Annotated in this window: 51 protein-coding genes, 2 tRNA genes and 1 riboswitch (1 of these 54 cut by a window edge); of the genes, 23 read left to right on the top strand and 30 right to left on the bottom strand. The window is 44.7% G+C overall.

Annotated elements, in window-relative coordinates:
- The first annotated feature begins 149 nt into the window (after positions 1-149).
- A complete protein-coding gene (locus tag NL647_RS19225; RefSeq protein ID WP_005452050.1) occupies positions 150-1118 on the top strand; it encodes a nucleoside hydrolase in 969 nt (322 codons plus the stop codon).
- 362 nt (positions 1119-1480) lie between these two features.
- Here the strand turns inward: NL647_RS19225 and NL647_RS19230 are convergent, their stop codons facing one another.
- Positions 1481-2365 carry a D-hexose-6-phosphate mutarotase gene (locus NL647_RS19230; protein ID WP_005452049.1) on the bottom strand — a complete coding sequence of 295 codons (885 nt, stop codon included), beginning with the start codon at positions 2363-2365 and terminating at the stop codon, positions 1481-1483.
- 154 nt (positions 2366-2519) lie between these two features.
- A complete protein-coding gene (gene gap, locus NL647_RS19235) occupies positions 2520-3515 on the bottom strand; it encodes a type I glyceraldehyde-3-phosphate dehydrogenase (protein ID WP_005452046.1) in 996 nt (331 codons plus the stop codon).
- A 334-nt stretch (positions 3516-3849) separates the two neighbouring features.
- Here gap and msrB point away from each other — a divergent pair, with 334 nt between their 5' ends.
- The gene (gene msrB / locus NL647_RS19240; RefSeq protein ID WP_005452043.1) at positions 3850-4263 is read left to right on the top strand and encodes a peptide-methionine (R)-S-oxide reductase MsrB; all 414 of its coding nucleotides are present in this window, start codon (positions 3850-3852) and stop codon (positions 4261-4263) included.
- A 103-nt stretch (positions 4264-4366) separates the two neighbouring features.
- On the opposite strand, the gene NL647_RS19245 is transcribed toward msrB, so the two are convergent.
- Positions 4367-5188, bottom strand: a complete 822-nt coding sequence (locus NL647_RS19245; RefSeq protein WP_005444635.1) for a DUF2989 domain-containing protein — start codon at positions 5186-5188, stop codon at positions 4367-4369.
- A 101-nt stretch (positions 5189-5289) separates the two neighbouring features.
- Between NL647_RS19245 and NL647_RS19250 the strand changes: the two genes are divergently transcribed.
- Positions 5290-5574, top strand: coding sequence for a YeaC family protein (locus NL647_RS19250; protein ID WP_005444637.1), 285 nt, complete (start codon positions 5290-5292; stop codon positions 5572-5574).
- Positions 5575-5646: 72 nt separating this feature from the next.
- On the opposite strand, the gene ansA is transcribed toward NL647_RS19250, so the two are convergent.
- A complete protein-coding gene (gene ansA / locus NL647_RS19255; RefSeq protein ID WP_005444639.1) occupies positions 5647-6660 on the bottom strand; it encodes an asparaginase in 1014 nt (337 codons plus the stop codon).
- A gap of 112 nt (positions 6661-6772) precedes the next feature.
- Positions 6773-8623 (bottom strand): signal peptide peptidase SppA, encoded by a 1851-nt coding sequence (gene sppA / locus NL647_RS19260; protein ID WP_005444641.1) that lies wholly within the window; start codon positions 8621-8623, stop codon positions 6773-6775.
- 226 nt (positions 8624-8849) lie between these two features.
- On the opposite strand from sppA, the gene NL647_RS19265 reads away from it, so the two are divergent.
- From NL647_RS19265 to NL647_RS19275, 3 genes are all read left to right on the top strand, one after another.
- Complete coding sequence (locus NL647_RS19265) at positions 8850-10862, top strand: NADPH-dependent 2,4-dienoyl-CoA reductase (RefSeq protein ID WP_050908166.1); 2013 nt, start codon at positions 8850-8852, stop codon at positions 10860-10862.
- 163 nt (positions 10863-11025) lie between these two features.
- A complete protein-coding gene (locus NL647_RS19270) occupies positions 11026-11574 on the top strand; it encodes an NAD(P)H nitroreductase (RefSeq protein WP_005444644.1) in 549 nt (182 codons plus the stop codon).
- Between the two features lie 103 nt (positions 11575-11677).
- A complete protein-coding gene (locus NL647_RS19275; protein ID WP_253650567.1) occupies positions 11678-13642 on the top strand; it encodes a DNA topoisomerase III in 1965 nt (654 codons plus the stop codon).
- 353 nt (positions 13643-13995) lie between these two features.
- On the opposite strand, the gene NL647_RS19280 is transcribed toward NL647_RS19275, so the two are convergent.
- Both NL647_RS19280 and NL647_RS19285 read right to left on the bottom strand, forming a co-directional pair.
- On the bottom strand, positions 13996-14202 hold the full coding sequence (locus tag NL647_RS19280) for a hypothetical protein (protein WP_005444646.1): 207 nt from the start codon (positions 14200-14202) through the stop codon (positions 13996-13998).
- Between the two features lie 151 nt (positions 14203-14353).
- Positions 14354-15043 carry an SDR family oxidoreductase gene (locus NL647_RS19285; protein WP_017817825.1) on the bottom strand — a complete coding sequence of 230 codons (690 nt, stop codon included), beginning with the start codon at positions 15041-15043 and terminating at the stop codon, positions 14354-14356.
- A 281-nt stretch (positions 15044-15324) separates the two neighbouring features.
- Between NL647_RS19285 and NL647_RS19290 the strand changes: the two genes are divergently transcribed.
- Positions 15325-16248 carry a histone deacetylase gene (locus NL647_RS19290; protein WP_017189346.1) on the top strand — a complete coding sequence of 308 codons (924 nt, stop codon included), beginning with the start codon at positions 15325-15327 and terminating at the stop codon, positions 16246-16248.
- Positions 16249-16357: 109 nt separating this feature from the next.
- Positions 16358-16516, top strand: a complete 159-nt coding sequence (locus NL647_RS19295) for a hypothetical protein (protein WP_253650568.1) — start codon at positions 16358-16360, stop codon at positions 16514-16516.
- 553 nt (positions 16517-17069) lie between these two features.
- On the opposite strand, the gene NL647_RS19300 is transcribed toward NL647_RS19295, so the two are convergent.
- The 3 genes from NL647_RS19300 to NL647_RS19310 form a co-directional block, all read right to left on the bottom strand.
- Positions 17070-17160: transfer RNA gene (locus NL647_RS19300), tRNA-Ser, on the bottom strand.
- 139 nt (positions 17161-17299) lie between these two features.
- Positions 17300-19108, bottom strand: coding sequence for a DUF3413 domain-containing protein (locus NL647_RS19305; RefSeq protein ID WP_009698525.1), 1809 nt, complete (start codon positions 19106-19108; stop codon positions 17300-17302).
- Between the two features lie 22 nt (positions 19109-19130).
- Entirely contained in the window at positions 19131-19358 is a 228-nt protein-coding gene (locus NL647_RS19310) for a YejL family protein (protein WP_005444651.1), read from the bottom strand.
- A gap of 85 nt (positions 19359-19443) precedes the next feature.
- Here NL647_RS19310 and yejK point away from each other — a divergent pair, with 85 nt between their 5' ends.
- From yejK to NL647_RS19325, 3 genes are all read left to right on the top strand, one after another.
- A complete protein-coding gene (gene yejK / locus NL647_RS19315; protein WP_005444652.1) occupies positions 19444-20442 on the top strand; it encodes a nucleoid-associated protein YejK in 999 nt (332 codons plus the stop codon).
- A gap of 108 nt (positions 20443-20550) precedes the next feature.
- Positions 20551-21900 (top strand): Hpt domain-containing protein, encoded by a 1350-nt coding sequence (locus tag NL647_RS19320; protein ID WP_047516615.1) that lies wholly within the window; start codon positions 20551-20553, stop codon positions 21898-21900.
- A 111-nt stretch (positions 21901-22011) separates the two neighbouring features.
- Entirely contained in the window at positions 22012-23175 is a 1164-nt protein-coding gene (locus tag NL647_RS19325) for a chemotaxis protein (protein ID WP_253650569.1), read from the top strand.
- An 84-nt stretch (positions 23176-23259) separates the two neighbouring features.
- Here the strand turns inward: NL647_RS19325 and nhaC are convergent, their stop codons facing one another.
- Positions 23260-24696 carry a Na+/H+ antiporter NhaC gene (gene nhaC / locus NL647_RS19330; RefSeq protein ID WP_253650570.1) on the bottom strand — a complete coding sequence of 479 codons (1437 nt, stop codon included), beginning with the start codon at positions 24694-24696 and terminating at the stop codon, positions 23260-23262.
- Between the two features lie 438 nt (positions 24697-25134).
- Here nhaC and asd point away from each other — a divergent pair, with 438 nt between their 5' ends.
- Positions 25135-26250: an aspartate-semialdehyde dehydrogenase gene (asd, locus tag NL647_RS19335; protein WP_009698522.1), complete on the top strand. Its 1116-nt coding sequence runs from the start codon at positions 25135-25137 to the stop codon at positions 26248-26250.
- 304 nt (positions 26251-26554) lie between these two features.
- Here asd and NL647_RS19340 read toward each other — a convergent pair whose 3' ends face one another.
- Together NL647_RS19340 and NL647_RS19345 are read right to left on the bottom strand one after the other, a co-directional pair.
- Positions 26555-27403: an ion transporter gene (locus NL647_RS19340; protein WP_253650571.1), complete on the bottom strand. Its 849-nt coding sequence runs from the start codon at positions 27401-27403 to the stop codon at positions 26555-26557.
- 62 nt (positions 27404-27465) lie between these two features.
- Positions 27466-28104 carry a YchE family NAAT transporter gene (locus NL647_RS19345; protein WP_005444661.1) on the bottom strand — a complete coding sequence of 213 codons (639 nt, stop codon included), beginning with the start codon at positions 28102-28104 and terminating at the stop codon, positions 27466-27468.
- 651 nt (positions 28105-28755) lie between these two features.
- Between NL647_RS19345 and adhE the strand changes: the two genes are divergently transcribed.
- Positions 28756-31458, top strand: a complete 2703-nt coding sequence (gene adhE / locus NL647_RS19350; RefSeq protein WP_005444662.1) for a bifunctional acetaldehyde-CoA/alcohol dehydrogenase — start codon at positions 28756-28758, stop codon at positions 31456-31458.
- Positions 31459-31607: 149 nt separating this feature from the next.
- Here adhE and NL647_RS19355 read toward each other — a convergent pair whose 3' ends face one another.
- The 3 genes from NL647_RS19355 to sodB form a co-directional block, all read right to left on the bottom strand.
- Positions 31608-32351: an SDR family oxidoreductase gene (locus NL647_RS19355; protein WP_017189356.1), complete on the bottom strand. Its 744-nt coding sequence runs from the start codon at positions 32349-32351 to the stop codon at positions 31608-31610.
- Positions 32352-32485: 134 nt separating this feature from the next.
- Complete coding sequence (locus NL647_RS19360; protein WP_009698520.1) at positions 32486-32989, bottom strand: VC2046/SO_2500 family protein; 504 nt, start codon at positions 32987-32989, stop codon at positions 32486-32488.
- A gap of 157 nt (positions 32990-33146) precedes the next feature.
- Positions 33147-33731: a superoxide dismutase [Fe] gene (gene sodB, locus NL647_RS19365; RefSeq protein ID WP_005444665.1), complete on the bottom strand. Its 585-nt coding sequence runs from the start codon at positions 33729-33731 to the stop codon at positions 33147-33149.
- 242 nt (positions 33732-33973) lie between these two features.
- On the opposite strand from sodB, the gene NL647_RS19370 reads away from it, so the two are divergent.
- Positions 33974-34309, top strand: a complete 336-nt coding sequence (locus NL647_RS19370) for a Grx4 family monothiol glutaredoxin (RefSeq protein WP_005444666.1) — start codon at positions 33974-33976, stop codon at positions 34307-34309.
- A 75-nt stretch (positions 34310-34384) separates the two neighbouring features.
- Positions 34385-35014, top strand: a complete 630-nt coding sequence (locus NL647_RS19375) for a DsbA family protein (RefSeq protein WP_005444667.1) — start codon at positions 34385-34387, stop codon at positions 35012-35014.
- An 89-nt stretch (positions 35015-35103) separates the two neighbouring features.
- Here NL647_RS19375 and NL647_RS19380 read toward each other — a convergent pair whose 3' ends face one another.
- Together NL647_RS19380 and rnt are read right to left on the bottom strand one after the other, a co-directional pair.
- The gene (locus NL647_RS19380; RefSeq protein ID WP_005444668.1) at positions 35104-36429 is read right to left on the bottom strand and encodes a Na+/H+ antiporter family protein; all 1326 of its coding nucleotides are present in this window, start codon (positions 36427-36429) and stop codon (positions 35104-35106) included.
- A 28-nt stretch (positions 36430-36457) separates the two neighbouring features.
- Positions 36458-37102: a ribonuclease T gene (gene rnt / locus NL647_RS19385; RefSeq protein ID WP_154203487.1), complete on the bottom strand. Its 645-nt coding sequence runs from the start codon at positions 37100-37102 to the stop codon at positions 36458-36460.
- A 356-nt stretch (positions 37103-37458) separates the two neighbouring features.
- Between rnt and NL647_RS19390 the strand changes: the two genes are divergently transcribed.
- Positions 37459-38340, top strand: coding sequence for an OmpA family protein (locus NL647_RS19390; RefSeq protein ID WP_005444670.1), 882 nt, complete (start codon positions 37459-37461; stop codon positions 38338-38340).
- Between the two features lie 109 nt (positions 38341-38449).
- Here the strand turns inward: NL647_RS19390 and NL647_RS19395 are convergent, their stop codons facing one another.
- From NL647_RS19395 to NL647_RS19445, 11 genes are all read right to left on the bottom strand, one after another.
- Entirely contained in the window at positions 38450-38884 is a 435-nt protein-coding gene (locus NL647_RS19395) for a DUF2753 domain-containing protein (protein WP_005444671.1), read from the bottom strand.
- A gap of 136 nt (positions 38885-39020) precedes the next feature.
- A complete protein-coding gene (gene gloA / locus NL647_RS19400; RefSeq protein ID WP_253650572.1) occupies positions 39021-39437 on the bottom strand; it encodes a lactoylglutathione lyase in 417 nt (138 codons plus the stop codon).
- Between the two features lie 31 nt (positions 39438-39468).
- Positions 39469-40110, bottom strand: coding sequence for an endonuclease III (gene nth / locus NL647_RS19405; RefSeq protein ID WP_005444675.1), 642 nt, complete (start codon positions 40108-40110; stop codon positions 39469-39471).
- Positions 40111-40189: 79 nt separating this feature from the next.
- Entirely contained in the window at positions 40190-40882 is a 693-nt protein-coding gene (locus NL647_RS19410) for an electron transport complex subunit E (RefSeq protein ID WP_009698515.1), read from the bottom strand.
- Positions 40875-41513: an electron transport complex subunit RsxG gene (gene rsxG / locus NL647_RS19415; RefSeq protein ID WP_005444679.1), complete on the bottom strand. Its 639-nt coding sequence runs from the start codon at positions 41511-41513 to the stop codon at positions 40875-40877. The genes NL647_RS19410 and rsxG overlap by 8 nt, the downstream gene beginning before the upstream one ends.
- A 7-nt stretch (positions 41514-41520) precedes the next feature.
- A complete protein-coding gene (gene rsxD, locus NL647_RS19420; RefSeq protein ID WP_009702728.1) occupies positions 41521-42567 on the bottom strand; it encodes an electron transport complex subunit RsxD in 1047 nt (348 codons plus the stop codon).
- Positions 42567-45293, bottom strand: a complete 2727-nt coding sequence (rsxC, locus tag NL647_RS19425; RefSeq protein WP_253650573.1) for an electron transport complex subunit RsxC — start codon at positions 45291-45293, stop codon at positions 42567-42569. The genes rsxD and rsxC overlap by 1 nt, the downstream gene beginning before the upstream one ends.
- A gap of 8 nt (positions 45294-45301) precedes the next feature.
- Positions 45302-45895, bottom strand: a complete 594-nt coding sequence (rsxB, locus tag NL647_RS19430) for an electron transport complex subunit RsxB (protein WP_253650574.1) — start codon at positions 45893-45895, stop codon at positions 45302-45304.
- 3 nt (positions 45896-45898) lie between these two features.
- Entirely contained in the window at positions 45899-46477 is a 579-nt protein-coding gene (gene rsxA / locus NL647_RS19435) for an electron transport complex subunit RsxA (RefSeq protein ID WP_005425202.1), read from the bottom strand.
- A 311-nt stretch (positions 46478-46788) separates the two neighbouring features.
- A complete protein-coding gene (pflB, locus tag NL647_RS19440; protein ID WP_253650575.1) occupies positions 46789-49086 on the bottom strand; it encodes a formate C-acetyltransferase in 2298 nt (765 codons plus the stop codon).
- A 389-nt stretch (positions 49087-49475) separates the two neighbouring features.
- Positions 49476-49551 (bottom strand) — tRNA-Asn (locus NL647_RS19445).
- A gap of 559 nt (positions 49552-50110) precedes the next feature.
- On the opposite strand from NL647_RS19445, the gene uvrB reads away from it, so the two are divergent.
- The 3 genes from uvrB to luxU all read left to right on the top strand — a co-directional run bounded on the left by uvrB (position 50111) and on the right by luxU (position 54211).
- On the top strand, positions 50111-52141 hold the full coding sequence (gene uvrB, locus NL647_RS19450) for an excinuclease ABC subunit UvrB (protein ID WP_005444695.1): 2031 nt from the start codon (positions 50111-50113) through the stop codon (positions 52139-52141).
- Positions 52142-52466: 325 nt separating this feature from the next.
- Complete coding sequence (luxO, locus tag NL647_RS19455; protein ID WP_005444697.1) at positions 52467-53870, top strand: quorum-sensing sigma-54 dependent transcriptional regulator LuxO; 1404 nt, start codon at positions 52467-52469, stop codon at positions 53868-53870.
- The gene (gene luxU, locus NL647_RS19460; protein WP_005444699.1) at positions 53867-54211 is read left to right on the top strand and encodes a quorum-sensing phosphorelay protein LuxU; all 345 of its coding nucleotides are present in this window, start codon (positions 53867-53869) and stop codon (positions 54209-54211) included. Before luxO ends, luxU begins: the two co-directional genes overlap by 4 nt.
- 114 nt (positions 54212-54325) lie before the next feature.
- On the opposite strand, the gene NL647_RS19465 is transcribed toward luxU, so the two are convergent.
- Positions 54326-55219: a YvcK family protein gene (locus NL647_RS19465; RefSeq protein WP_005444701.1), complete on the bottom strand. Its 894-nt coding sequence runs from the start codon at positions 55217-55219 to the stop codon at positions 54326-54328.
- Positions 55220-55394: 175 nt separating this feature from the next.
- Positions 55395-55528, top strand: a riboswitch (molybdenum cofactor riboswitch).
- Between NL647_RS19465 and moaA the strand changes: the two genes are divergently transcribed.
- From moaA to moaD, 4 genes are all read left to right on the top strand, one after another.
- The gene (gene moaA / locus NL647_RS19470; protein WP_005444703.1) at positions 55517-56506 is read left to right on the top strand and encodes a GTP 3',8-cyclase MoaA; all 990 of its coding nucleotides are present in this window, start codon (positions 55517-55519) and stop codon (positions 56504-56506) included. It overlaps the preceding riboswitch by 12 nt.
- 101 nt (positions 56507-56607) lie before the next feature.
- Complete coding sequence (gene moaB, locus NL647_RS19475) at positions 56608-57120, top strand: molybdenum cofactor biosynthesis protein B (RefSeq protein ID WP_005433210.1); 513 nt, start codon at positions 56608-56610, stop codon at positions 57118-57120.
- 26 nt (positions 57121-57146) lie between these two features.
- Positions 57147-57623: a cyclic pyranopterin monophosphate synthase MoaC gene (gene moaC / locus NL647_RS19480; protein WP_005444714.1), complete on the top strand. Its 477-nt coding sequence runs from the start codon at positions 57147-57149 to the stop codon at positions 57621-57623.
- Positions 57623-57671, top strand: partial view of a molybdopterin synthase sulfur carrier subunit gene (gene moaD, locus NL647_RS19485; RefSeq protein WP_253650576.1) — the 5' portion only. 209 nt of this gene lie beyond the right edge of the window; the window shows 49 of its 258 coding nt (coding positions 1-49); its start codon is at positions 57623-57625; its stop codon lies beyond the right edge, outside the window. Before moaC ends, moaD begins: the two co-directional genes overlap by 1 nt.

The raw sequence follows: 57671 nt of genomic DNA on the forward strand, positions 1-57671 counted from the left end.
TGGAGAAATGATGACCAATTTCCTTTCGCTAGATCGAGTTGTCGCCTAGAGATGTAAGATGACAAAACTCATACCTTAGATTTTTGTCACGTTTATCCTTGTTTTTTATAGGTATTGTTAGTGTTTTCTTGCGTGAAATAGATGCTCATATGACAAAGAAAATCATTCTAGACACAGACCCAGGTATCGATGATGCGATGGCTATTCTTTTTGCAGAAGCTCATCCGGATGTCGAGCTTATGGGTATCACTACCGTTTATGGTAATGCGACCATAGACAATGCGACTCACAACGCGCTGTACCTAAAACAGAAGTTTGGTATGAATGCTATCGTTGCCAAGGGGGCGGATAAACCTTTAATAAAAGCACCTGTCGGAGCGACGGTTGTCGTGCATGGCGAAGAAGGCTTTGGCGATGTGAAGGCACCAAGCTCACTGAATGTAACTGCTATTGATAAGCCCGCTTATCAGTACATTATCGATAGCGTTCGTGAGCAGCCGGGAGAGATTACCTTAGTGGCTGTTGGCCCACTTACTAACCTTGCTCTGGCACTGGAAGCGGACCCTGAAATTGTTCACTTAGTTAAGGAAGTGGTTGTGATGGGTGGCGCTTTTGGTGAGAACGACCATAGAGGCAATGTCACGCCATACGCAGAAGCAAATATTCATGATGATCCTCATGCCGCAGACAAGGTATTTACTGCATCATGGCCGGTGGTGATTATTGGGTTAGATGTCACAGAGGAGAGCTTCTTTACTGGTCAATACCTTGATCAACTTCGAGATGATGCAGGGGAAGTGGGGCAGTTTATTTGGGATGTGAGCCGTTACTACCTGAAGTTTTATTCGGAAAAGGTAGGGATGGATGGATGTCATGTTCACGATCCTTCCGCTATTGCCTATGTGATTGACCCAACACTCTTCAATCTGCGTTGTGGGGCTGTAAGAGTGGTTACTGATGGACCGGCAGAAGGTATGACGATCCAGAAAGCCGATCAGCGCAAATATATGAATGATGAATGGAGCGTATTCTCTGCGCAAAATGTCGGGGTAGGAGTGAAGAATGAGGCACTACTTTCGCTTTATCGAGAATCGATTATTCGTTATGGCACGAAATAACACAGATGAGTTTATCGGTAATAGTCGATGACTTGGACTGATTTCCACTGGTTGTCTGACTCGACGGGACGTATGAAAGCATTCATCTTTGAAGCTTGGTTCTGATTGTCGAAGGTTAGCCCTTCAATTTTCTTAAACGGTTTGTTCGTCTCGTAGAACCTTTCAAAGGTTACTTGGGTATACATCCAAATAAAAGGGTAGCGAACAGTGGTATCAAGAAAACAGTGTGTTTCATCATACGGACCTTATTTAGACGAATGTGCTTTTGCTCCGATGCTTGTACTTTAAAGTATGGCACTGGCTACCCAAACCTTGTACCTGCTGGTGGTAAAAAGGTCGGTTGAACCGACCTTTGAATAGTGTTAATGGGCAGAAATCACAGTAATAAGCTCGTGAGTCTCGCCTGGCTGCAAGGTTTTGCCTTGCTTGATACTTGGTGCATGTACCGTGGACTCAACACACAGCATGGTCTCGTAACCATTGTCTGCCATATCACCCATACCTTGTGCGCCTGTAGCCCAAGGGTTCCACAATACCGCAGAGTTATGACCTTGGTTTTCTACACTTAGTGTGCGATTCAGTACCGCGTCTTTCACCAAGATTTGTGCTTCTGGTTGAGTGTAAACACGGTCAATCGTATCAGTCAGTTGAAGGACATCACCGCCTTGGCAGATTTCACCTTCTTTTAAGCTGTCGATGTATTCAGGTCCCATGCCTGTTGTTTGTGCTTGCTTGATATCACCAACGTTTAAGTAGGTATGCAGTGCACCAGAGAATGTCCACTCTGCATCATCGATGTTGGTGACTTTTAATGTCACTTTCAATTGGTCGCTGATTTCAACCATCAAGCGAGCATCAAACATGTGTGGCCAGATGTCGTGAGTTTCTTCAGTTGGGAATAGAGCGAGTTCAACGATCACGCCATTATCATTTTCGCGGTGTTCAACTAGTTCCCATTCCGCCGTGCGAGCAAAGCCATGAGCCGGTGCCGCAATGCGACCAAACCAAGGCCAACAGACAGGAATACCACCGCGAAGTGCTGCTTTACCATCAAAAATTGCTTTCTCACTCATCCAGATGAGGTCTTCTTTACCCGCTGGTGTAAATGACACAACGTGACCGCCATGTAGCGCGATGCCTGCCGTTGCTTTCTCATGAATAACGCGGACGACTTTAACCTGATCAACTTCAACGATAGTGACGTTGTCAGATAACACAGTGAGTGCTGGGAGAGTTTTTAAATCCATGTGTTATTTCCTATAGCTGGGGGAGAGCGTTGTCGATACTTGCAGAACAGATGTTATATCGATTTTATATTCTCTCAAATTCCAGATACAAAAAAGGCGACTCTAGAGCCGCCTTTTCTTTAACGAAGTTATTCGCTAATTGCTAACTGTCTAATTACTTAGAGATGTGAGCGATTAGGTCTAGAACTTTGTTTGAGTAACCGATTTCGTTGTCGTACCAAGATACAACTTTAACGAAGTTATCAGTTAGAGCGATACCAGCTTTAGCATCGAATACTGAAGTTTGAACTTCGCCGATGAAGTCTTGAGAAACAACTTGGTCTTCAGTGTAGCCTAGTACGCCAGCTAGTTCGCCTTCAGAAGCTTCTTTCATTGCTGCACAGATAGCTTCGTAAGATGCGCCTTCTTTTAGGTTAACTGTTAGGTCAACTACAGAAACGTTAGCTGTTGGTACGCGGAAAGCCATACCAGTTAGTTTGCCGTTTAGTTCTGGAAGAACAACGCCTACAGCTTTAGCTGCACCAGTTGATGATGGGATGATGTTTTGAGAAGCACCACGACCACCGCGCCAGTCTTTAGCAGAAGGACCGTCTACAGTTTTTTGAGTTGCTGTAGTAGCGTGAACTGTAGTCATAAGACCAGATTCGATACCGAACTTGTCGTTAAGAACTTTAGCGATAGGCGCTAGACAGTTAGTAGTACAAGAAGCGTTAGAAACGATGTCTTGACCAGCGTAAGTAGCGTGGTTAACGCCCATTACGAACATTGGAGTAGCGTCTTTTGAAGGACCAGTTAGAACAACTTTCTTCGCGCCAGCAGTGATGTGCTTACGTGCAGTCTCGTCAGTTAGGAAAAGACCAGTTGCTTCAGCTACTACGTCAACACCGATTGCGTCCCATTTTAGGTCTTCTGGGTTGCGCTCTGCAGTTACACGTACAGTTTTACCGTTAACGATTAGGTTACCGCCTTCAACTTCAACAGTACCGTTGAAACGGCCGTGAGTTGAGTCGTACTTAAGCATGTATGCCATGTAATCTACGTCGATAAGGTCGTTAATACCTACAACTTCGATGTCGTTGCGCTCTTGCGCTGCACGGAATACGAAACGACCGATACGGCCAAAACCGTTAATACCTACTTTGATAGTCATTATAGTTGCTCCACAACTTAATTTCTGATTAAAGATAACTGGTAGTAAAATTACAAAATCCAGTAAACATCTGCAACAGATAATCGGACTTAACTTGTTTAAAGTCAAAAAAAAGCGACGCTTTTTTTAACAATTCTTCGCAAATGCTCGTTTTTTAAACTTTTAACTGGTTATTCTACATTCCAGTTGGCGTAATATAACTTTCGAGATAAGAACTCGTATCAAATTAATTACACATGGTGTCCTGGTGAGAAAGTATGTGCTACAACTGTTACGAGAAGCAAGTTTTTTGCTAAAAAAGTCATTGCCAAAAATAAGAAATAAGGAACAGAAATTGGTAGAACAAAGCGGAAGAAAAGTAACGAAGTCCGATGAACAGTGGCGTGAGCAGCTTTCAGAGGAAGAGTTTCGCGTGTGTCGTGAGCATGGTACAGAGGCTCCGTTCAGCGGTAAACTGCTTCACAATAAAGACACCGGTGTGTATACCTGCACATGTTGTGATGCCCCTCTATTTATCTCCGATAACAAGTACGATTCAGGGTGTGGATGGCCAAGTTTTGATGCACCAATTAATGATACCGCGGTGCGCTATCTAAAAGATCTAAGTCACGGAATGGTTCGTACAGAGATCCGATGTGCGGCTTGTGACAGCCATTTAGGTCACGTTTTTGAAGATGGACCGCAAACAACAGGCGAACGCTATTGTGTAAACTCAGTGTCGTTAATTTTCAACAAATCCGACCAATAACGCCATTTTGGACTGAAAGAATGTTTCATCCTTTCAATTAATATAAGACAAACGATTACTCTACAAATAAAAAAACTCCCTATATGAATGGGAGTTTTTTATTTTATAAATCGCTTGGAATCATCCTTGGTGAATAATTTCCTTTCTCTATTGCCTTAGATATTGATTTAGCAAGATCGTCTAATTGTTCATATTTCTCTGGCTGTGCAAAGTTGAACATGCGTTTTAACTGCTGCTCATCTGCAAGGGGAACATCGAAGCGTTTAGCCACCATTGCCCACAAGTACGCTTGTGCTTTGTTTCCCTGACCTTGGTTGATGCTTGCTAAGGATTTTAAAATCTCAGGGTTTAAGTTGTCCTCATTCGACATCGATAGTGAATTATGAAGTAATGTTAATGTTTTTTGCTGATCGCGGTTGGTATAGAACGTTGCCAAGGCGTATTGCATTTCTGCTGTATTCAGTTCTGGCGAACCTTCCATTTGTAAAAACTGTCGGCGAGCTTGTGTGTCACCTGTTTGCGACCATAAAAAATAGAGAGTGGCAGGGTCTTTTGTACCTTTGAGCTCATTCACAATGCGATCTAGTTCATCAATGCTGTGCACCAAGGCATCAAAGCGTTTACGCTTTAACGCACTTTGATCGATAGGCGTGATTTGCGAAGCGAGTTCTAGACACTTGCGGTACTCTGCCACCAAGCCATATTCGATCACTTGATTGGCTTCGGTCGGGCTCTTGAGCAATTCAAAACGATGCCAGACAAGATTCGTTCGCGGAATTCGACATTGACCATCGTCCATATTTAACTTCTCGCAGCGAAGTTTGGGGTTGTTTTGACACAATTCTTCCGTTGTGACATTGCCTTCAAAGCAGCCAGTTAATGTTAGGCTGAAAAGGCTTGCTAGTAACCAGTATGTTCGTTTCATGGTTTTGCTTGTGATCCGTTACACCAATTCATTTTCAGGTTCTTGACTCTGTTTTCTATACCGTTATGTTCTGTAAATAGAATGTAATAAGAAGGTACATTATGGACGCAGAACAATTATTAGATGCGATAACTCCAGAAGTCTATGATCGATTGGTTTACGCAGTAGAAACAGGTAGATGGCCCGAGGGTACACCACTTTCTCAAGAGCAGCGAGACTCATGTATGCAAGCTGTGATGTTGTATCAATCAAAACATAATACTGAAGCTCAACATATGACGGTTGCCGCTGGTGGTGAAATCAGCTTTAAGTCCAAGCAAGAATTGAAAAAACAGTTTAAACAAGAAGAGAGTGACATCGTTCGAGTTAATCCAAACCTCAACTGATTCACCTTTTAGATGTAAAAAGCCCAATCATTTCGATTGGGCTTTTTCGTGTTCGGTGGAGTCATGAACGTGTTATAGACTCATTTCACCTCGAAGCACTTCTTGCATCTTCAGTTTGATCTCTTCATACGACAAGTTTTGGCTTAGAAGATAGTGAAGTTTCGCAAGTGCCGCTTCTGGTGTCATATCAAAGCCGCTGATCACGCCAGAATCTGCCAGGGCACAACCTGTCGCATAGCCGCCCATGTTCACTTTACCTGCCAAACATTGAGTCAGGTTTACGACGATCACTCCACGTTCTGAGGCTTCTTTTAAATGGCCAAGTAGCTCAGGGTTTTGTGGTGCGTTACCTACACCGAACGTCAACAGGATCATAGCGTTAACTGGTTGGCGTAGCGTGTTCCGGATTACTTCGTGTGAAATGCCAGGGTACATGGTGATCACACCAATTGGCTGTGGTGTGATGTTGTGTACTTTGAACTCACCTTCTGGTTTTGCACCAACCGTAACATTGTTACTGATTTGGATATTGATCCCTGCTTCCAAAAGCGGTGGCAGGTTAGGTGAAGTAAAGGCATTGAATCCATCTGCGTGAGATTTGGTACTACGGTTACCACGCATCAACTGGTTGTTGAAGAACAGTGTTACTTCGTTGATTGGGTAGTTGGCCGCAATGTGCAGGGCATTAAGGAGGTTTGCTTGTCCGTCTGAGCGTAGCTCAGCCAACGGAATCTGTGAGCCTGTCACGATAACGGGCTTACCTAAATTTTCCAACATGAAAGACAGGGCTGAAGCGGTGTATGCCATGGTGTCAGTACCATGCAAAATCACAAAACCATCATATTTTTCGTAGTTGTCACGGATGTCGTCTGCGATTTGCTGCCAGTCAGCAGGCGTCATATCTGAAGAGTCGATCAGTGGTTCGTACTCGTGGATAGTGTATTCCGGCATTTCTGGACGGTGGAACTCGGGCATACTGGCTAGTTGCTTTTCCATAAAGCCAGCCACAGGCACGTAGCCGTGATCCGATTTTTGCATACCGATGGTGCCACCGGTGTAAGCGATGTAGATATGTTTTCTAGTCATCGTTCTACTTTACTTCATGTAGGGGAACAGTGGCGGGGATTATAGCGAAATGAAACCTAATAAAAAGGGGCATCTCGCACAGAGACGCCCCTTTTTGGCTAAGCTAGGAAAGCTATTGCACTTGGCAGTTCAAACAGAACGCATATTGACCTTTTGGATCGTTAAAGCTTTGCAGCATGCTTGCGTCTTGCTCAAATTGTTGAGCGACAGGTTGAAGGCTCTTTGGTAAAAACGCAGTCGCGTCGATACCGAGAGATACTTTGACCTGATTCATAAACTCTTGGATCAGTTGTTCTGTTGGCGATAGTGGCTCTTCGACCCAGTAGATATCGTAGTTGTCGACTTCTGCTAATTTCGCAGCCAGTTCTACCGCATCATCGAAGTCACCCATTTGGTCCACCAAGCCGAATGACATTGCGTCTTGACCTGTCCAAACTCGACCTTGCGCCACTTTGTCGACGTCTTCCACAGACATATCACGGTTGGACCCCACCAGTGAAATAAAGCGCTTGTAACCGTGCTCAATGCCAAGCTGGAATGCTTGAGACGCACCTTCAGACAATCCCGTTGTGATACCGTCACCTGAGAATGGTGAAGTGCCTACGCCATCGGTGCTGATACCAAGTTTAGTGAAGCCTTTTTCAAATGTAGTGATCACACTGAAGATACCAATTGAGCCTGTCAGTGTTGTTGGCTGAGCAACGATCTTGTCTGCGCTCATTGAGATCCAGTAACCACCTGAAGCAGCAAGGCTAGACATAGATACGACCACAGGTTTACCTGCTTCTTTAAGCGCTTCCACTTCATTACGGATCACTTCTGAAGCAAATGCACTACCGCCAGGGCTGTCCACTCGAAGTACGACTGCTTTTACCTTGTCGTCATTACGAGCTTGGCGTAGTAGGCTTGCAACCGTATCGCCACCAACAGTGCCACGTGGTTGCTGACCATCCATAATCGCACCGCTCGCGACGACAACAGCAATGTCATTTTCAGACGGCATTAAGTTAGGGCGCATGGTCGCTAGGTAATCGTAGTAACCAATTGCGTTGTAACTGTCCTTGCCATCACTACCAAATTCTTTTGCGAATAACTTTCGAACGTCTTGACGCGTTGCAAGTTCATCTACTAGACCCATTTTCACAGCAAGTTGTGCAAGATCACCATCAACGGATTTCATTTCAGCAAGGAGCTCATCCATTGTTGGGTTTAGTACTTTTGCATCAATGTTACGGTTAGTCGCAACGTCATCGACAAAGGCACTCCAAAGTTGCGTTATCCAGCGTGTTGCTGATTCTTTCGCTGCATCAGACATATCGTCACGGATGAAGGGCTCAATTGCGGATTTGTAGGTACCAACACGGAATACGTGTGTTGATACGTCTAGCTTCTCTAACAAGGTTTTGTAGTACATTGAGTAAGAGCTGTAACCCTTGATCAACACGCCACCATCAGGTGCTAGGAACACTTTATCTGCATAACTTGCCAGGTAGTATTGGCTCTGGTTGTAGAAGTCCCCGACGGCATAGACAGGCTTGCCTGACGTTTTAAATTCGTTCAACGCTTTGGCGATGTAGCGAAGCTTGGTCAGGTTGGTTTCCGGCATATCGCGTAAAGCTAGGACTAAGCCAGAAACTTTCGGATCGTCTTTGGCGTAACGAATGGTATCGACGATATCGAAGAGTACGTTTTCTTTCGGAATTTCGTTACCTAGGATTGAACCTGCGACGGAGTCCATCGGATTAACATAACGGCGCTGCTCAACGATAGGACCAGAAAGGTTCATCACAAGAGCCGATTCTTTTTCAACAGTAGGTTGACCTTCACCAGTGTATGTAAAAGCAAAGTAAAAGACGGCAATCATCACTAGGAAGATCAAATTTGCCAGAGCAAGTCTGACAAAGGTAATGGCTTTCCATATTCCCTTAAATATCAGACCAATAAATTGGAAGATTTTTTTCATCTTGTCTCCATAACGAGATAGTCATTCCCTAATATTACAAAGTATGGGGTCTTATCTCTAAGATCTCAAAAGATAACAATTTTTTTAGCTTATCACGCTCATTCAACAATTGGCATAGTTTAGCGCGAGATTGACGTGTGTTGCAAAAATGTAAACGCTTGTTTGATTTTTTGGTTTTTGCAGCGTACTGTGGTCAGACCACAACAATAAAAATGGATGTTTAGTGATGTCTGCCATGTACCCAAATTTGTTAAAACCATTGGACTTAGGTTTTACACAGCTACGAAACCGCGTCTTGATGGGATCAATGCACACCGGTTTAGAAGAACACAAAGAAGGACTACAAAAGCTTGCGGCGTTCTATGAAGAGCGTGCGAAGGGCGGTGTAGGTCTTATCGTGACGGGTGGTTTTTCTCCAAACTTACGTGGTCGACTACACCCTTTGAGTGCTGAGTTTAGTAAGCCGAAACACGCTAAAGCACACCAGGTTGTGACAGAAGCCGTACATAAACATGGTGGTAAAATCGCTTTGCAAATTCTTCATGCCGGACGTTATGCGATGCACCCATTCGCGCAAAGTGCGTCGGGAATCAAAGCTCCGATCGCAAAATTTGCACCTAGTGAAATGAGCGAACGTCAGATCAAAAAGACCATCGACGCTTTTGCTAACAGTGCTGAATTGGCACAGCTTGCGGGTTACGATGGCGTGGAGCTGATGGGCTCTGAAGGTTATTTGATTAACCAGTTTTTATGTAAGCGCACCAACATGCGTTATGACGAGTGGGGCGGCAGCTACAAAAAACGCATGCGTTTCCCGGTTGAAATTGTCAAAGCGGTGCGCAAAGCGGTTGGTGAAAAATTCATTATTATTTTCCGACTCTCTATGCTTGATTTGGTTGAGCAAGGCAGCACCTTTGATGATGTGATTGAACTGGCAAAGGCACTAGAAGAAGCGGGTGTAACCATCATCAATACGGGTATCGGTTGGCACGAGGCTCGTATCCCAACGATTGCGACTCAAGTTCCGCGAGGTGCGTTTACTTGGGTTACTGAAAAAGTCAAACCTCACGTTTCGGTTCCTATTATTACTTGTAACCGAATTAATACCCCTGACGAAGCTGAACGTATTCTCTCTTCTGGACACGCTGATATGGTATCAATGGCGCGACCTTTCTTAGCTGATCCTTACTTTGTCGCTAAGGCTGAACAAGAGAAGTCCCAATTGATTAATACTTGCATTGGTTGCAACCAAGCGTGTCTGGATAACGTGTTTAAAGGCAAGCGAGCGAGCTGTTTGGTCAATCCGCTCGCCTGTTATGAAACAGAAATTGTCGTAGAACCAGCATTCAAGAAGAAAAACATTGCCGTTATTGGGGCGGGTCCTGCCGGTCTTGCGTGTGCTACTACATTGGCTGAGCGTGGACACAAAGTGGATCTGTTTGAGAAAAATGACCGCATTGGAGGGCAGTTCCGCTTAGCGATGCAAATCCCGGGCAAAGAAGAATTCCGTGAAACGATTCGTTACTTTGCAAATCGCATTGAGGAGACGGGCGTTAACCTTCACCTAGAAACAGAAGCTAACTATGACTTATTGACCGAATACGATGAAGTGGTGATGGCTTCGGGTGTAGAGCCTCGTAAAGTTAAAATCGATGGCATCGATAATCCAGAAAAAGTGATCGACTATCAAACACTCATTCGAGATAAAACTCCTGTAGGTGAGAAAGTTGCCATTGTTGGGGCTGGTGGTATTGGTGTCGATGTAGCCACTATGCTCACTGAGCCAGTTGGTCAGACGCTGGATGATTGGCTACACGAATGGGGAATCGACAAAGAGATGTCTCAACCGGGCGGTTTATACCCTTATCCCGATGCTGTTAGTGATAAAGAAGTATGGGTTCTACAACGTCGTAAAGGTCGTGTCGGGAAAGGTCCGGGTAAAACTACGGGTTGGATTCATAAACGCACATTAGAGAAACGCGGTGTTCACTTATATGGTGGCGTGTCTTACGACAAGATAGATGATACTGGTTTGCACATTCATGTGAATGGCAAAGAACAATTGTTAGCTGCAGATAAAGTGGTGATTTGTGCCGGTCAAGAGTCGGTTCGTCCATTTGAGGAGAAGTGGCACGAGCTTGGTGAAAAACTGCATATTATTGGCGGCGCAGATCATGCAGGAGAACTTGATGCGGTACGCGCTATCCGTCAAGGCGTCAAACTTGCTGTAAAACTGTAGTTATCTGTGACGGATCTTTTTCATTCTTAACCTTTTGTGGCTGCGCCTTGTGCGCAGCTTTTTTTATGGTTTTAAACCCTATAAAACAGAGTGTTATTTGCCAAAGTGGATTATGCTAAAGTGAACGCGTAAAAATAATAACTCACCTAATAAGGACTTGTTCATGGAAGCTCTCGATCTTTTGCTCAACCGCCGTTCTATTGCCAAGTTGTCTGAGCCTGCACCAGAAGGGCAAGCTCTAGAAAATATCATTCGTGCAGGTCTGCGAGCGCCAGATCACGCAGGATTGACGCCTTGGCGTTTTGTTATTGCTCAAGGGGATGGTCTTAAAAAGTTGTCAGATATCCTTGTGAGAGCAGCAGAAGCTGAAAACAGCGAAGACGCGGTGATAGAAAAAGTGAAAAACGCGCCTTTTCGCGCGCCTATGGTTATCACTGTGATCGCTAAAGTGACAGAACACGAAAAAGTCCCAGAACTGGAACAATATCTGTCTGCAGGTTGTGCGGTGCAAGCGATGCAAATGGCGGCGGTTGCCCAAGGTTTCCAAGGCTTTTGGCGTTCAGGAAAGTGGATGTTCCATCCAGAAGTACATCAAGCGTTTGGTCTTGAAGGCAAAGACCAAATCGTAGGTTTCCTGTATTTAGGCACCCCTGGTTGTACGCCAATGAAAGTGCCAGAGCGTGAACTGTCTCAATTCGTTGAGTTTCAATAATCTAGAATCGTGACCTTATCACTGTTCATCTGTACAGTTTTTCTTGATTTGTTAGGGGGACATTAGATAATGTCCCCCTCATTGTTTTGATTTTCTGAACTTTATGTCTCGTCTGTTTATTGCTGAAAAACCAAGTCTAGGTCGCGCTATAGCGGCTGCGTTGCCAAATCCTCAAAAGAAAGATCAAGGCTTTATCCGCTGTGGAAACGGTGATGTCGTAACTTGGTGTATTGGTCACCTGTTAGAGCAAGTAGAACCTGACGCTTATGACGAACGGTATAAGAAATGGAATCTGGCTGATTTACCGATTGTTCCACAGCAATGGCAACTGAGACCGAGGAAGAGTGCCAGTAAACAACTCACAGTGATCCGTAAACTTCTCAAAGAGGCTACGGAGGTCATTCATGCAGGAGACCCTGATCGAGAAGGGCAACTGTTAGTGGATGAGGTTCTGGACTATTGCAAACTCTCCAAAACCAAAAAAGAAGCCACTCAACGATTGTTGATTTCGGACTTGAACTTGCCTGCAGTAAAACGAGCCTTAAGCTCGATGCGCAGTAACCGCGACTTTATTCCTCTTTCTGTTTCTGCTTTGGCGCGTTCTCGAGCCGATTGGCTTTACGGAATGAACATGTCGCGTGCTTACACTTTGCTGGGCCAAAAAGCGGGCTATCAAGGTGTTTTGTCAGTAGGGCGGGTGCAAACTCCAGTGTTAGGTCTGGTGGTGCGTCGTGACGAAGAAATCGAGAACTTTGTGCCGAAAGACTACTTCACGCTGCATGCTTTAATTCCATATCAAGATCAAAATGGTTCGTTTGATATACGTGCGCGTTGGAAACCTAGTGAGGCGTGTAAACCATGGCAAGACGAAGAGGGGCGTGTTCTGAGTAGAAAGCTCGTAGAGAACGTGGCGAATCGCATTGCCAATCAGCCCGCCAAAGTGACCGAGTCAGAACAAAAGCAAACCAAACAATCGGCTCCGCTTCCCTATTCACTATCTGCGTTACAAATCGATGCTGCTAAACGTTATGGGATGAGCGCACAACAAGTACTAGATACCTGTCAGGCTCTCTATGAAAAACATAAGTTGATCACTTACCCGCGTTCGGATTGTCGTTACTTGCCTATGGAGCATTACGCACAAGCGGGTTCTGTTACCTCTGCTATCTCCAACAATGCCAAAGAGCTACAAAGTGCGGTGCAAGGTGCGGATTTGTCAATTAAGTCCAAAGCGTGGAACGACAAAAAAGTTGATGCTCACCACGCAATCATCCCAACGCCTAAACAAGCAAATGTGAACGCGTTGTCAGGTAATGAGATGAAGGTGTATCAACTCATTGCACGTCAATATTTAATGCAATTCTATCCAGCTGCCGTTTACGCAGAAGCGAAGCTTATATTTGATATCGCTGGTGGCACGTTTATCGCTAAAGGTCGCCAGTTGGTTTCTCCGGGATGGAAAGCACTCATGGGGAAAACGGACAAAGAGGACGAGGGCATCGATGCTGTACCGCCATTACAAGAAGGTACGGTACTGGCGTGTCGGGAAGGGGAAATTAAAGACCGTAAGACAGAACCTCCAAAGCATTTTACTGAAGCGACATTGCTGCAAGCGATGACTGGGATTGCGCGTTACGTAGCAGACAAAGAACTGAAGAAGATCTTACGCGATACAGACGGTTTGGGAACAGAAGCGACCAGAGCCGGAATTTTAGACACCTTGTTTAAGCGCCAACTTTTAACGCGTCAGGGAAAGTCGATTTTAAGCTCACCAGCAGGTCGTGGTTTGATCCATGCTTTGCCGATGGACTCGACTTATCCCGATATGACAGCACATTGGGAACACCAATTGCAGGGTATGGCAGAGCGAAATCAAGCTTATCAACCTTTTATGCAGGCGTTAGAGCAACGTATCGATGGTTTGATGGGCGAGGTGAAGTCCGGTCCTATTCCAGATTCTTTACGTCACCTTCCTAAGGTCGAGCGTCCTGCATTTAAACGCAAGAAGCGCAGCTATTCCAAAAAGAGCCCATCAAAGTCGAGTACAGGCAAACGTATACCCAAGTGACTTCAAGATGCAGGATTCAGAGCGTTGTCATTGATTCGAGGTCAAGGAAAACAACGCAGCGTAATAGCCAGCTCTTTCCAAGTTGTTTGACGCAGCCATTTGTTTGACTAAAAAAGCGAGTCAAAGATACGCTCCCAAAGGGCACTCTTTGCAAATATAAGGGTCTTGGCTTGTATACTTTGTTGCCGATTCTTGATTTAGACCCACTAAACCTTTAAATCGCCGTCGCGTCTACAAACCAAGTCATTCTCGCTGAACCTAGCATCTCGAGGTTACTTAGGTAGAAAGTGTCTAAATAATCAATAAGCGAAGCGGCACCTGGATTGCCGCTTTTTATCATTTATGGATCGCTGCTAATCAAATAGCTCCCCATTACTTTGTATCGCACCGCGCACATCATCTTGCGTTAAAACACGCTTTCCTAAATCTTGCTTTACTTGTCGTCCCAAGTCGACAAGCGTGTCTCGGTTCGCTTGAGTTTGACGTTTACCTGCACTTCTCAAGCAGTAATTGAGTTCATGATCTTCACTGAAATTGACCAGATCTTTATCTGCAGCCATGGTTACTCTCCTTAGTGGTCGATATCCTCACTAAGTCTGGATAGGAATGAGTGAAATTCAAGTAAAGTGATGAGATAAAGAAGGGGGGATAGAAAGATCACGACACGATTAGATTGTCGTGACCAAACTTTAAGCTATTGATTGCAAAAGATTACCAAGGAAGCATGGTTCCGTCGTAGTTGATGAACTGACCAGAGTTTTCCTGCGAGCTTTGCTCTATTACTTTTGCAAGACCTGCTGCGGAGGTTTGAGTATCGATAAGGGCGTTTGGTCCGCCCATTGCTGTTTGTACCCAGCCTGGGTGTAGGGCGAGTACGGTAAAACCTTCTCCTGTTAAATCATTACTTAAGCTTTTTACTACTGAGTTTAGTGCAGCTTTAGAAGAGCGATAGATGTAACCACCTCCAGAGGTATTTTCTGTCATGCTGCCAACTTTAGAAGAGATACATGCGATCTTCTTAGTTGTCCCTTTTTTCATTACAGGATAGAAGCTCTCGACAAGCTTTAAGGGCGCGATCGTATTTATCTCGAATACTTGACGCCATTCATCAACGTCTGTATTCCCAAAACCATAACCTTTCGGCCCGTAATACCCAGCATTGTTGATCAGCAGATCGATAGCAGGGAGTTGGTTAGCTAACTCAGTAACATCGTCGTAATTGGTGACGTCTAACTCATGCAAAGTTAACGTGTCATAGTTTGATGCTAACGCTTGCAGATCTTTGCTTTCTGCTAGATTGCGACTGGTCGCATGTACGTGAGCACCTTGTTGTAAATACAGTGTTGTTAGGCTCAAGCCTATGCCGCGATTTGCTCCGGTGATAAAGACTGTCTGACTCATGGGTGTGCCTATCTGTGTGATTCAATTAGGTGATATAGAAGTAAGATCATTGTGTTAGCTCAGAGCAATAAAATCAACCAGCCACCAAGCTCCAACCATCATTGACATGAAAAGCGATATCGCGCAAAAAGAGCCAAAGAAAGCGCCAAGGATCGTATATAACGTTTTGTTCATAATGAAAGGAAATTAATTGATATTGAAAATCATTATCAATTAATTTCCTTTTTAATCAACTCTTGGAGTTGGTACTATTTCACAATGATTGTTGAAAAGAATGTCTCATGTTGCCACTGATCTATCATCCCATCTACTCACAACTGGAACTGCCGGAAGGTCACCGTTATCCAATTATGAAGTACCAATACCTTTATCAAGCGGTGAAGGACAAGTTGGTTCAACAAGATTGGGGACAACATATCGAATTTTCCCAACCTCAACCGCTTAACGTGGATGAGATCAAGCTGGTTCATAGTGGGGAGTATGTGGATTTGCTTGTTAGTGGCGATATGCCGGCAGCTAAAATGCGTCGAATAGGATTTCCTTGGAGTGAGACCTTAGTATCGCGGACGCTTATGTCGACAGCGGGCACCGTTTTGACTGCAGAAAAGGCATTAGAGCACGGTGTCGCGATTCACCTTAGCGGTGGCTACCATCATGCGCATAAAGATTTTGGAAGTGGTTTTTGTCTATTCAATGATTTGGTGATCGCGGCAAAACACATGCTGGAGACAGAGCACGTAGACAAAGTGCTTATTATTGATAGCGATGTGCACCACGGTGATGGTACTGCAACTTTATGTGCAGACGAGCTTGATATCATCACCCTGTCTTTCCATTGTGATAAGAACTTTCCCGCGAGGAAACCGGATTCAGATCTCGACGTTCCGTTGAGCCGAGGAACCAGTGACGATACTTTCTTAATGACGTTTAAAGAAGTGGTTGAAATGGCGCTCAACCTGCACCGCCCGGATATGGTTATCTATGATGCGGGTGTAGATATACATACCGACGATGAACTTGGTTATTTTGACGTATCCACGCAAGGGATATATGAACGAGACCGTTTCATAATGCAGTTGATGAAAGATAAAGGGATTCCTGTTGCCGCTGTTGTTGGTGGTGGGTATCGAAGTAATCACTCAGATTTAGTACCCATTCACATGCAGCTTATCAATGCCGCAGAAAGCGTATATAAACCACGATAGTAGAACCAATGATTGTGAAAGGTGAGGCACTGATGTCTCACCTTTTTTATTGTGGCAAGCCTAAGACCTATACTTAAGGTGAGTATTGTCAAAAAAGAGGCGGCAGCGTATGGGTTTTACGGAAAAGCTGCGTTTGCGGGAGAAAGCAATCGAAGACCTATATTTTGCAGAAGTTGATAAAAAGTTAATCGAAGCTTTGCATGAAAAGCAAAATCAAGAAGGGTTAACCAAGTCGCGGGAATGCGATGAAGACGACATCGATAATTAACGGGTTTTACACTTGATTGGGATGTTAAGATGGGAATCCTTTCCCTTTTTATTTTCCTAGCCTTTGACGTTGTCTAAGCAACAAATAGATGGATTTAGCACATGCCAGAAAGAGAGCCTGTCATTTGCCGAGATAAATATTAGGCTAGCTGTAACCTTAGCAACAGTTATAAACACCTTATAATTCGCCTAATAATAAATGTAAGTCACTCTCAAGGTACACCTACACTTCAGGTTGTGGGCTTTTTTCTTATCAGTTGAGGAGTGATAAATGTTTGGAGTAGTGGCACTCTTTTTTGATTCGCATCGCAACGAACATTTCTAAGAGTGGCTACGTATCGAGGTTGTACTCAACTAAGGATTTAGAAATCCCGTAATTCTCCGAGCGCTAAAACGATAAAAGCTCGTTGATTTCTCGACGAGCTTTTTAAATGTGGCTGAGTGCGGGGACGCCTAGTCCGGGGTTGCGCTCAACTAGGGATTTAGAAATCCCGCAATTTTCCAAACGCTAAAACGACGAAAGCCCGCTGATTTCTCAACGGGCTTTCTAAATGTGGCGGAGAGATAGGGATTTGAACCCTAGATACGCTATTAACGTATGCCGGTTTTCAAGACCGGTGCTTTCAACCACTCAGCCATCTCTCCTTTGTTGAGGCGCATAATATAAGGCTTTGAAAATCTTGTAAACCCTAAAATGAATCGTTTGGACGTTTAGTGCACGATTTTGTGTTGTTTGTGGAGAAAAGAATCAAAAAAGCTCTCCGGGTGGAGAGCTTTTGTTCAATTAATTGCTTTTAGAATAGAAGCGTTGAAGCTCTGTCAAACCTTGCATTAGAACAGGCAGTTTAGGCGATGTTTCGCGCAAACGCTTGTAATTGTCATCGTACAGCTTGTAGTTACCAAACTTATCGATAACGGTCGTTTGAGAGCCGGTGATCAGTGCGATTTCACGTGTATCGCCGGCTAAGATCCAACGACGGCGACTTTCATCAAACAAATTACGCCCGCTGCTGTAATCGTATGGGTTTGAAGATACGCCCAGCATGTCTTGCAACAGTGTCACTGACAAGTCTAAGTGGCTTGTACTGTGGGTAAATTCCGCTGGTAGCATACCTGGCCAATGGATAACCATAGGCACTTGCAGTTGATATTTGCTGTAGTTGCTGTTTGCGCCCCAACTGTTGGTATTGGTTTCGTTGAACTCGCTACCATGGTTTGAGGTAATAACCACAATCGTGTTTGCAAGCAGTTGCTTTTCTTCTAGGTCTGCGATGATCTTCGCAACTGTTTTATCAGCCGATTTTACCGCTTGCTCGTAAGCTTGCTTGAATCGCTCGCTAGCAGGGAGCTCTTCATTCGCTGCCATCGTTTCTGATTCGAAGTTATCAACGGTTGTCACTTCAATGAAGCTAAACCAAGGCTGCTGGGCTTGCTCTGTTAGCCATGTGTTCCACGCAGAAATAGATTGTGGATCGGTATGAGCTTGGCTTCCATCGAGTGAGTTTGCCAAGTTTAAGCCGCGGAAGATAACTTCAGAATACAAGTCTTCTTCAAAGCCATTGCCACTGAATAAACCAAAGCTATAACCCTGATCTTTCAGTACATCTAGCATAACTGGTGCGCTACCTTGAGCTTTGATGCTACTTGCGTAGCTACTCGGTAAACCATAGAACAACCCAAATGCACCGTATGTATCATTGCTCGAACTGTAATGATTAACAAAGTTTTGATTGTCTTGTGCGAACTGGTACAAGCTCGGCATTTCGTCTTGGTTCAATGCGTCGGCACGTAAGTTGTTCACGCTGATCATCAGCACGTTTAACTTGTTAACACGACGATTGAATTCTAGCTTCTCTAGTGGGTAGCTTACTAAATCAATATTACCTTGGTTCTCAGCTAAGCGTTTTAGGTACTCTTCGCGGTCAAGAAGACCGTGTTTTTCCATAAAGCTCTTCGCTGTCATAGGGTATGACAGTGGGAAGTTAGAGCGTTGGCTGGTAATAGGATTGTAGAAGTAAGCATCAGCCCAGATGTAAACCAAATGGCTCGCGATGAAGCTTAAGAAGAACACGGCAGCCAATGGTCGACCAACGTGTTTATGAGAAAGTTTGCGCTGTTTACGCCATACCCATTCAGATAAAGCGAGTTGAACAAGGAAGATCAGCGGCATCACAACAAATAAATGTTGGAGATCTGAGCTGAGTGCGCTTTTGTCTTCGCTAAACAACAACTCCCAAACCACAGGGTTTAGGTGCAGATTAATTGATTGATACGCTTGAGTATCAATCAGCAGCACGGTTTGACCAACCGTAGCAAATATCACTGCCACCAAACGGAAGAGTTTCCTAGATGGCAGGACAAACGTCAGCGGAAATAGAACCAATAAGTACAGAGCAAAAACAAGAAAGCCAAAATGCCCCACCCACGAAACCGCCAAATAGAATTGACCCATCAGGGTTTCTGGCCAAGGCGATTGAACGATATAGCGTGTACCTATCAACATCGAAGCGACGATGTTGAAGAATGCAAACCAATGCCCCCAACCTACTAGTCGGGATACGCGTTCGCCGTATGAGTTTCCGCTGTCTACCATGTACTTGTTCTATTATCCGTTTTTAGTGTGATTTTGGCGCTTCAAGAGAAGACATCAGTGCCTGAGCAAATTTTTCAGCAATAACTTTGCGTTGTGAAGCAGCAACTTGTTGATTTAAGACATTGGTTGCGATATTTCCGGCAATCATTAGCGTCAACTCAGGAGAAGCAGCGTGTTTTTCAAGAACAGCACCCACTTCAGCAAGAATTTTCTCTACTTGTTCGTCAGTATATTTAGATGTAATCGGCATAAAGACTCTAATAATGATAGTAAAAGCGGCTTATGATAACCTACAATGCCCAACAACTTAAACCTTGTAGCAAGATAAAATCACTATGAGCCTTCATCTTTCAAACGTTATTCTGCATCAATTGTGCAAAAACGATCAGGACGAACTGGTTGTTAAACTTCGCCCGGCGTCGTTAGAAAACGATACCTCAACAGAAAACCTTGTCGCGGAACTGCATCGCGTATTCCATTCTAAAGCAGGAAAAGGCTTCGGCTCTTTCCAATCAGACAGCGAATTTCAGTTTTGGCTTCAAGAAATGCGCAAAGGAGAGAGAGATTTTTATGATTTCTCACAAATTAGTGCAAATCGCTTGAAAGAAGAGTTGATCAAGTACCCATTTGCTGACGAAGGTATCTTAGTCTTTGCTGAGTATCAGAGCTTGGCTACGGATTATTTATTTATTGGTATCTTACCAATGAACCAAAGCCTAAAAGTGACAGAAGGCTTAGATATCGATGCTACGGATTATTTAGACATCACTAAGATGGACATCGCGGCACGCATCGATCTATCGAGTTATGACACTGATCGTGATTCAAACCGTTACCTTTCTTACATCAAAGGTCGCGTAGGTCGTAAAGTGGCAGACTTCTTCTTGGATTTCTTGCAAGCGGATGTTGGTTTAGACACTAAACAGCAAAACCAAGTGCTGATGCAGGCGGTGGAAGATTTCTGTGCCGATTCTAAGTTAGAAAAGCAAGAAGCGAACGAATACAAAAAGCAGGTTTACAATTACTGTAACGAGCAAATTAAATCAGGCGACGAGGTGCAAATCTCTGAACTGTCTGGTGAGCTTCCTCCTAGCCAAGATGGTACTAGCTTTATGGATTTCACCAAAGAGCAAGGTTACGAGTTGGAAGAGTCATTCCCAGGCGACCGTTCTACAGTGCGTAAACTAACTAAGTACGTTGGTGCTGGTGGCGGCTTAAATATTAGCTTTGATAGCCTGTTGCTGGGTGAGCGTATTTTCTACGATCCAGAGACAGACACGCTTACGATTAAAGGCACACCGCCAAACTTGAAAGATCAGTTGAGCCGTAATTAATTGAAAGAAGAGAGCATTGTGCTCTCTTTTTTTATGTGAAGTGTGCACACTAAAAGCGCAATTCATGGTATATGCTTGTTATTAATAGAGATAATTGAGGAATGGGCGTTGCTGCAATTCAAAGAGGGAATAAAACAAGCAATCTGGTTTTTGTTTGCGGTATGGTGTGCCTTTGCTGTGGGTATTTGGCTGCAAGCTCAACAAACCATACGTACGATTTCAACCGTTGATGAACTCAGCAGCAAGGTTGATGAAGTGCGTCATATCTTTAACTTTGAGCTGCCTTATCGTGCTCAGCACGTTGACCAAGTCTCTCTCAAACTTCAGCTTGTTTATGCAGTTCGTTTGCAATTGCAGAGCGAGTACTCTGACCGCTGGGGTGGTCCGGACTTAACGCAACTGCTTTATTCAACTGATCGCTTTCTTGAAGGCGCGAGAACATTTATCGGTAGCGATAGTGAGCTAGTCGCGCTGGCTGACCAACTCCATAATAGCCGAGAGTCAGCCAGTAACTCTGAGCAACTGAGAACCATGTACTATCGCTTAGGTGCTTTGGTCTTAGAAGCCATGTTTAGCGATGCAGCGACAAGCTCAGATACTTACCAAGAGCTTGATTCTCTTTTTACCGAGTCACAAAAGCTAGAGCAAAAAGAGCAAGGGGCGTTCCAACGTCGATTGGCTCAAACGTCAAATGTGCTTGCCGCTCATGCTCAAGGCAGCCACCTCGCTAACCAATTGCTTAACCCTGAATTTTCTAATCAGTTTGCCTCTGTCATTAGCTCTCTTGAACAAAAGCTGATGTTTTACATCTCCTTTTTAGTGTTAGTAAGTGGTTCCTTACTCGCAGTGGTTTCTTGGGCTTTGTTCTACAAGGAAACTCCAGTCTTAGATGCTCCAATTCAACCTTGTGAAAAAACGGATACACCAATGAAGCCGAACCCATCTGAAGTGATTTTGCCGACAGAGAAGCAAGTTACCGAGCCAAGTGGTGAGGAGCGCATGCCTGTGGATGTGGTAAAACCAACCACACCTCTAGAAGAAGAGAATGACGATGCATCTTCTTTAGCCGCGAGTGTGAGCGTGGAGACGGATGAGCCTTATATCGATATAGAGAAAATGCTTGATTCGCTCTCTGGTGATGAAGAGTCTGTGCGTATGTTGTTAGAGGTTTTCATACAAGATCATTCTGAAGATGGTACGAAGCTAAGAACATTGATAGCTGAGGGTAAGGATGAAGAACACGCTCAGCGTATCGCCCATAGCTTGAAGGGAGTGTCAGGCAGCATTGGGGCGATGCCTCTACACTATATATCTGGGGATATCGAATCTTTAATTAAACAAGGTCAGGAAGTCGTTACAGGCAAGCTGGATATGTTGGAAGATACCCTGCAGAAAACGACACTTTTTGCTGAGGCAGTTCTTAATAGTGAAAACATTCGAGAAGTGCTAACAGATTGATATTCCTCTGACTTAAAATAGTAGAGATTCAGGTATTAAGGGGCGCTTGCGAACCTTATGCTTTGGTTCGTCACTGTTCCTGTCCTACACCATTTGATCATAGGTAATTTCATGTTCATCCGCCGACTGTCTTCTTGGTTGATAGCCTGTCTGGTTTTAAGCCTTTCGGGATGCTCTCTCTTAGAAGTAAAAATCGATAGTCAAACTGTACCGCTCACCAAACAAGAGCTAAACATGCGCATTATGACGCGTGAATACGCTCAGCAGTTCTTTGCTCAAGTAGAGCAAGCTGCCGATGTGCTCCAAGACAACTACGAGCCTAACGACAAAGTAAACCAATCTTATATTTTACTTTGGAAAATCAATGCGGAAGAAGGGCTTCAAGCTGCCGCTTACCAAGTCTCGCCAATGGCGGCGCTGATTGACACGTGGGTATTTACTCACCAAATGGACCAGTTCTTCAGTGTCGGTGCAGGGAAAGATCTATTCACTACCGGGGAAGCACAACAAGTGTCTGCTCACTTAGCCAAGGAAGTCGATAAGCTTGCACAATCTTTGTTGAAAAAAGACGTGTACTCGACAACCAAAGTGTTTGTGGCTGACTTTGTTGAGAAATACCCATTCGCGGATTTGAGTATGATCCGTACACCAGCTTATCGAGCTTGGTTACAAGTGAATCAGATCAGTGAGGAAGAAGCTGTAACGACATTGGGTACGATGCCTGAGGCTATCGGTGATGTGTCTGATCGTTTGAGCTTAGTGTCTGAACAAACACCAAAAATCATGACGTGGAAAGCGCAGTTGCTCGCACTCAATAGCTCAGCAAGTATCGAACAAGTAAATGCAGCGCTAAACAGCTTGAAGGTTACTTCTGAGTCGTTGAAAGACTTTATCGATAATAACCCAGAGTATATGCGTAACTTGGCACAGCAAATGGCAGTGCAGTTGCAGCCACTTGTTGAAGATATCGACCAGAAAACAGAAGAGCGCTTGGTTCAGTTGAGTGAAGAGCGACAAGCACTAGAAAAAATGGTGGCGAGAGAACGCCAAGAGATTGCTCAAATTATTACAAACGAAAGAGAGAAGTTTGCGCAAGACCTCGACCACGTTTCACAAGAGGTTGTGAACCTTGCAATGGATAAACTGATCGAACTGGTGAAGAGCACCATCATCTACTTCATTTTGTTCATCCTAGTGATCTTCTTTGCTCCTCTTGTTTTGGGCTATGCCTTAGGTAAACGTTCAGCGGTAAGAGCAGGTACCAAATCTGCCTGATTAGCCAGAGCTTAGCCAAACGACAAACATAAAAAAGGACCGAATCGTCGGTCCTTTTTCTATTCTATTGGAAGTTAGAACTATTTAAGCCGTTTGCTGCTTTAGTTCACCTTCTGCTTTTTCTTCTGTTGCTGGTGCTGTTGGTTCGCATTTATCGACAAACCAACCCATGTACGACGTGAAGATAGTGACGATAATACACACGAAGCTCAACCACATGAATGGCGCGTAAGACAATGTTGCCACACCCAGAATACTCGCCATGTAGATGCCGTTATCACTCCAAGGCACCATACCTGACGTTAACGTACCGCCGAACTCGGCGTTACGAGATAGGTTTTTACGTTTGTAGCCAAGGCGATCGTAGTTCTTCGCACAGATTTTTGGTGTCAGAATCAGTGATACGTACATCGCCGAGCCAAATACGTTACCCATGAAAGCTGTACCAATGGTGCTTGTCGCCAGAGAACCCGCACTTTGAACACGTCGCTCGAACAGTTTTGCAATTGTCTCAAGTACGCCCACCTTATCTAGCAAGCCACCAAAACCAAGACCAAATACGATAACTGCAACAGAACCTAGCATAGAAGACATACCGCCTCGGTTCAGAATCGAGTCAATGAAATCCACACCCGAAGAAATTGCAAATGGTGCCCAAGCGGTATTGAATGCCGTTAGGAAGTCTACATCCTGAATCATTACTGCCCAGATAATACCTAGTAGTGAACCGAAGCTGATCACAGGGAAAGAAGGCATGCGCATAGCGAGTAGAGCCAATACGATAATGACTGGAACAAAAGAATAAGGCGTAATGAAAAATTGTTGTTCCATAGCCTGAATTACTGAGTCCACTTGGCTCATATCCACTTTACCTGCGAAGTGGAAGCCAAATGCAGTAAACATAATACCCGTAATGATGTAACTGATCAGGGCAATAGGCAGCATCCCTTTGATGTGCTCTACGACTTCTACGTTTGACATTGAAGAAGCAAGAATCACGGAATCAGAAAGTGGAGACATTTTGTCGCCAAAGTAACAACCTGATAAAACCGCGCCAGCTGTAATTGGTGCTGGAACCCCAAGACCTTGACCAATTCCCATCATGGCAATACCAGCAGTACCTGCCGCACCCCAAGAAGTGCCTGTTGCTAACGCAGTCAAAGAACAGATGATCATTGTCGCTAACAAGAAGATAGAAGGGTGAATGGCTTTTAAGCCGTAGTAGATGATGGTTGGTACGATACCACCAGAGATCCAAGTACCGACTAAGGCACCTACAGCAAGAAGGATCAGCACGGCACCTAAACCATTAGAAATCCCGTTTAGTGCTGCTTTTTCAAGGTCTTTGTATTGGTGACCTAATCTTAGACCCAATAACATGATAATGAACCAACCAATGTACAGCGCAAGCTGGATTGGAAGGTCTAATTTGGCAGTAAATGAAAATGCCAAAAGAAGAAACAAACCTAGTGAGATAAATACCTGTATCAGACTAGGAAGACGTGTTGTAACTTGCTTCATATGTGCCTCTGTCGTTCATGGAGCAATAGAGGAAGGCCGCTCCCTGTTTTAATCGCGCATAACATACATTAACAAAAATTATATTTCGAACATTTGGTGCTTTATCTTGACTTTCATCCGATAAAACGTTTGCTTGTGAAATTAATAACTAAAAAACTTTAAGTTTAATAGTTTGAAATGTTTTGTGATGTAAAAAATATGTGCTGCAAATGTTGTTTTCTCATTGAGTGGTAAGACCATGTAGCACAGTGTTGGCAGTTTTCTCGGTAGGTTTTAGTGCTGAACCGATAAGAAAAGAGAAGAAAATACCTTGGATTATAAAAATTCGCGGTAAACGTTAAAAAAGTTGTGTTTATTTGCAAATTAGGGCTTGAGATTTTGTGTCGAAAATTGAACTATGGAGAAAGTATTCAAAAATATACATGGAGAGTTAGTGCGATGAGAGTAGGTTTAGTTGGTTGGCGCGGCATGGTGGGTTCAGTCCTAATGCAACGTATGGTTGAAGAGAAAGATTTCGATTTGATCGAGCCAGTTTTCTACAGTACGTCTCAAATAGGTATCCCAGCTCCAAACTTAGGTAAAGAAGCTGGTTTACTTCAAGATGCGTTCGATATTGACAGTTTAAAACAACTTGATGCAGTGATTACGTGTCAAGGTGGTGGTTATACAGAGAAAGTTTATCCAGCGCTTCGTCAAGCTGGCTGGAAAGGTTACTGGATCGATGCTGCTTCGACACTTCGTATGGTCGACGACTCTATCATCACGCTGGACCCTGTTAACCTGAAACAAATTCAACAAGGCATTCACGGTGGTACAAACACGTTTGTTGGTGGTAACTGTACCGTTAGCTTGATGCTTATGGGTCTTGGCGGTCTGTTTGAGAAAGGTCTTGTCGAGTGGACGAGTGCGATGACGTACCAGGCGGCATCTGGTGCAGGCGCGCAAAACATGCGTGAGCTGATTTCTCAGATGGGCGTAATCAACGACTCAGTAAGCTCTGAACTAGCAAATCCAGCGAGTTCAATTCTCGATATCGATAAAAAAGTTGCCGACACCATGCGCAGCTCTTCATTCCCAACCGATAAGTTTGGTGTGCCACTAGCCGGCTCTTTGATTCCTTGGATCGACGTCAAGCGCGACAACGGTCAAAGTAAAGAAGAGTGGAAAGCGGGTGTAGAAGCGAACAAGATCCTTGGTTTCCAAGATGCACCAGTGCCAATTGATGGTACGTGTGTTCGTATCGGTGCAATGCGTAGTCACTCTCAAGCACTGACTATCAAGCTTAAGCAAAATGTGCCAATGGATGAAATCGAAGAAATCATCGCAACGCACAACGACTGGGTAAAAGTGATTCCGAATGACCGCGACATCACGGCTCAAGAACTTACGCCTGCGAAAGTAACAGGTACCCTGTCAATCCCTGTTGGTCGTCTACGTAAAATGGCAATGGGCGACGATTTCCTAAATGCGTTCACTGTCGGTGACCAGCTATTATGGGGTGCAGCAGAGCCATTACGCCGTACTCTACGCATCATTCTTGCTGAGAAAGCGTAAAAGAACGGACACTGCGTTTCTTGAGAGCTAAAAGCTATATAAAAGCCGATGTGAATTCATCGGCTTTTTTGATCGTAAGTCTGGAGTACGGAACGGGCTGTACTTTGCGAAAGTTCTTTATTAAGAGAGACAAATAGAGGGGCTGGCGCCCTCGTTCTTTAGAGTGAGAGATATTGTTCTCCAAACTAACGCCGCGTCATTCCCGAAAGCGACGAAGGAGCGCAGTCGGGAATCTCTTGTTGGAGGCATTACGCCCTGAGATTCGGGAGCGCTCCACTTTAGGCATCGAAAGCCGATTCCTGTTCTATTCTTCCTCGTCCGCACTCACGACGCGATTATCAGGATCTGCTAGTTCACTGCCACAATGCTTACAATGCATCGCATCTGAATCATGACCAGAGCGATTACAATTCGGGCACTTTACTAATTGTTTGTGCGCATTCATCTCATTACTGAGTTCAGCAGTGATAATGCCGGTTGGGACCGCAAGTATCGAATAACCGAGCAGCATAGTTAATGATGCGATGGCTTTCCCAAGGTGAGTTTGCGGCACCATGTCGCCATACCCAACAGTGGTAATCGTTACGATCGCCCAGTAGATGCTTTTAGGAATACTCGTAAAGCCGTTGTGCGGACCTTCAATAACGAAAATCAGTGCGCCGAAAATGGTGACCAGAATACCTACGGTGCTAAAGAAGATAAGAATCTTACGACGCGCCATCAATAGAGAGCGTAGCAATATGTTGGAATCTTGTAGGTAGCGCACCAATTTCAAGATGCGGAAGATACGCATGACACGTAGTAATCGCACTACACCCATAAACGAAGCACCAGGGAAGAAGATCGCTAAATAGGTAGGCAGAATCGCGAACAGATCAACTACACCATAAAAGCTGGTGGCATAAGACTTAGGTTTTGGAGAGCAGTACAGTCTTAATAAATACTCAATAGTGAATAGGGCTGTGAAGGTGTATTCGATGTAACGCAGTTCTCGCGACCATTCAGTCATTACCGATGGCAGTGATTCTAGAATCAAAACCACGAGAGAAGTAATGATCGCAATAATCAGTGCGATATCGAAGGCACGCCCAGCACGTGTATGAGTACCGAAAATAATGACGTATAAATGATGCTTGAAAGACTTGCGAGGCATGATGTTGCACTGTCAGCGTTAAAATGAAACGGATTGCAACATCATACCAGAAGTTATGAAATTTAGGCTAAACCAGGGAATAGGTTTCTTAAACCGTTAGCAATAAACTCAATACCAAGAGCGCCCAAGATTAGACCCATAATACGGGTAATCACATTGATGCCTGTTTGACCAAGGAAACGAACGATCAAAGGCGCAGAGCGGAACAACAACCAAGAGCAAAAACAAAACAGCATGATCGTAACGCTAATACCAACCGTGTCGAGTGCACTTGGGTAACGTGCGCCATAAACAATGGTTGAGCTGATTGCACCTGGGCCTGCCATCAAAGGCATCGCTAGCGGTACTACACCGATTTGTTCGCGGCTTACGTATTCCGACTTCTCTTGTTTATTTTGCTTATCTTCACCCAGTTTACCGCTCATCATCGAGAACGCGATACTCAGAAGTAGTAAACCGCCCGCAACACGGAAAGAGTCCAGAGAAATACTGAACATATCCAACAACAACTGACCAGCAAAAAGAGAAATGATCAAAATAATCGCAACGGCAACGTTGGCTGTCGTGGCGGTCTTATTTTTCTCTTCTGGTGTCATATGACCGGTTAGTGATACGAACACAGGCATGATACCAACAGGGTTCACTGCTGCGACCAAACCTAAGAAAAACTGTAGGAAAATAGCTAACTCTAAAGTCTGCATGTTGCTTACTCGTAAACGTTCACAATAGTGAAAAAGAGAGGGGGTAATTTTAGGCGGTAATGTAAGGCAAAAGTGCGGTAGGAAGAAATGAAAAAAACTAACGTATTTGGGCTAGTATTTGTGAGAAAAACTAATTATTGAAGAAAATGTATTCAATCTGGAAACGAATTGTTACGTAGAAAATTGATGAGAGAGCATACTGATTTACACAAACGTTAACATTCGCACATTTTTCACAAAAAGAAAGGTGGTTTGTAGAGAGATAAGACGTATTCGATATACTCTCAGTAGCACAAAAATTAGGGTCCACATGTAATTTTGTTGGCTAAAAATGAAACTTTTTTACAGATTGTTGTTATTTCTTTTAGTTTTTAGTTCGTTTGCTTCTTTTTTGCTCAATAAGAAGTGAAGTTTAATTTATTTATTTATCAATGATTTATGTTGTTTTGTTGTGGTAAACCACTACTTTGGGGGTATTTCAGTTGTGAGAACTGATCCAAGTCAATTTTTTTCACACTCTGAAATATTATACTCAGCCCTGAAAGCAATTTACTAAGATGGTTGTTAGTTAAGTCGCTGATAAACAGTAAAAACGAAAGACAATAACCTTACTAAAAAGTTTTTAATATTTATTATTTTAGGAGATCCACCATGCCTGTAACTAACTTAGCTGAACTAGATGCTCTAGTAGCACGCGTTAAAGCAGCACAAGAAGAGTTCGCAACATTTTCTCAAGAGAAAGTAGATGCAATCTTCCGCGCAGCTTCTCTTGCAGCTAACCATGCTCGTATCCCACTAGCACAACAAGCAGTTGCTGAATCTGGAATGGGTATTGTTGAAGATAAGGTAATCAAAAACCACTTCGCTTCAGAATTTATCTACAACAAATACAAAGACGAAAAAACATGTGGCATCTTAGAAGAAGATGACAACCTAGGCACAATGACTATCGCTGAGCCTGTAGGTATCATCTGTGGTATCGTTCCAACGACTAACCCGACTTCTACTGCTATCTTCAAATCTCTAATCTCTCTAAAAACTCGTAACGGCATCATCTTCTCGCCACACCCACGTGCGAAGAACTCAACTAACGATGCGGCGAAACTAGTTCTAGATGCAGCAGTAGCAGCTGGTGCACCAAAAGACATCATCGGTTGGATCGACCAACCATCTGTAGAGCTTTCTAACGCTCTTATGAAGCACGACGGTATCGCTCTTATCCTTGCAACTGGTGGTCCAGGCATGGTTAAAGCAGCTTACTCTTCTGGTAAGCCAGCTATCGGTGTAGGTGCAGGTAACGTTCCTGTAGTTATCGATGAAACAGCTGACATCAAACGTGCTGTTGCTTCTATCCTAATGTCTAAAACTTTCGATAACGGCGTAGTATGTGCTTCTGAGCAAGCTGCAATCGTAGTTAGCGAAGTTTACGACGAAGTGAAAGAGCGTTTCGCTTCTCATAAAGCTCACGTTCTATCTAAAGCCGACGCTGATAAAGTACGTAAAGTACTTCTTATCGACGGCGCACTAAACGCGAAAATCGTAGGTCAACCTGCTCCAGCAATCGCTGAAATGGCTGGCGTTAAAGTTCCTGCTGACACAAAAGTTCTTGTAGGTGAAGGTCTAGGTAAAGTTTCTTACGATGATGAGTTCGCTCACGAGAAACTATCTCCAACTCTAGGTCTATTCCGTGCTGACAACTTCGAAGATGCAGTTGCTCAAGCGGTAACAATGGTTGAAATCGGTGGTATCGGTCACACATCTGGTCTTTACACTAACCAAGACGTAAACGCAGACCGCATCCGTTACTTCGGTGACAAGATGAAGACTGCACGTATCCTTGTAAACATCCCGACTACTCACGGTGGTATCGGTGACCTTTACAACTTCAACGTAGCACCTTCTCTAACTCTAGGTTGTGGTTCTTGGGGTGGTAACTCTATCTCTGAGAACGTAGGTCCTAAGCACCTTATCAACAAGAAAACTGTAGCTAAGCGAGCTGAAAACATGTTGTGGCACAAACTACCTAAGTCTATCTACTTCCGTCGTGGTAGCCTTCCAATCGCAATGAGCGACCTAGAAGGTAAGAAACGCGCATTCCTAGTAACTGACCGTTTCCTATTCAACAACGGTTACGCTGATGAAGTAGTTAAACTGCTTAAAGAGCAAGGCATCGAAGTTCAAACATTCTTCGACGTAGAAGCGGATCCAACACTATCTGTTGTTGAGAAAGGTGCAGAAGCAATGAAGAGCTTCCAACCTGACGTAATCCTAGCTCTAGGTGGTGGTTCACCAATGGATGCTGCGAAGATCATGTGGGTAATGTACGAGCACCCAGAAACTCACTTCGCTGAACTAGCAATGCGCTTTATGGACATCCGTAAACGTATCTACAAGTTCCCTAAAATGGGTAAGAAAGCTGAGCTTGTATGTATCACTACAACTTCAGGTACTGGTTCAGAAGTTACTCCATTCGCTGTTGTTACAGACGACAAGACTGGTGCTAAGTACCCACTAGCTGACTACGAAATCACGCCAAACATGGCTATCGTTGATGCTAACCTAGTAATGAACATGCCTAAGTCTCTAACAGCATTCGGTGGTTACGATGCAGTAACTCACGCTCTAGAAGCTTACGTATCTGTTCTTGCGAACGAGTACTCAGATGGTCAAGCTCTACAAGCGCTTAAGATGCTTAAAGAGTACCTACCTTCAAGCTACGCGAACGGTGCAAACGACCCAATCGCTCGTGAGAAAGTACACAACGCGGCAACGATCGCTGGTATCGCGTTTGCTAACGCATTCCTAGGTGTTTGTCACTCAATGGCGCACAAGATTGGTGCTGAGTTCCACCTACCTCACGGTCTAGCGAACGCACTACTAATCTCGAACGTTGTACGTTACAACGCGAACGACAACCCAACTAAACAAACTGCGTTCTCTCAATACGACCGTCCACAAGCACGTCGTCGTTACGCTGAGGTTGCTGACCACCTAGGCCTAAGCCAAGAAGGTGACCGTACTGCTCAGAAGATTGAACGTCTACTAGCATGGTTGGACGAGCTGAAAGGCGACCTAGACATCCCAATGTCTATCCAAGCTGCAGGTGTTTCTGAAGCTGACTTCGTAGCGAAACTAGACGAACTAGCTGTTGAAGCGTTCGATGACCAGTGTACAGGTGCTAACCCTCGTTACCCTCTAATCACTGAGCTAAAAGAAGTTCTAATGGCTTCTTACTACGGTAAAGCATTCGTTGAAGGCGAAACTTTCGAAGGTACAACTGTTATCAAGAAGAAAGCAGACCAAGTAGCGAAAGAAGCAGCACCAAAAGCTAAGAAAGAAAAAGCTAACGCATAAGTACGACGTTAGTTATGAAGTAGGTTTTCGCTAGCACGAAACTTACAATCGGGAAAACTCAAAGCCCCAGTCGAAAGACTGGGGCTTTTTTTTGTTCTTTACATTACCAACGGCTCTGTTAGGTGGCGGATTTAGGTAGGAAGGTTTACTTAGACTTCGGTCGTGACGACGCGTCCGCTAAAGTACTCATTTGCGACAATGTAGGCGGTATTTCTTACCAACTCATCTTGGATCTGAGCCCAATGTCGCTCGTCTAGATCTTCGCTGGTATGGTTTACGGATGGGATGACGCCACCCACACGAATATTGAAAGGGGTCAGCTCTTTTGCCCAGCTGTGAGTAAAGCCAGACACCAGTGCTGCCATGCTCTCTACTCCAGTGAGATCTTCATGGTTGTCATGTGAGATAACGTTAACGATCACGCCTTTCTTCTCTCTCGAACGAAATCGTTCAGCACTGACTTGCCCATAGGTATAGAGAAAGCGAGCCGCAGAAGAAAGGTGGTCAATGTAGGTACTCATTGGCTCTGGAGCCATTAAGCTTGGCATTGGTGAGCTAGTCCAGCAGTTTACGATTACATCGGGAGTCGCACCTAATTGCGACTCTATTTGGTCGAACAATAAGTTGATGGATGTCGTGTTGTCATTGCACACATTCATCGCATATACCCTGTCGGAAAACGCACTGATTTGCTCGTAGCTTGCCTTCAAGGCACTAGGGTTCTGATCACAAAGTACCAACGTTGCCCCAAGATGGGCAAAGTGGTTGGAGCAAGTTCTGCCCAATACAGAGCCTGCAGATGTGACGAGAATGATTGAGTCTTTAATATCCATAGCACCTTCACTGTAATTTCTTGTGTTAAACAATACATCAGTGGTTTGTGCTATCAGCATGGATGAATTTATTTGAGCTCAGTGTGAAAAGGCTCAAACTAACGCTTTTGCGCGACAATTATTGTTTAGGAATTTGTAAGGCGTCACATTTCTGACGTGCTTGGAATGTAAGCGCTTGGCGGAAAAGTGAAACGTTATGCTTGAGTTTGGATTTGGTAATGACGTTGAGCCGTCACTAGTTGATTGTACAAACCTGCATCGGGAATAAGGGTTTTGTTGCGCTCACCTAAGCTGCGGCGCTCGTGACCTGAAAGGTTGTGATAAACCTCTTCTGGTAGATTAAATGTGTCTTCAGGAAGGTAAGTGAGTGCATCAGGCTTTAGGTAGTGGCTCAGTTTTGCCGAAGGCAAGCCAGCATCATGAAACTGTTTCGCTTGTTCTGCTGCGAGTTCATAGCTACTGCTATCAGAACGTAGAGACTGAGGTTGAGATAAACCGAATTGTTGACGAAGAATGTCATCACTGGTGATCACTTCTTGGACTTCTTCAACCGGAACCACATCGCGGACATCGTTAGAAAACATAGACAGAATCAACGAGAAATCAGCGCGACGACCTTCGTGTACGGCATGGTTAATACCATTACCGAACTGAAGTTCGTTGATGATTGCTGCTTTGTCTAAAGTATGGATTTGCATGATGTTCCTCGCTTGATGCACTTTTAGCGGCAACGGAGAGAAGAACTTTAGGAAAAAGAGGGGATTAATTGAAGAAATCGGTTGGAGATGTAATAAAAAAGCCCGCAACAATGCGAGCTTTTTGAATATGACTAAATTGAACTTAGGGGGAAGTTAATTACTTCGCTAGGTTCTCAGCTACGAAATCCCAGTTTACAAGCGCCCAGAAGCCGTTCATGTAATCAGGACGTACGTTGCGGTAATCGATGTAGTACGCGTGTTCCCACAGGTCAACAGTTAGAAGTGGAGTCGTACCTTCTTCTGTTAGAGGTGTAGCAGCGTTAGAAGTGTTAACGATTTCTAGAGAACCGTCAGCTTTCTTAACTAACCAAGTCCATGAAGAACCAAAGTTGTTGATTGCTGCGTCAGTGAACTTCGCTTTGAATTCTTCGAAAGAACCGAATGCAGCGTTGATTGCATCAGCAACTGCACCAGTTGGCTCGCCGCCCGCGTTTGGCGCTAGGCAGTGCCAGTAGAACGTGTGGTTCCAGATCTGTGCTGCGTTGTTAAATACGCCACCAGTAGAAGTCTTGATGATCTCTTCTAGTGTTTTGCCTTCGAACTCAGTACCAGGGATAAGACCGTTTAGCTTGACAACGTAAGTGTTGTGGTGCTTACCGTGGTGGAAATCTAGAGTCTCTGCAGAGATGTGTGGTTCTAGTGCGTCTTTCGCGTAAGGAAGAGCTGGTAGTTCAAATGCCATTGCTCGATTCTCCATAGATATGAAAGGGTTACCTTTCGATTGCTTCCAGTGTTTTTATTTATATGTAGTCGTTACGACTGACTTGAAAAGTATTTTAGCAAGTTTTTACTTTATTAAAACCCCGATATGAAAATATTTTAAGAGGAAAGGGGTAAAGACTTACTAATTATATGGTTTTTATTCTGTGTTTATTGAGTAGAATGTGGCAATAATTAAAGTTCACGTCCATGAATGAGGAAGCGATGGAAACTATCGATAAAATCAAACAGCAGATCTCTGAAAACGCAATCCTGCTGTACATGAAAGGATCACCGAAACTACCTAGCTGTGGTTTCTCTTCTCAAGCAGCACAAGCTCTAATGGCATGTGGTGAGAAGTTCGCTTACGTAGACATTCTACAAAACCCAGATATCCGCGCTGAGCTACCAAAATACGCTCAATGGCCTACATTCCCACAACTGTGGGTTGAAGGTGAGCTGATCGGTGGTTGTGACATCATTTTGGAAATGTTCCAAAAAGGTGAACTTCAGCCTCTTATCAAAGAAGCTGCGGCACGCGTTGAAGGTGACGCTGAGTAATTCGTAAATACTCACATTTGGCGATAGAATACAAAGGAGCCGCATTGGCTCCTTTTTCTTTTTTAGGTTAGTGGAATGAACTTGAAGCTTTACTACGTACATGATCCAATGTGCAGCTGGTGTTGGGGCTACAAACCAACCATCGAAAAATTGAAGCAGCAACTGCCAGGTGTGATTCAGTTTGAGTATGTTATGGGTGGGCTTGCGCCAGATACTAATCTGCCGATGCCTCCGGAAATGCAGCAAAAGATTGAACAGATTTGGAAGCAAATCGAAAGTCAGCTTGGTACCAAGTTTAACTATGATTTCTGGACGTTGTGTACACCAGTACGTAGTACTTACCAATCTTGCCGTGCAGTTATCGCTGCAGGTTTCCAAGACTCTTATGAGCAAATGCTGGAAGCGATTCAGCACGCTTACTATTTACGTGCGATGCCTCCTCATGAAGAAGCAACCCATCTGCAACTCGCAAGAGAGATTGGCTTAAACGTTCAACAGTTTAAGAATGATATGGATGGCACTTTGCTGGAAGGTGTTTTCCAAGACCAACTCAGTCTTGCAAAGAGCTTGGGTGTTAGTTCTTACCCGAGTTTAGTACTGCAAATTAACGACGCTTACTTCCCGATTGAAGTGGACTATTTGTCGACAGAAAATACGTTAAAGCTTATCCGTGAGCGCATCATCGACAACATGCCAGCGCAGTAAACTGAAACTGGTTTTCAAAGCCCAAATAACAAAAAGCCGCTCAATGAGCGGCTTTTTCGTAACGAATTGTATCCATTTAAATGATGCGACTACAGCACCATTGCAGCAATCCAACCGAAGATGATCAAAGGGATGTTGTAGTGGATAAATGTCGGCACTACGGTTTCCCAGATGTGCTCGTGCTGACCATCTGCGTTTAGACCCGATGTTGGACCTAACGTTGAATCAGAAGCCGGAGAGCCTGCATCACCTAGTGCTGCTGCTGTACCTACTAGTGCGATTGTCGCCATCGGTGAGAAACCAAATGCTAGTGAAAGCGGCACATAGATAGTTGCAAGGATTGGAATTGTAGAAAACGATGAGCCGATGCCCATTGTTACCAGCAGACCAACGATCAGCATTAATAGTGCTGCAAGAGGCTTGTTGTCACCGATGCTGGTTGATAGCGATTGTACAAGCGTCTCAACGCCGCCGGTTTGCTTCATTACTGCAGCGAAACCTGCCGCCGCAATCATGATGAAGCCAATCATTGCCATCATGTGTACACCTTTAGTGAACACGTCGTGCGTCTCTTTCCATGCGATAACACCACCGAAAGTGAACACCATGAAGCCAGCTAGTGCACCGATGATCATTGAGCCCGTGTATAGCTGTACGCTTAGCGCAGCAAGAATACCTAAGCCTGCAACCACAATATGTTTTTTGTTTAGCTTCTCTTCAGATTCTTGAACAACGGTCAGTTCAGTTTCTTTGTATTCACGAGGCTTACGGTAGCTAAAGAAGATTGCAGTTAGAAGACCAAACAACATACCCGCGCCCGGCAACAGCATTGCCGTTGGAACTTGGCTTGCCACGACATCTGTTAGACCATTGTCATGTAAGTTCTTCAATAGGATGTTGTTTAGGAAGATGCCACCAAAACCTATTGGTAGAACCATGTATGGCGTGATCAAACCAAAGGTAAGCACACAAGCAACCAAACGACGGTCCAGCTTCAGCTTAGCGAATACGCCCAAAAGAGGTGGAATCAAAATTGGAATGAAGGCGATATGTACCGGAATCACGTTTTGAGATGACATGGTAACAAGTACAAGAGCAACCAATACTGCGTATTTTAGACCCGTAGTCGACGCAGAGCTCTCTTTACCATTTAGGCGCTTAATTACGCTTTTTGCCAGAAGGTCAGTGATGCCAGAGCGAGAAATCGCAACAGCGAAAGTGCCTAGCATTGCGTAGCTTAGCGCGATAGTCGCACCGCCACCCAGACCACTTTCAAATGCAGCAACGGTATCCCCAAGGCTCATGCCTGCAACAAGGCCACCAACGATGGCACTAAACGTGAGGGCAACCACCACGTTTACGCGCATCAATGCTAACACGAGCATGACGCACACAGATATAACGACAGGATTCATACTTTTCCTAATATGTTGTGTTTACTTATTATTCTTCGCCTACAAGCGGCCAACCGCCTAGGGCCTTCCATTTGTTGACGATGCCACAGAATAACTCTGCAGTTTGTTGTGTATCGTAGAGGGCTGAGTGTGCCTCACGATTGTCGAATTCCATCCCTGCTGCTTTACATGCTTTAGCGAGAACAGTTTGACCATAAGCAAGCCCACTTAATGTTGCGGTATCAAAAGTGGCAAATGGATGGAAAGGGACTCTTTTAAGTTTACAGCGTTCATTCGCTGCATTAACAAAACCTAAGTCGAAAGCGGCGTTGTGTGCAACCATGATGGCACGCGAACAGTCTGCTGCTTTTTGTTCTTTGCGAATCAGTTTGTAGATTTCTTTAAGTGCTTCTTGTTCGGAAACTGCACCGCGAAGAGGGCTGAATGGGTCACGAATGCCATTAAACTCCAGCGCTTCTTTTTCTAAGTTCGCGCCTTCGAAAGGTTCGATATGAAAATGAATGGTTGAGGCAGGATGCAGATCGCCATTTTCATCCATACTTAGGGTGACGGCGCAGATTTCTAAAAGTGCATCAGTTTGAGCATTGAAACCTGCGGTCTCAACGTCTACTACCACTGGAAAATAACCACGAAAACGCTTTTTCAGGGTTAGAGCTTCATTTTCTATTGTCATGTTGGCTTATATTTGTGTGACGAAGGCTGCATTATTGCAGATTCTACCGATGAGAAAAACCGCAATTTGGGAGAAATGTAGAATTCTATTCCCCATTAACCAGTGAGGGTTATAACCAAAAACAAGGGAGCTGGTCACCTGTTATTCTCGTGATGTTATTTACCATTTTATACCCAAGTCATTCTCGCTGAAGCAAGCATCTCGATGTTACTTGGGTATATGCACTTGCCAAAGTGAGCGTTAACTCCTTATAACCACTTGTAAATTCCATGTTGGCGGGATTTTTGCATTGTTCTGCATGTTTTCAATTGATTCAAGTAAGCGGCAATAGACTGCCGTTTGAGAGATGTACCTAGATGAATAAATGGCTAGTAACCAGTGGTATCGTGATGTCTTTGCTTAGCGCAAACAGTTTTGCGTCGATGGGCAAGCGTTATGTCGCCACACCGCAACAATCACAGTGGGAGATGGTGATAAATACGCCATTGGAGTGCCAGCTTGTGCATCCTATCCCTGGGTTTGGTGATGCGGTATTTTCGTCTCGTGCGAGTAAAAAGATAAACTTGGATTTTGAGCTGAAGATGCGTCGACCTATGGGTGAAACACGTAATGTCAGTTTGATTTCTATGCCTCCTCCATGGCGTCCCGGCGAGCATGCTGATCGCATTACTAACCTCAAGTTCTTCAAACAGTTTGATGGTTATGTTGGTGGGCAAACCGCTTGGGGCATTCTTTCTGAGTTAGAAAAGGGACGTTACCCAACGTTTAGCTACCAAGATTGGCAGAGTCGGGATCAGCGTATTGAAGTGGCGTTGTCATCGGTACTATTTCAGAACAAATACAACGCGTTTAGTGACTGTATTTCTAACTTGTTGAAGTACAGCTTCGAGGATATTGCGTTTACGATCCTTCATTATGAACGCCAAGGGGATCAGCTCACCAAAGCATCGAAGAAACGCTTATCGCAAATCGCAGATTATGTGCGTCACAATCAAGATATCGATTTGGTGCTGGTGGCGACTTACACCGATTCAACTGACGGTAAGAGCGCAAGTCAAAGCTTATCGGAGCGACGTGCTGAATCGCTGCGTACTTACTTTGAGTCTCTTGGTTTATCTGGTGATCGGATTCAGGTCCAAGGTTATGGTAAGCGTCGCCCGATCGCAGACAATGGCTCACCAATTGGCAAAGATAAAAACCGTCGTGTAGTGATTTCACTTGGGCGAACTCAGGTTTAATCTGACATTTGACACAATAAAAAACGCCAGAGAACAAACTCTGGCGTTTTTGTCGCTATTTGACGTTGTTTGAATACTATTGTTAATCGTATTGGCTTATTGCCGAAAATTAGTTGAGTCGGAACTTGGCGATAATCTCACAATTCGTCGCGGTATCAATCTTCTCAACTTGTTTGGCAATCGTTGGATTTGGATGGCGTTTCATAAAGTCAATCAAGGCTTTTGTACAGCATCCAATTGAATCAATAAAGCTTGCGCAATCTTTGTTTGGACACTGAGGGATCAGTGTCAGTACTTTTTCAGACGCTAACTGAAGGTATTTGAGCTCGTACTCTGTATCACCTGCCCAACGCCAAAACTGAGCTAGGTTGTGGCATGAAATCACCGAAATCAATAGTCTCTCATCGGCTTCTATTTCCACGCATTCGCTAATATCTTCACTCAGGCTAAGGGCTTGCTGGTAATGAAGAATGCTGCGAACAGGGTCATCTAGTTGAAGTGCTGTATCGGCTAGAAGTGTGTGTTTTTCCCATTCACTGATCATTATCGTTATCCCACATATCGATGTTGCTGACAAATCTAAACGATAACCATTATCAAGTAAAGCGATTTGTTTATAAACAACAGGCAGGTCTCAGACCTGCCTGCAACAACATGACATGTTTCAATAGAGAAAGGGATTAACCTTCTAAACCTGCCGAAGCTTGTTTATTTTGAATCAGTTCTAGCATGTAACCATCGGGGTCTTTGACAAAAGCGATGTGGGTTGTACCGCCTTTAACTGGACCCGGCTCACGAGTTACGTTCCCACCTGCCGCTTTGATCGCGTCACACGTTGAGTAAATATCGTCTACACCGATCGCAATGTGACCAAATGCAGAGCCTAGATCATACTCAGTTGTGCCCCAGTTGTACGTTAGTTCAATGACAGCACCTTGAGACTCATCTCCGTAGCCAAGAAATGCAAGGGTGTATTCGTACTCTTTATTTTCATTGGTACGAAGCAATTGCATGCCCATTACTTCAGTGTAGAACTTGATAGATTTGTCTAAGTCACCCACGCGCAGCATGGTGTGAAGAATTCGACCGTTTGACATTTTTTGCTCCTAGCGATTGTTTCAGACAGGATTATTCGTCTGGATACACTTTATCTTTGAATTCACACAGGTCTTCGATGATACAACTACCACAACGCGGCTTTCGTGCAACACAGGTGTAGCGACCATGAAGGATCAGCCAATGGTGTACATCAAGCTTAAACTCTTTTGGCACCACTTTAAGAAGTTTTTCTTCCACATCGTCGACAGTTTTGCCCATCGCAAACTTTGTACGGTTCGAAACACGATAGATATGCGTATCTACCGCAATTGTTGGCCAACCGAATGCGGTGTTCAGTACAACATTAGCTGTTTTACGACCCACACCGGGTAACGCTTCAAGCGCTGCGCGATCTTCTGGCACTTCACCGTTGTGTTTTTCGAGCAGGATCTTACAAGTCTTAATGGTGTTTTCGGCTTTTGAGTTAAACAGACCGATGGTTTTGATGTATTCCTTTAAACCATCAACGCCCAAATCAAGAATGCCCTGTGGTGTGTTGGCAACTGGGTAGAGCTTATCTGTTGCTTTGTTCACACTTACGTCTGTCGCTTGCGCAGAAAGCAGTACGGCGATAAGGAGTTCAAACGGAGTGCTCCAATTGAGCTCCGTTTGAGGATTAGGATTGTTTTCTCTTAATCGTTCGAGAATTTCAATTCTTTTGACTTTGTTCATTGCTGATTTCCAAACCCGTCTTTGCGGTTTATGAAAAAGGCCCTACGAGTGGTAGAGCCTTGATTTTAGAATTTTTACATTATGCGTTAGTTACGCGAGCACGCTCAATGGCTGGTTTTTCTTCTTTTGGCTGACGTGCCTGAATTGAGCTATCGATAACATTTTTCAACGCTATCAAAAGTCCTACCCCGATGAAAGCGCCTGGTGGTAATAATGCAAGTAGGAAGCTGCTATCGAAGTGGAATACTTGAATGCGCAGTGCTGCAGCCCAATCGCCAAGGAGTAGGTCTGCACCATCAAACAGGGTGCCATTACCGATAAGTTCACGCATTGCGCCAAGCACAACCAGTACAGTTGTCATTCCCAGGCCCATCCAAAAACCATCTAGTGCTGCTGGCAGTGGATCATTTTTAGATGCGTAAGCTTCCGCACGACCAATGATAATACAGTTGGTTACGATCAGAGGAATGAAAATACCAAGAGATAGATACAAGCCGTAGGCATAAGCATTCATGAGCAGTTGAACGCAAGTTACCAAAGAAGCAATGATCATAACGAAAACGGGAATACGGATTTCTTTTGGTACGTAGTTACGAATCAGTGAAACCGTCACGTTCGAACCGACAAGCACCAACAAAGTCGCAATACCCAAACCAAGCGCGTTGGTAATGGTGGAAGAAACCGCAAGTAGAGGACACAAACCCAGAAGTTGCACTAGGGCTGGGTTATTACTCCACATGCCGTTTTTCATTAGCAGTTTATTTTCACTCATGGTTGCCTCCTGCGCAGTCTAGGGGCTGGTTCAGAATCTCATCACGAGATTTATTAACATAGTTTACCGTGTTTCTTACCGCTTTCACTACCGCGCGAGGGGTAATCGTAGCACCAGTGAACTGATCGAAATCGCCACCATCTTTACGAACGCGCCAAGAATTCCAGTTACTTTCTGTCACTTGTTTACCCGTGAAACTCAAAATCCAGTCGGTAACACGTAAATCGATTTTATCGCCCAACCCCGGTGTTTCTTGATGGCTTAGGATACGAGTACCAAGGATCTTGCCTTGGTTATCGATGCCAGTGATGATTTTGATTTCACCGTTGTAGCCATCTGGAGCGATGGATTCAATCGCCATTGCCGTTGGTTGACCATCTTTAGTTGCGATGTAAGTTGGCATCGCTCGAACCGTACCTAGATCGGGCGCTGACACCATCGTACACGCTGTAACAAGATTGTTGTCATGCATTTCTTCCGGAATCACTTGGTTAAGAACCGACAGCAATTGCTTTTGTTCCTGAAGTTTAATTTGATCTTTTGTTAGGTACTGAGTCAGTGCCACAAGACCGGTTGTAGCACAAGCGAAGATCGCAAGTGTCAGACCATTTTTTCTAATAGCGGTTAACATGTTTACCTCAGTGACCGTAAGTTCTTGGTTTGGTGTAGTAGTCGATCAACGGTACACACATATTGGCAAGCAGAACGGCAAAGGCAACGCCATCTGGGAAACCGCCCCAACTACGAATAATAAATACCAATGCACCAATAAGCGCACCAAAAATCAAACGACCTTTCACGGTAGTGGATGCTGATACAGGATCAGTTGCGATAAAGAATGCGCCCAACATCGTAGCACCCGAAAGTAGGTGGAAGATTGGTGAAGCAGTTTCTCCTGGTGTGATTAAGCTAAATACTGTGCTAAACAGCGCCAAACTGCCTAGGAAGCCAACAGGAATGTACCATTGGATGATGCGCTTTTTGATCATAACCAGTCCACCGACTAAGTAAGCAAGGTTTACCCATTGCCAACCGATACCAGCAAGACCACCAAACATAGGTTGTGATAGCACTTCACTTGGTGTCGCACCAGTGTGGATACCGGTTTTAAATGCGTCTAATGGGGTTGCCATTGTCACGCCATCCACTCCAGCGCGAACTTGTTGTAGTGACAAGCCATCAAAATCATAACCAGTGAAGATCAGAGATAACGCGTCTGCAAAACTAACGTGCTCAGACATCAATGAAACAGGTGCGCTCCAACTTGTCATCTGGACAGGGAAGGAGATAAGTAGCACCACGTAGGCGACCATCGCTGGGTTAAATAGGTTTTGACCAATACCGCCGTATAGGTGCTTCGCGATCACGATGGCAAAAATCAAGCCGATGACCATGATCCACCACGGAGACCATGGTGGGATAGCAACGGCTAATAACCATGCTGTCACGATGGCACTGTTATCACGAAGTGCACGCATTGGTGAACGCTTACGCACAAGCATGACTAGCGCTTCTAGCGACACCGCGACCGCAATAGCGAACACAAGTTGAATGATGGTGCCCCAACCAAAGAAGTAGGTTTGAGCCACTAAGCCAGGAATTGCACACAGCGCTACCCATTTCATCAAATCAGGCGTACTACGACGGCTGTGAGCGTGTGGTGAACTGGCAATAAAAAACGACATTACTCGTTCTCCTCAGTATTGTTCTTATTCGCTTCTTGCTGAGCCTTACGCGCTTTAGCGCGGGCAATGGCAGCGGCAACTGCAGCTTTCTTCGGATCCACTTCTGGCTCTACAGAAGGCGCTTCTTCAACGGATTCAGCTTGTGACTCTTGCTGAGCCTTACGTGCTTTAGCGCGGGCAATGGCAGCGGCAACTGCAGCTTTCTTCGGATCCACTTCTGGCACTGCAGAAGGCGCTTCTTCAACGGATTCAGCTTGTGACTCTTGCTGAGCCTTGCGTGCTTTCGCACGAGCAATGGCTGCGGCAACAGCGGCTTTTTTCGGATCTTCAGCTTGTTCAGCAGGAGCTTCAGTTTCTACAGGTTCTGTAGAGTTTTCTTGCTTAGCTTTGCGCGCTTTTGCACGAGCAATCGCTGCAGCAACTGCGGCTTTCTTCGGATCTTCCGCTTGTTCTGCAGGTGCTTCCGTTTCTACAGATTCAGTTGATTCTTCTTGCTGAGCTTTGCGCACTTTTGCACGAGCAATGGCAGCAGCAACTGCGGCTTTCTTTGGATCTTCAACTTGCTCTGCAGGCGCTTCCGCTTCAACAGATTCTGTTTGTGCTTCTTGCTGAGCTTTGCGTGCTTTAGCGCGAGCAATGGCTGCGGCAACAGCGGCTTTTTTCGGATCTTCAGCTTGTTCAGCAGGTGCTTCCGTTTCTACAGATTCAGTTGATTCTTCTTGCTGAGCTTTGCGCGCTTTTGCACGAGCAATGGCAGCAGCTACAGCAGCTTTCTTAGGATCACCGCCTTGCTGTTCAGACGTTTCTGATTCTACAGGTTCGGTTGAATCCTCTTGTTGTGCTTTTTTCGCTTTAGCTCTGGCGATAGCTGCCGCGACGGCTGCTTTCTTGTCACCAGCTTCAGCAGGTGTTGATGTGTCTTCTTGCTGAGCTTTCTTGGCTTTTGCACGGGCAATAGCGGCTGCAACTGCAGACTTCTTATCGTCAGCATTATCCTCAGATGTGTCACCTTGCTCTTTTTGTGCTTTACGCTCACGAGCAATACGTTTGCGCTCTTCGCGTAGCTTCGCCATTTCTGAGTTATCAGGTTCTGCTGCGCCAGATTGAGCTGCTGCAGCTTGTTTTGCTTTTGCTTTGGCAATCGCGGCAGCAACCGCTGGTTTCACTGCTGGCTCGGCTTTCGCTTCAGCGTTCTCTTTTTGCGCTTTCACACGAGCGATCGCTGCTGCAATCGCATCGTCACCACCAGATGCTTTCATGTCTTTACGACGATCATCCGCGGCTTTCTTGAAGCGATTCTCACGTTCTGCTTTTTCGCGTTCCATACGCGCTTTTTTCTCTTCAAAGCGCAGTTTAGCTCGTTCAGCGGCTGCCGCTTCTTGAGCGCGAGTACGGATTTCAGCTTTCGCTTGACGATAATATTGAACCAGTGGAATCTCACTTGGACACACAAATGCACACGCACCACATTCAATACAGTCTTTTAAGTTCAGCTCTTCCAGCTTGTCGTATTCTTGGCTTTTCGCATACCACTGGAGCTGCTGTGGCAGTAGTGAGGCAGGGCATGCCTCAGCACATTGGCTACAACGAATGCATTCCATTTCGTGTTGGTCAGAGGCGATCTCACGACGTTTCGGTGCCAGAATACAGTTTGCCGTTTTAGTGATAGGAACCTGAGCGTGAGGTAGGGTAAAGCCCATCATTGGACCACCCATGATCAGACGCTGCAGCTTTTTATCTGCTTTATAGCCAAACTCATCTAAAAGCGCTTGTACTGGCGTACCAAGAAGTGTCCAAACGTTACGTGGTTGTTTGAAGGTTTTACCTGTAAGCGTCACGATGCGATTGACCATAGGTTCGCCATCGATCACTGCACGTTTAATTGAGTATAGAGAACCAACGTTTTGAACCAGGATGCCAATATCGGCAGGGATAGCGCCGCTAGGAACTTCTTTATTGGTCAAAATCTTGATGAGCTGCTTCTCACCACCAGAAGGGTATTTGGTTGGGATAACGCGGATCACGATGTCTTTGTTCATCGCCGCTTGTTCCAGTGCTTTGATTGCTGCTGGCTTGTTATCTTCAATACCGATGATGGTCAGTTTTGGCTTAAGGATATGCTCGACGATCTCGATCCCTTGGATCAATTCGTCAGCATGTTCTTGCATGAGTTTGTCATCGGCGGTGATGTAAGGCTCACATTCGGCTGCGTTGACAATAAGAATTTCGGTACGTGCGATACCCGATTGGATCTTCTTAGCAGTAGGGAAGCCTGCGCCACCCATGCCAGAGATACCAGCAAGGCGAATCACATCGATTAACGCATCAGCGGATTCTTGAGTGTAATCGGCAACGGGCGTTTTCTCACACCAAGCATCGTTACCATCAGGTGTAATCACTGCGCACAGTTCGCTCAAACCCGATGGGTGAGCAACGGTTCGTGGCTCAATAGCCTTCACTTGACCGGAAGTTGGTGCATGAACCGGAACGGTAAAGCCACTGTCTGACGCCGTTAGTTGCTGACCTTTCAACACCTTGTCGCCAACAGCAATTAATAGATTACCTGCTTTACCGATGTGTTGTTTTAGAGGTAGGACGATTTCCGACGGAATGGCTGCATGAACCAATTCAGTTTTGTTGGATTGCTTTTTGTTTTCTGCCGGATGCACGCCACCTGGGAAATCCCATAGCGAACCAGTACGAATTTGTTCAATCAAAGACAACATACGAAACCTTATTTAATTGAATCAGTCACGTTCGCTGCACTGGCAGCATCCGTAATGTTAACCACTGGAATGGCGTTAAGTTTCCACTTCCAGCTCTCTGTGGTGGTTTCCACAGGAATCATTTCAATACAGTCGGTTGGACAAGGAGCAACGCACAAGTCACAACCCGTACACTCGTCTTTGATCACGGTATGAAGCGCTTTGGTACCACCGACAATCGCATCCACAGGACACGCTTGAATGCACTTTGTACAACCGATACACATGTCTTCATGGATGAAGGCAACCGTTTTGACTTTGTTGTCGAGATCGTGTGCCGACTCTTCCGCTTCGACGCCCATCAAATCCGCCAGTTTTTCAATGGTCGCTTGACCACCTGGGGGACACTTGTAGATTTGATCGCCGTTAGCAATCGCTTCTGCGTACGGACGACAACCTGGGTAGCCACACTGACCACACTGAGTTTGAGGAAGAATAGAATCGATTTGATCGACGATCGGGTCGGCTTCTACTTTGAAGCGAATCGACGCAAAACCGAGTATGGCCCCAAATACAGCGGCAAGCGCTGCAAGGGCAATGATCGCAATTAAAATAGTACTCATTGTCTACTTCACCAAACCAGTAAAGCCCATGAAGGCAAGAGACATAAGACCTGCGGTGATCATTGCAATCGAAGCACCTTTAAACGGTACAGGTACGTCAGCTGCAGCAATACGTTCACGCATTGACGCAAATAGGATCAATACCAAAGAGAAGCCAACTGCCGCACCAAAACCGTAAATGATCGATTCAATGAAGTTGTGGTTTTCATTGATGTTAAGCAGGGCAACACCCAAAACAGCACAGTTGGTTGTAATCAATGGTAGGAAGATACCCAACAGACGATAAAGCGTCGGGCTGGTTTTGTGCACGACCATTTCGGTGAACTGTACAACAACAGCGATCACCAAAATAAAGCTCATGGTTCGTAGATATTCGATACCCAGTGGACGTAAAACATAGCTTTCCACCAAGTATGCACACACAGACGCGAGCGTTAGTACAAAAGTTGTAGCTAAGCCCATGCCAATTGCTGTTTCCAGTTTTTTAGACACGCCCATAAAAGGACACAAGCCCAAAAACTTCACCAGTACAAAGTTGTTCACCAGCACAGTGCCGACCAACAACAAAATATATTCGGTCATAGTTATTACGTTCTTAAAATCCGATCCCAATATTATCGTGTTTTGTGACACCAATAACAACCAAAGAACGGTGTGGTTTTATGCACCCGATGGAAAATTATACGTGTATGTGATGTGAGTGGATGGATTAATAAGAAATTGAAAAGTTTGGTGAATGGTTGTTAACAAAGGAAAACGCAATTTTTGTTACTGATTTAACGCACGCTTTGCTGGCGGCTTCACTCTTCATTTCTTGGATAAAACGAAATAGAAAATGCTCATACCCCTAATGGGCTAGGGGGATGAGCTAAGGTTAACGTTTCTAAATTGACTTACAGTTTTTCTGTAAAGGTACGGCTGATAACGTCTTGTTGCTGCTCTCTCGTTAGCGAGTTAAAACGCACTGCGTAACCAGACACTCGAATCGTCAATTGAGGGTATTTTTCAGGATGTTCAACCGCATCTAACAGCATCTCTCGGTTGAGAACATTAACATTGAGATGCTGACCACCTTCAATCGCAATAGCCTCATTGCTTGCTTCATGATGGAAGTACCCATCCATTAGCGCTGCAAGGTTCTTCTTCTGGCTTGACTCATCTTTACCTAATGCATTGGGTACAATTGAGAAGGTGTAAGAAATGCCATCTTTCGCGTAAGCAAACGGCAGTTTGGCAACCGAAGCTAACGAAGCAACCGCTCCTTTTTCATCACGACCATGCATTGGGTTTGCACCTGGACCAAACGGCATACCTGCGCGGCGACCATCTGGCGTGTTACCCGTTTTTTTGCCGTAAACCACGTTAGATGTGATGGTTAGGATCGACTGAGTTGGCACAGCTTCACGATAAGTGTGCATCTTCTGAATTTTTTTCATGAAGCGCTCTACTAGATCACAAGCGATGTCATCAACGCGTGGATCATTGTTACCGAATTTCGGGTAGTCGCCTTCGATTTCAAAATCAACGGCGATGCCATTCTCGTCGCGAATCGGTTTCACTGTTGCGAATTTGATTGCAGCTAAAGAGTCTGCCACCACAGATAGACCCGCAATACCACACGCCATGGTTCGATGTACGTCACGATCCATCAGTGCCATTAATGACGCTTCGTAGCTGTAACGGTCGTGCGAGTAATGGATGATGTTCAATGCAGTGACATATTGAGTCGCTAACCATTCCAACATGTTATCGAAGCGCGGCATTAGTGCGTCAAAGTCGAGAATTTCATCTTGAATTTTTTCTACAGATGGACCTACTTGCGCTTTAGATTTCTCGTCTATGCCGCCGTTGATTGTGTATAGCAGCGCTTTTGCAAGGTTGGCTCGTGCGCCAAAGAACTGCATGTGTTGACCAACAATCTGTGGACTCACACAACAAGCTATCGCGTAATCGTCGTTATTGAAATCTGGGCGCATCAGATCGTCGTTTTCGTACTGAACGGAAGACGTATCAATTGACACTTTTGCTGCGTATTGCTTAAACGTCTCTGGTAATTGCTCTGACCACAGGATCGTCATGTTTGGCTCTGGTGCTGGTCCCATAGTATGCAATGTATGTAAGTAGCGGAATGTCGTTTTAGTTACGAGCGTGCGACCATCTACCCCCATCCCAGCCATGGCTTCTGTTGCCCAGATTGGGTCACCAGAAAACAGTGAATCGTATTCTGGTGTACGCAGGAAGCGAACCATGCGCAATTTCATGATGAAGTGGTCGATCATCTCTTGCGCTTGTGATTCATCAATCAAACCATTTGCGATATCGCGTTCTAGGTAAACGTCTAAGAAGGTTGATGTACGACCCAATGACATTGCAGCGCCATTTTGTGATTTAACCGCCGCTAGGTAGCCAAAGTAGGTAAATTGAATCGCTTCTTGTGCTGTTTTTGCGGGTAGCGACATATCAATGCCGTATTTCAGACCCATTTGACGAATGTCTTCAAGTGCTTGAACTTGATCGGCAATCTCTTCACGCAGGCGAAGTGTCTTTTCAAGATCACTGCCACGCTCTAGGAAAGTTTGTGTTGAGTTGTATTGCTCTTTTTTATCTGCTTTTAAGAATTCGATACCGTAAAGGGCGATACGTCGGTAATCACCGATGATACGTCCACGACCATAAGCATCTGGAAGACCAGTAATGATGCCTGATTTACGACACGCTAGGATCTCTTTGGTGTACAGATCGAAACACGCTTTGTTGTGAGTTTTGCGGTATTCGGTGAAGATCTTTTCTACGGTTGGGTCTAGCTCTCGACCGTACACTTCGCACGAGTTTTTCACCATACGAATGCCGCCATTGGCGATAATGGCACGTTTGAGTGGCTGTTCGGTTTGTAAGCCAACGATCTTTTCTAAATCTTTGTTGATGTAACCCGCATCGTGAGAAGTAATTGTTGATGGCAGAGCGGTATCGAAATCAACAGGCGCGTGTGTGCGGCTTTCTTGTTTAATGCCTTCAAGCACTTGGTTCCACAATGCTGACGTAGATTCACTTACCTCAGCTAAGAAGGACTCGTCTCCTTCATAAGGGGTGTAGTTTTTTTGGATGAAGTCACGAGTGTTGACAGCATTTTGCCATTCACCAGCAGCGAATCCAGTCCATGCGTCAAGCATATCAGTCGTCGGAATAGTCATTAGTAAATCCCTAAGTTATTGATAAATAGAATGGAGGCGACGAGTAGGACGGAACCATTCTTAACCCTTTCAATCGTATGGACTTACTATCTATGAGTAAAATGAATGCTTTTCATTTTTTAAATGATTAAAATGCATTAATTTTTAAATCATAGGTTTATGGTTGGCTTTTGCTTTTGGAACCACACATTTAATGCTTGGTATCGTGAATTTATCGGCGAATTAAAAGTAAAACAGAGTAATGAGCAGATTTGCCGTCATTCGAATTAGGAAGAAGCGGTGTGTATGAAGAGATTGTGTAACTGTATTTACTAAGCTTATTTGTGCTGAGATTCTAGAGGAGCAGATACGAAAAAGCCGCGTCTTTCGACACGGCTTTATCTGAAATTTGGCTCCTCCTGCTGGATTCGAACCAGCGACCTGCGGATTAACAGTCCGTCGCTCTACCGACTGAGCTAAGGAGGAATTGCTTTGCTTGAAAGCGGGTCGCATCTTACCGAGCACCTATATTTCTGTCAACACCTAAAAAACACATTTCTAGTAAAAAATAATGGAATTTTATCTTTACTTTCTTGTAATCCTTGCCAGTAAAGGGCTGGAGTTACTTATCCACCAAATTTGTGGATAACTATGTTGATGAGATCTGAGTAAAGAACTTTTATATGCAACAGTGTTGTTTTGTTTTGCATTTTTAAGCAGAAATAGGCACTGAATAAGCAAATAAAACAGTGATTTATTTAGATTGACGCAGAATTAGTTAAAGTGGATAAAATTTAGCCTTTTGGGGATAAAGGATAATATTAGGTCTTTCTGGGGAAAAGTTGTGGAAACTAAATTGTGATGATTTGGGGAGTATCACCAAGTAGGGCGAAAGACTATAACAGAGTCACCAGACTAAGGCTAGATCAAAATAGAGAAAGCACAAAAATTAGTAACAATGAGCTATAAATCTAAAATAGACGTAGATTTCATCTAATAAGGTGTATATATATACAGCCAAAGTGCAGTAAATTTGAGGAAGGGTATGAGTAAAGTTTATGAACTGGTCTCTGAGTATCAACCATCTGGTGATCAGCCAACCGCTATCAAACAGTTATTGGAAGGGTTAGACGCAGGTCTTGCTCATCAGACGCTATTGGGTGTAACTGGCTCAGGTAAAACATTCACGTTGGCAAATGTGATTGCGCAAGCGCAGCGTCCTGCCATCCTCCTTGCACCAAACAAAACGCTGGCAGCTCAGCTGTATGGTGAGATGAAAGCCTTCTTCCCAAATAATGCTGTAGAGTACTTCGTCTCTTACTATGATTACTACCAACCCGAAGCATACGTTCCAACGACGGACACCTTTATTGAAAAGGATGCTTCAGTTAACGCTCATATTGAGCAAATGCGTTTATCGGCCACTAAAGCCTTACTAGAACGTAAAGATGCGATCATCGTAGCGTCGGTATCGGCTATTTATGGTTTGGGTGATCCGGAATCGTATCTGCAAATGATGTTGCACCTGCGTCGTGGAGATGTGATTGATCAGCGTGATATGCTGCGCCGTCTTGCAGAGTTGCAATATTCTCGCAATGACGTTGCATTCGAACGTGGTCAGTTCCGCGTTCGTGGTGAAGTGATTGATATCTTTCCGGCAGAATCAGACCAAGATGCGGTCCGTGTCGAAATGTTTGATGATGAAGTGGATTGCATTAGCGTATTCGACCCTCTGACTGGAGTGGTGAAACAGCGTGACTTACCACGTTATACCATCTATCCAAAGACTCACTATGTGACCCCCCGTGAGCGTATCCTTGATGCGATTGAAAGCATCAAAGATGAGCTTGAAGTTCGCAAGAAGCAGTTGCTAGATAACAACAAGCTTCTAGAAGAACAACGCATCAGCCAACGAACTCAGTTCGATATTGAGATGATGAACGAGCTAGGCTTCTGTTCAGGTATCGAAAACTACTCCCGTTACTTAAGTGGTCGAGCGGAGGGTGAGCCGCCCCCAACACTATTCGATTACTTACCTCATGATGGTTTACTGATCATCGACGAATCGCACGTTACAGTTCCACAAATTGGTGCGATGTATAAAGGTGACCGTTCGCGTAAAGAGACGTTGGTGGAGTTTGGCTTCCGTTTACCTTCAGCATTGGATAACCGTCCGATGAAGTTTGAAGAATTTGAGGCGATTTCTCCACAGACGATATTTGTATCAGCGACACCAGGTAACTACGAGCTGGAAAAATCAGCCGATGAGATTGCTGATCAGGTTGTACGCCCAACGGGTCTGCTCGATCCGGAATTGGAAGTACGTCCGGTATCGACTCAAGTTGATGACTTGTTGTCTGAAATTCGCATTCGAGCGGCGAAAGATGAGCGTGTTCTGGTGACAACGTTAACCAAGCGCATGGCAGAAGACTTGACCGAATACCTTCACGAGCACGATGTAAAAGTTCGATACCTTCACTCAGATATCGACACCGTTGAGCGTGTCGAAATTATTCGCGACCTTCGTTTAGGTGAGTTCGACGTGTTGGTAGGGATCAACTTGTTGCGAGAAGGTCTCGATATGCCCGAAGTATCGCTGGTGGCGATCTTGGATGCAGATAAAGAAGGCTTCTTGCGTTCAGAGCGTTCATTGATTCAGACCATTGGGCGTGCAGCTCGTAACATCAAAGGTAAAGCGATTCTTTACGCAGATTCGATCACTAAATCGATGAAGAAAGCAATGGACGAAACGGATCGTCGCCGTGAGAAGCAAAAGGCATATAACGCAGAGATGGGCATTGAACCTCAAGCCTTGAAGCGCAATATCAAAGACATTATGGAGCTGGGGGATATCACTAAGTCCAAACGTCAACGGAACACTAAGCAAGTTCCGTTATCGAAAGTGGCAGAGCCTTCGCAAACCTACGAAATTATGTCTCCACAGCAGTTGGAGAAAGAGATCAGTCGTCTAGAAGCGGCGATGTACCAACATGCTCAAGATCTGGAATTTGAATTAGCAGCGCAAAAGCGTGACGAGATTGAGAAGTTACGCGAGCAGTTCATCGCTAACAGTTGATTGATTGCTTCATTCCATGCCCAAGTGTTTGTGTTTACATAAATTGCTTGGGCACTTTCCTTCCCCATACTCAACAGACAAAAAAGAAGCCAATAGGCAGTCGGATCTATTGGCTCGTTTTGTGAACATATCGTTCACTAACAACGTCAGTTGGCTAGGTGACCCGAGGGGTCATTAGTTTAAGAGCATGGTTTGTGCCATAATTTAACCTGTTGATATTCGGTTTAGTTTATTTAGAATACCCACAATCTTACGAATGATTATTTGCAAAATGCAAAGCGTAATGCGATTATTATTTAAAACACAACAAAAAATCGGCTAGGCTATGCAACAAATAACAGAAGGTCAAAAGTCTCGTTATCTACTAATGGTAGAAGACACCGCATCTGTTGCGGCATTGTACCGTTCTTACCTAACGCCACTCGGCATCGATATCAATATTGTTGGTACAGGCAGAGACGCAATCGAAAGTCTGAACCACCGTATTCCTGATCTTATTCTGCTCGATCTTCGTCTACCTGATATGACGGGGATGGATGTATTGCACGCAGTGAAGAAAAGTCACCCAGACGTGCCAATTATCTTTATGACTGCCCATGGCTCTATCGATACTGCGGTAGAAGCAATGCGTCATGGTTCTCAAGATTTCTTAATTAAACCATGTGAAGCTGACCGTTTACGCGTCACGGTAAATAATGCGATCCGTAAAGCTACCAAGCTTAAAAATGAAGCGGATAATCCGGGCAACCAAAATTACCAAGGCTTTATCGGCAGTAGCCAAACCATGCAGCAGGTTTACCGCACTATTGACTCGGCGGCGAGCAGTAAAGCAAGTATTTTCATCACGGGTGAAAGTGGTACTGGTAAAGAGGTGTGTGCCGAGGCAATTCACGCAGCAAGCAAACGTGGTGATAAGCCGTTTATCGCCATTAACTGTGCTGCCATCCCTAAAGATCTGATTGAGAGCGAGCTATTTGGTCACGTAAAAGGTGCATTTACTGGCGCGGCAAATGACCGACAAGGTGCGGCTGAGCTTGCTGACGGTGGCACTTTGTTTCTTGATGAGCTTTGTGAGATGGACCTAGACCTCCAGACAAAGTTACTAAGATTCATTCAAACGGGGACGTTCCAAAAAGTCGGTTCTTCGAAGATGAAGAGTGTGGACGTACGTTTTGTTTGCGCGACGAACCGCGACCCTTGGAAGGAAGTGCAAGAAGGGCGTTTTCGTGAAGACTTGTACTATCGTTTGTACGTGATCCCATTGCACCTTCCACCGCTGCGTGAGCGTGGCGAAGATGTAATTGAGATTGCTTATTCGTTGCTTGGTTATATGTCTCACGAAGAAGGCAAAAGCTTCATCCGCTTCTCGCAAGAGGTGATTGATAGGTTCAATAGTTATGAATGGCCGGGTAACGTTCGTCAGTTGCAAAACGTACTGCGCAACATTGTGGTATTGAACAACGGCAAAGAGATTACGTTAGACATGCTGCCACCGCCGTTGAACCAGCCAGTGGTTCGTCAATCGGCATCAAAATTTATTGAACCTGACATTTTGACGGTGTCAGACATTATGCCGCTTTGGATGACTGAGAAAATGGCCATCGAGCAGGCGATTCAAGCGTGTGATGGCAATATTCCACGCGCTGCGGGCTACTTAGATGTCAGCCCATCGACGATTTATCGCAAGTTGCAAGCTTGGAATAGCAGGGACGAAAAACAAAACGTATGAGTATGAACGTATTAAATCAGCAAAAGATTGAAGAGCTGTCTGCTGAGATAGGCAGTGATAATGTGCCCGTTTTGCTTGATATTTTTTTAGGGGAAATGGACACCTATATAACCCGATTATCTGATCTTAAAGGCAATGAGCAATTGATCTATTTGAAAGAGATCAGCCACGCACTCAAAAGCAGTGCCGCAAGCTTTGGTGCAGATCGACTGTGTGATTTGGCTATTGCGATCGACCGAAAAGCGAAGTCGAATCAGTTAGCCGAGCAGGGTGAGGATGCCACAGAAATGCTCGCTTTGCTTGATGTCACACGCGATGCCTATCGCTCTTGGACAAACTAGCGCTTTGTTGACGCTATTCAATGAGCACTAAAACATAAAGCCCTTCCGGTGTGGAAGGGCTTTTTCATTCGACCAAATGGCTCTAGCTGGAGTCGTTTTCTCGATGCGAACTTTCTAGTTCGACGGCAACTGGTTTTCAATCGCAAGTTTGAGCTTGTCTCGATCATGACGCCAATCGCGATTAGTAGAAGCTAACGACTCGGTGACCACATTCCAGTTCTCAAGCACCTCTGGCTCTGTTTCTTCTGCCAATACGACATCAATCTTTCTTCCTTGGCAAGCACGCTCGCACCACTCGAGTTTTTGCTTCATTGTCATACGCCCAGCAGGACCATACTCTGGACTCAAGTTGGCGACAAAAATCACTTTTGCAGTTTGATTTGCGGCAATAGCTTTACCCAATTCAGGTAGGAGCAGTGGCGGCATAATGCTTGTTAAGAAACTTCCGGGACCAAGAATGATGGCGTCAGCTTCAGCAAGCGCTGTCACAGCTTCTTTGGTTGCGGGAACTTCTGGTGATAGATCGAGGCGACGCAAATCGGTATCCATCTCATCGACGTTGGTTTCGCCCGTAACCCATTGCCCATCGACCGATAATGCGGTGAGATCGGAAGGGTGCTCAGACATAGGCAGAATGTTGACGTCGACTTTCAACATATTGCGAATAAGGTTAATCGCTTCTAATGGGCGTACCGATAGGTTATCCAGAGCGGTCAGCATTAGGTTACCTAGGTTATGTCCGTCGAGTTCGCCAGTACCTTTGAAGCGATATTCGAACATCATGGAACTGATTGATGGTTCAGTGATCAACTGGTTGATACAGTTACGCGTATCACCCCATGCAATACCACCTTGGCAATGGCGAATACGACCGGTTGAACCGCCATTGTCGGTTGTTGCAACAATGCCAGTTGCATTGCTGCCAAAATCTTTTAATGCTGCCAACATACGGCCTAAACCGTGACCACCACCAACTGCGACCACTTTCTTATCGGTGTAGATATTCATTACGTTCTTCTAATAATCTTGTAAAAAACGACTACAATTTAACTTAATGAGTGCCAAAGGGGTACTCACTAAGCGGTAAATTGTGTTTCTAGAGAGTTTTTTATCACTCAAGTCTGGATTCCATTACAAATATTAAGTATTTTACACGGCAAAGCTATCAGGGGTTTACCTCCTCTGGTTGCCATAACTCCGAGCTCACTATGCTAAGTCTAAGGATAGGCGTTTTGAGCCAGTGACATTCTGTCACAAGGGCATAATTGGAAATGATTATGCCTCCCGTGTTTGGAAAGGTGTTCCGTGGCGCAACAATTCGAAGACAAATTTCATCGTAAGTTCTATTACTTGCGTCTGTCTGTGACTGACGTATGTAATTTCAAATGTACCTATTGCCTTCCTGACGGCTACAAGCCATCGGGCAATAAAAACTCGTCTTTTTTATCTCTCCCTGAGATCAAGCGTGTCGTAAGAGCGTTTGCAGATTGTGGTACCTCAAAGGTCCGCATCACAGGTGGTGAGCCGAGTTTACGCAAAGACTTTACTGACATTATCCACTCTGTCGCAACGACGCCTGGCATCAAAAAAGTCGCTACAACGACTAATGGCTACCGCATGGCGAAACAGGTTGCTGATTGGCGTGAAGCTGGGCTGACTAATATTAATGTTAGTGTGGATAGCCTTGACCCCCGCATGTTCCATCAAATTACTGGTGAAAATAAGTTCACTGAGGTGATGAATGGTATCGAGCGCGCATTTGAAGTGGGTTATGAGCAAGTCAAAGTTAACGTGGTGCTGATGAAAGACCTCAACCACAGTGAGTTGCCTGCTTTTCTTAACTGGATTAAAGACCGTCCAATCCAATTGCGTTTTATTGAGTTAATGCAAACAGGAGAAATGGATGAGTTGTTTGCTAAGCACCATGTTTCTGGTGTTGCGATCCGAAATCAATTAATCGCCAACGGTTGGTTACTGAAAGTCCGTTCTCATAATGATGGACCTGCTCAGGTTTTCGTTCATCCTGATTACAAGGGTGAAATTGGTCTTATCATGCCTTATGAAAAAGACTTCTGTGAGAGCTGTAACCGACTTCGTGTCTCGGCTATGGGTAAACTGCATCTTTGTCTGTTCGGTGAACATGGCGTGGAGTTACGTGACCTGTTAGAGCGCGACGAGCAAGAAAGCGAATTGATTGAACGTATTCAGGCACAGTTGCAAACGAAATCCGTAAGTCACTTCTTGCACGATGGCAACACTGGTATGACGCCGCATCTTGCGTCTATCGGCGGTTAACTCCAATCAGATTTCACATCAGGAGCAGACGTGGCTTCTGATGATTTTTCCAGAATCGATACCTTGCGTATCAAAAAGCAAATTAAAGAATAGGTGAACAAATGGGTCACGCTGAAAGCAAATTTCAACCTGCAAACATTGCCGTTCTAACGGTATCTGACACTCGTACTGAAGAAAACGACACCTCTGGTGGTTACCTAGTTGAACACGCGAAGGAAGCAGGTCATAACGTCGTTGATAAGCAAATCGTAATTGACGATATGTACAAGATCCGTGCGATCGTTTCCCAGTGGATTGCGGATGAAAACGTACAAGCAATCATGATCACTGGTGGTACTGGTTTCACTTCACGTGACAGCACTCCAGAAGCGCTTAAGCCTCTATTCGATAAAGAAGTAGAAGGCTTTGGTGAGCTGTTCCGTTTGGTTTCTTATGAAGAAATTGGTACTTCAACCATTCAATCTCGTGCGATTGCTGGTTTCGCTAACCACACTGTTATCTTTGCAATGCCTGGCTCTACAGGTGCGTGCCGCACAGGGTGGACGAAGATCATCAAGCAACAACTAGATGCAAGTCATCGTCCTTGCAACTTTATGCCACACCTATCTGTATAACCTTTCCTAAAAGCGAAGGAAAAACCATGACCCAATTTACACATATCAATGCGTCTGGCGAAGCGAACATGGTCGACGTATCAGCGAAAGCGGAAACGGTTCGTGAGGCGCGTGCAGAAGCATTCGTTCACATGGCACCTGAAACTCTGCAATTGATTGTTTCTGGCCAACATCATAAAGGTGATGTGTTTGCAACCGCACGCATCGCTGGTATTCAAGCGGCAAAAAAAACGTGGGACCTAATTCCACTTTGTCATCCACTATTGCTTTCGAAAGTAGAAGTACAACTTGAAGCAATTGAAGCTGAGAACATGGTACGCATTGAATCCGTTTGCAAGCTAGCAGGTAAAACTGGTGTTGAAATGGAAGCGCTAACGGCAGCTTCTGTAGCTGCATTGACGATTTACGATATGTGTAAAGCGGTACAAAAAGACATGGTTATTGGTCAAGTTCGTCTTCTAGAGAAGACGGGTGGTAAATCTGGTCACTTCAAGGCGGAATAATGATTAAAGTTCTTTTCTTTGCTCAAACGCGTGAACTGGTTGGTATCG

It is taken from the genome of Vibrio sp. Y29_XK_CS5, assembly GCF_024181835.1.
Lineage (GTDB): Bacteria > Pseudomonadota > Gammaproteobacteria > Enterobacterales > Vibrionaceae > Vibrio > Vibrio harveyi.

Coding starts and splice junctions, on each gene's coding strand:
- gap (WP_005452046.1), bottom strand. CDS start 3,515: ATGACTATCAAAGTAGGTATTAACGGTTTTGGCCGTATCGGTCGTTTC.
- NL647_RS19340 (WP_253650571.1), bottom strand. CDS start 27,403: ATGCCTCGCAAGTCTTTCAAGCATCATTTATACGTCATTATTTTCGGT.
- NL647_RS19290 (WP_017189346.1), top strand. CDS start 15,325: ATGTTGCCACTGATCTATCATCCCATCTACTCACAACTGGAACTGCCG.
- nhaC (WP_253650570.1), bottom strand. CDS start 24,696: ATGAAGCAAGTTACAACACGTCTTCCTAGTCTGATACAGGTATTTATC.
- NL647_RS19465 (WP_005444701.1), bottom strand. CDS start 55,219: ATGAATATCTACACCGATAAGAAAGTGGTCGCAGTTGGTGGTGGTCAC.
- NL647_RS19265 (WP_050908166.1), top strand. CDS start 8,850: ATGTCTGCCATGTACCCAAATTTGTTAAAACCATTGGACTTAGGTTTT.
- NL647_RS19395 (WP_005444671.1), bottom strand. CDS start 38,884: ATGATCAGTGAATGGGAAAAACACACACTTCTAGCCGATACAGCACTT.
- pflB (WP_253650575.1), bottom strand. CDS start 49,086: ATGACTATTCCGACGACTGATATGCTTGACGCATGGACTGGATTCGCT.
- rsxG (WP_005444679.1), bottom strand. CDS start 41,513: ATGTTAACCGCTATTAGAAAAAATGGTCTGACACTTGCGATCTTCGCT.
- NL647_RS19270 (WP_005444644.1), top strand. CDS start 11,026: ATGGAAGCTCTCGATCTTTTGCTCAACCGCCGTTCTATTGCCAAGTTG.
- rsxB (WP_253650574.1), bottom strand. CDS start 45,895: ATGAGTACTATTTTAATTGCGATCATTGCCCTTGCAGCGCTTGCCGCT.
- uvrB (WP_005444695.1), top strand. CDS start 50,111: ATGAGTAAAGTTTATGAACTGGTCTCTGAGTATCAACCATCTGGTGAT.
- rsxD (WP_009702728.1), bottom strand. CDS start 42,567: ATGTCGTTTTTTATTGCCAGTTCACCACACGCTCACAGCCGTCGTAGT.
- adhE (WP_005444662.1), top strand. CDS start 28,756: ATGCCTGTAACTAACTTAGCTGAACTAGATGCTCTAGTAGCACGCGTT.
- sppA (WP_005444641.1), bottom strand. CDS start 8,623: ATGAAAAAAATCTTCCAATTTATTGGTCTGATATTTAAGGGAATATGG.
- NL647_RS19280 (WP_005444646.1), bottom strand. CDS start 14,202: ATGGCTGCAGATAAAGATCTGGTCAATTTCAGTGAAGATCATGAACTC.
- gloA (WP_253650572.1), bottom strand. CDS start 39,437: ATGTCAAACGGTCGAATTCTTCACACCATGCTGCGCGTGGGTGACTTA.
- luxO (WP_005444697.1), top strand. CDS start 52,467: ATGCAACAAATAACAGAAGGTCAAAAGTCTCGTTATCTACTAATGGTA.
- nth (WP_005444675.1), bottom strand. CDS start 40,110: ATGAACAAAGTCAAAAGAATTGAAATTCTCGAACGATTAAGAGAAAAC.
- NL647_RS19410 (WP_009698515.1), bottom strand. CDS start 40,882: ATGAGTGAAAATAAACTGCTAATGAAAAACGGCATGTGGAGTAATAAC.
- NL647_RS19275 (WP_253650567.1), top strand. CDS start 11,678: ATGTCTCGTCTGTTTATTGCTGAAAAACCAAGTCTAGGTCGCGCTATA.
- NL647_RS19225 (WP_005452050.1), top strand. CDS start 150: ATGACAAAGAAAATCATTCTAGACACAGACCCAGGTATCGATGATGCG.
- NL647_RS19310 (WP_005444651.1), bottom strand. CDS start 19,358: ATGCCGATTACATCTAAATATACTGACGAACAAGTAGAGAAAATTCTT.
- NL647_RS19325 (WP_253650569.1), top strand. CDS start 22,012: ATGTTCATCCGCCGACTGTCTTCTTGGTTGATAGCCTGTCTGGTTTTA.
- rsxA (WP_005425202.1), bottom strand. CDS start 46,477: ATGACCGAATATATTTTGTTGTTGGTCGGCACTGTGCTGGTGAACAAC.
- ansA (WP_005444639.1), bottom strand. CDS start 6,660: ATGACTAGAAAACATATCTACATCGCTTACACCGGTGGCACCATCGGT.
- NL647_RS19295 (WP_253650568.1), top strand. CDS start 16,358: ATGGGTTTTACGGAAAAGCTGCGTTTGCGGGAGAAAGCAATCGAAGAC.
- NL647_RS19360 (WP_009698520.1), bottom strand. CDS start 32,989: ATGCAAATCCATACTTTAGACAAAGCAGCAATCATCAACGAACTTCAG.
- moaB (WP_005433210.1), top strand. CDS start 56,608: ATGGGTCACGCTGAAAGCAAATTTCAACCTGCAAACATTGCCGTTCTA.
- NL647_RS19380 (WP_005444668.1), bottom strand. CDS start 36,429: ATGAATCCTGTCGTTATATCTGTGTGCGTCATGCTCGTGTTAGCATTG.
- NL647_RS19250 (WP_005444637.1), top strand. CDS start 5,290: ATGGACGCAGAACAATTATTAGATGCGATAACTCCAGAAGTCTATGAT.
- sodB (WP_005444665.1), bottom strand. CDS start 33,731: ATGGCATTTGAACTACCAGCTCTTCCTTACGCGAAAGACGCACTAGAA.
- luxU (WP_005444699.1), top strand. CDS start 53,867: ATGAGTATGAACGTATTAAATCAGCAAAAGATTGAAGAGCTGTCTGCT.
- rnt (WP_154203487.1), bottom strand. CDS start 37,102: ATGACAATAGAAAATGAAGCTCTAACCCTGAAAAAGCGTTTTCGTGGT.
- NL647_RS19245 (WP_005444635.1), bottom strand. CDS start 5,188: ATGAAACGAACATACTGGTTACTAGCAAGCCTTTTCAGCCTAACATTA.
- NL647_RS19345 (WP_005444661.1), bottom strand. CDS start 28,104: ATGCAGACTTTAGAGTTAGCTATTTTCCTACAGTTTTTCTTAGGTTTG.
- NL647_RS19390 (WP_005444670.1), top strand. CDS start 37,459: ATGAATAAATGGCTAGTAACCAGTGGTATCGTGATGTCTTTGCTTAGC.
- NL647_RS19355 (WP_017189356.1), bottom strand. CDS start 32,351: ATGCTGATAGCACAAACCACTGATGTATTGTTTAACACAAGAAATTAC.
- NL647_RS19285 (WP_017817825.1), bottom strand. CDS start 15,043: ATGAGTCAGACAGTCTTTATCACCGGAGCAAATCGCGGCATAGGCTTG.
- asd (WP_009698522.1), top strand. CDS start 25,135: ATGAGAGTAGGTTTAGTTGGTTGGCGCGGCATGGTGGGTTCAGTCCTA.
- NL647_RS19375 (WP_005444667.1), top strand. CDS start 34,385: ATGAACTTGAAGCTTTACTACGTACATGATCCAATGTGCAGCTGGTGT.
- moaC (WP_005444714.1), top strand. CDS start 57,147: ATGACCCAATTTACACATATCAATGCGTCTGGCGAAGCGAACATGGTC.
- NL647_RS19305 (WP_009698525.1), bottom strand. CDS start 19,108: ATGGTAGACAGCGGAAACTCATACGGCGAACGCGTATCCCGACTAGTA.
- yejK (WP_005444652.1), top strand. CDS start 19,444: ATGAGCCTTCATCTTTCAAACGTTATTCTGCATCAATTGTGCAAAAAC.
- NL647_RS19370 (WP_005444666.1), top strand. CDS start 33,974: ATGGAAACTATCGATAAAATCAAACAGCAGATCTCTGAAAACGCAATC.
- rsxC (WP_253650573.1), bottom strand. CDS start 45,293: ATGTTGTCTTTGATTGAACAAATTCGTACTGGTTCGCTATGGGATTTC.
- NL647_RS19230 (WP_005452049.1), bottom strand. CDS start 2,365: ATGGATTTAAAAACTCTCCCAGCACTCACTGTGTTATCTGACAACGTC.